Annotated in this window: 39 protein-coding genes and 2 pseudogenes; 17 read left to right on the top strand and 24 right to left on the bottom strand. The window is 41.5% G+C overall.

Annotation, left to right across the window (positions count from 1 at the left end; all coding sequences use genetic code 11):
* Positions 1 to 58: 58 nt before the first annotated feature.
* From VB693_RS06740 to VB693_RS06715, 6 genes and pseudogenes are all read right to left on the bottom strand, one after another.
* Positions 59 to 1,039 carry a phosphotransferase family protein gene (locus VB693_RS06740; RefSeq protein WP_323265577.1) on the bottom strand — a complete coding sequence of 327 codons (981 nt, stop codon included), beginning with the start codon at positions 1,037 to 1,039 and terminating at the stop codon, positions 59 to 61.
* Positions 1,040 to 1,095: 56 nt separating this feature from the next.
* Complete coding sequence (locus VB693_RS06735) at positions 1,096 to 2,898, bottom strand: ABC transporter ATP-binding protein (protein ID WP_323265576.1); 1,803 nt, start codon at positions 2,896 to 2,898, stop codon at positions 1,096 to 1,098.
* Positions 2,899 to 4,065, bottom strand: a complete 1,167-nt coding sequence (locus tag VB693_RS06730; protein WP_323265575.1) for a glycosyltransferase family 4 protein — start codon at positions 4,063 to 4,065, stop codon at positions 2,899 to 2,901.
* The gene (locus VB693_RS06725) at positions 4,062 to 5,315 is read right to left on the bottom strand and encodes a glycosyltransferase (protein WP_416233372.1); all 1,254 of its coding nucleotides are present in this window, start codon (positions 5,313 to 5,315) and stop codon (positions 4,062 to 4,064) included. The genes VB693_RS06730 and VB693_RS06725 overlap by 4 nt, the downstream gene beginning before the upstream one ends.
* Before the next feature lie 61 nt (positions 5,316 to 5,376).
* Positions 5,377 to 6,669 (bottom strand): glycosyltransferase family protein, encoded by a 1,293-nt coding sequence (locus VB693_RS06720; RefSeq protein ID WP_323265573.1) that lies wholly within the window; start codon positions 6,667 to 6,669, stop codon positions 5,377 to 5,379.
* Between the two features lie 840 nt (positions 6,670 to 7,509).
* Positions 7,510 to 7,857 (bottom strand): annotated as a pseudogene (locus tag VB693_RS06715) (hypothetical protein); the annotation flags it as partial.
* Positions 7,858 to 8,082: 225 nt separating this feature from the next.
* On the opposite strand from VB693_RS06715, the gene VB693_RS06710 reads away from it, so the two are divergent.
* From VB693_RS06710 to VB693_RS06680, 7 genes and pseudogenes are all read left to right on the top strand, one after another.
* The gene (locus tag VB693_RS06710; RefSeq protein WP_323265572.1) at positions 8,083 to 8,955 is read left to right on the top strand and encodes a class I SAM-dependent DNA methyltransferase; all 873 of its coding nucleotides are present in this window, start codon (positions 8,083 to 8,085) and stop codon (positions 8,953 to 8,955) included.
* Positions 8,956 to 9,039: 84 nt separating this feature from the next.
* A pseudogene (locus VB693_RS06705) lies at positions 9,040 to 9,189 on the top strand (colanic acid biosynthesis glycosyltransferase WcaL); the annotation flags it as partial.
* Between the two features lie 455 nt (positions 9,190 to 9,644).
* Positions 9,645 to 15,065, top strand: a complete 5,421-nt coding sequence (locus VB693_RS06700) for an AAA family ATPase (protein ID WP_323265571.1) — start codon at positions 9,645 to 9,647, stop codon at positions 15,063 to 15,065.
* Positions 15,066 to 15,231: 166 nt separating this feature from the next.
* A complete protein-coding gene (locus VB693_RS06695) occupies positions 15,232 to 15,813 on the top strand; it encodes a YdeI/OmpD-associated family protein (RefSeq protein WP_323265570.1) in 582 nt (193 codons plus the stop codon).
* A gap of 506 nt (positions 15,814 to 16,319) precedes the next feature.
* The gene (locus VB693_RS06690; protein WP_323265569.1) at positions 16,320 to 18,959 is read left to right on the top strand and encodes an EAL domain-containing protein; all 2,640 of its coding nucleotides are present in this window, start codon (positions 16,320 to 16,322) and stop codon (positions 18,957 to 18,959) included.
* Between the two features lie 386 nt (positions 18,960 to 19,345).
* The gene (locus tag VB693_RS06685) at positions 19,346 to 19,987 is read left to right on the top strand and encodes a hypothetical protein (RefSeq protein ID WP_190696482.1); all 642 of its coding nucleotides are present in this window, start codon (positions 19,346 to 19,348) and stop codon (positions 19,985 to 19,987) included.
* Positions 19,988 to 20,121: 134 nt separating this feature from the next.
* Positions 20,122 to 20,928 carry a pentapeptide repeat-containing protein gene (locus VB693_RS06680; RefSeq protein WP_323265568.1) on the top strand — a complete coding sequence of 269 codons (807 nt, stop codon included), beginning with the start codon at positions 20,122 to 20,124 and terminating at the stop codon, positions 20,926 to 20,928.
* A gap of 10 nt (positions 20,929 to 20,938) precedes the next feature.
* On the opposite strand, the gene VB693_RS06675 is transcribed toward VB693_RS06680, so the two are convergent.
* The 9 genes from VB693_RS06675 to VB693_RS06635 all read right to left on the bottom strand — a co-directional run bounded on the left by VB693_RS06675 (position 20,939) and on the right by VB693_RS06635 (position 29,413).
* Positions 20,939 to 21,562, bottom strand: coding sequence for a precorrin-8X methylmutase (locus tag VB693_RS06675; RefSeq protein ID WP_190696478.1), 624 nt, complete (start codon positions 21,560 to 21,562; stop codon positions 20,939 to 20,941).
* 127 nt (positions 21,563 to 21,689) lie between these two features.
* Entirely contained in the window at positions 21,690 to 22,499 is an 810-nt protein-coding gene (locus VB693_RS06670) for a TPM domain-containing protein (RefSeq protein ID WP_323265567.1), read from the bottom strand.
* Between the two features lie 355 nt (positions 22,500 to 22,854).
* Positions 22,855 to 23,397 (bottom strand): DUF948 domain-containing protein, encoded by a 543-nt coding sequence (locus VB693_RS06665; RefSeq protein ID WP_323265566.1) that lies wholly within the window; start codon positions 23,395 to 23,397, stop codon positions 22,855 to 22,857.
* Positions 23,398 to 23,535: 138 nt separating this feature from the next.
* A complete protein-coding gene (locus VB693_RS06660; protein WP_323265565.1) occupies positions 23,536 to 23,886 on the bottom strand; it encodes a YtxH domain-containing protein in 351 nt (116 codons plus the stop codon).
* A gap of 121 nt (positions 23,887 to 24,007) precedes the next feature.
* Positions 24,008 to 24,328 carry a hypothetical protein gene (locus VB693_RS06655; RefSeq protein WP_190696466.1) on the bottom strand — a complete coding sequence of 107 codons (321 nt, stop codon included), beginning with the start codon at positions 24,326 to 24,328 and terminating at the stop codon, positions 24,008 to 24,010.
* Positions 24,329 to 24,457: 129 nt separating this feature from the next.
* A complete protein-coding gene (locus VB693_RS06650) occupies positions 24,458 to 25,246 on the bottom strand; it encodes an ABC transporter permease (protein ID WP_323265564.1) in 789 nt (262 codons plus the stop codon).
* A 29-nt stretch (positions 25,247 to 25,275) separates the two neighbouring features.
* Positions 25,276 to 26,256: an ATP-binding cassette domain-containing protein gene (locus VB693_RS06645; protein ID WP_323265563.1), complete on the bottom strand. Its 981-nt coding sequence runs from the start codon at positions 26,254 to 26,256 to the stop codon at positions 25,276 to 25,278.
* Positions 26,257 to 26,474: 218 nt separating this feature from the next.
* Positions 26,475 to 28,118 carry an AarF/ABC1/UbiB kinase family protein gene (locus VB693_RS06640; protein WP_323265562.1) on the bottom strand — a complete coding sequence of 548 codons (1,644 nt, stop codon included), beginning with the start codon at positions 28,116 to 28,118 and terminating at the stop codon, positions 26,475 to 26,477.
* Positions 28,119 to 28,348: 230 nt separating this feature from the next.
* Entirely contained in the window at positions 28,349 to 29,413 is a 1,065-nt protein-coding gene (locus VB693_RS06635) for a mannose-1-phosphate guanylyltransferase (protein WP_190696450.1), read from the bottom strand.
* Positions 29,414 to 29,529: 116 nt separating this feature from the next.
* Here VB693_RS06635 and VB693_RS06630 point away from each other — a divergent pair, with 116 nt between their 5' ends.
* Positions 29,530 to 31,038 (top strand): LCP family protein, encoded by a 1,509-nt coding sequence (locus tag VB693_RS06630; protein ID WP_323265561.1) that lies wholly within the window; start codon positions 29,530 to 29,532, stop codon positions 31,036 to 31,038.
* Positions 31,039 to 31,213: 175 nt separating this feature from the next.
* Positions 31,214 to 31,720, top strand: coding sequence for a pentapeptide repeat-containing protein (locus VB693_RS06625; RefSeq protein ID WP_323265560.1), 507 nt, complete (start codon positions 31,214 to 31,216; stop codon positions 31,718 to 31,720).
* A gap of 84 nt (positions 31,721 to 31,804) precedes the next feature.
* Here VB693_RS06625 and VB693_RS06620 read toward each other — a convergent pair whose 3' ends face one another.
* Positions 31,805 to 35,338, bottom strand: coding sequence for a GAF domain-containing protein (locus VB693_RS06620; protein ID WP_323265559.1), 3,534 nt, complete (start codon positions 35,336 to 35,338; stop codon positions 31,805 to 31,807).
* 293 nt (positions 35,339 to 35,631) lie between these two features.
* On the opposite strand from VB693_RS06620, the gene murJ reads away from it, so the two are divergent.
* The 5 genes from murJ to VB693_RS06595 all read left to right on the top strand — a co-directional run bounded on the left by murJ (position 35,632) and on the right by VB693_RS06595 (position 43,953).
* Positions 35,632 to 37,236, top strand: a complete 1,605-nt coding sequence (gene murJ, locus VB693_RS06615; protein ID WP_323265558.1) for a murein biosynthesis integral membrane protein MurJ — start codon at positions 35,632 to 35,634, stop codon at positions 37,234 to 37,236.
* Between the two features lie 90 nt (positions 37,237 to 37,326).
* Positions 37,327 to 39,084, top strand: coding sequence for a serine/threonine protein kinase (locus tag VB693_RS06610; RefSeq protein ID WP_323265557.1), 1,758 nt, complete (start codon positions 37,327 to 37,329; stop codon positions 39,082 to 39,084).
* 1,323 nt (positions 39,085 to 40,407) lie between these two features.
* Complete coding sequence (locus VB693_RS06605; RefSeq protein ID WP_323265556.1) at positions 40,408 to 41,832, top strand: HlyD family efflux transporter periplasmic adaptor subunit; 1,425 nt, start codon at positions 40,408 to 40,410, stop codon at positions 41,830 to 41,832.
* Between the two features lie 83 nt (positions 41,833 to 41,915).
* Entirely contained in the window at positions 41,916 to 43,094 is a 1,179-nt protein-coding gene (gene devC, locus VB693_RS06600; RefSeq protein WP_323265555.1) for an ABC transporter permease DevC, read from the top strand.
* 124 nt (positions 43,095 to 43,218) lie between these two features.
* Positions 43,219 to 43,953 carry a DevA family ABC transporter ATP-binding protein gene (locus tag VB693_RS06595; protein WP_190696423.1) on the top strand — a complete coding sequence of 245 codons (735 nt, stop codon included), beginning with the start codon at positions 43,219 to 43,221 and terminating at the stop codon, positions 43,951 to 43,953.
* A 47-nt stretch (positions 43,954 to 44,000) separates the two neighbouring features.
* On the opposite strand, the gene VB693_RS06590 is transcribed toward VB693_RS06595, so the two are convergent.
* Positions 44,001 to 44,813, bottom strand: coding sequence for a hypothetical protein (locus tag VB693_RS06590; RefSeq protein WP_323265554.1), 813 nt, complete (start codon positions 44,811 to 44,813; stop codon positions 44,001 to 44,003).
* A 105-nt stretch (positions 44,814 to 44,918) separates the two neighbouring features.
* Here VB693_RS06590 and VB693_RS06585 point away from each other — a divergent pair, with 105 nt between their 5' ends.
* Positions 44,919 to 45,731 carry an HAD family hydrolase gene (locus VB693_RS06585; protein ID WP_323265553.1) on the top strand — a complete coding sequence of 271 codons (813 nt, stop codon included), beginning with the start codon at positions 44,919 to 44,921 and terminating at the stop codon, positions 45,729 to 45,731.
* Between the two features lie 40 nt (positions 45,732 to 45,771).
* Here the strand turns inward: VB693_RS06585 and VB693_RS06580 are convergent, their stop codons facing one another.
* The 6 genes from VB693_RS06580 to VB693_RS06555 all read right to left on the bottom strand — a co-directional run bounded on the left by VB693_RS06580 (position 45,772) and on the right by VB693_RS06555 (position 53,862).
* Entirely contained in the window at positions 45,772 to 46,551 is a 780-nt protein-coding gene (locus tag VB693_RS06580) for a hypothetical protein (RefSeq protein ID WP_323265552.1), read from the bottom strand.
* A 22-nt stretch (positions 46,552 to 46,573) separates the two neighbouring features.
* The gene (locus VB693_RS06575) at positions 46,574 to 47,761 is read right to left on the bottom strand and encodes a M20 family metallopeptidase (RefSeq protein WP_323265551.1); all 1,188 of its coding nucleotides are present in this window, start codon (positions 47,759 to 47,761) and stop codon (positions 46,574 to 46,576) included.
* A gap of 84 nt (positions 47,762 to 47,845) precedes the next feature.
* On the bottom strand, positions 47,846 to 49,528 hold the full coding sequence (locus VB693_RS06570) for an ArnT family glycosyltransferase (RefSeq protein ID WP_323265550.1): 1,683 nt from the start codon (positions 49,526 to 49,528) through the stop codon (positions 47,846 to 47,848).
* Positions 49,529 to 49,975: 447 nt separating this feature from the next.
* A complete protein-coding gene (locus tag VB693_RS06565) occupies positions 49,976 to 51,670 on the bottom strand; it encodes a serine/threonine-protein kinase (protein WP_323265549.1) in 1,695 nt (564 codons plus the stop codon).
* A gap of 180 nt (positions 51,671 to 51,850) precedes the next feature.
* Positions 51,851 to 52,687 carry an alpha/beta hydrolase gene (locus tag VB693_RS06560; protein WP_323265548.1) on the bottom strand — a complete coding sequence of 279 codons (837 nt, stop codon included), beginning with the start codon at positions 52,685 to 52,687 and terminating at the stop codon, positions 51,851 to 51,853.
* Between the two features lie 407 nt (positions 52,688 to 53,094).
* On the bottom strand, positions 53,095 to 53,862 hold the full coding sequence (locus VB693_RS06555; protein WP_323265547.1) for a D-Ala-D-Ala carboxypeptidase family metallohydrolase: 768 nt from the start codon (positions 53,860 to 53,862) through the stop codon (positions 53,095 to 53,097).
* 557 nt (positions 53,863 to 54,419) lie between these two features.
* Here VB693_RS06555 and VB693_RS06550 point away from each other — a divergent pair.
* Together VB693_RS06550 and VB693_RS06545 are read left to right on the top strand one after the other, a co-directional pair.
* A complete protein-coding gene (locus tag VB693_RS06550; protein WP_323265546.1) occupies positions 54,420 to 55,772 on the top strand; it encodes a histidine phosphatase family protein in 1,353 nt (450 codons plus the stop codon).
* A gap of 46 nt (positions 55,773 to 55,818) precedes the next feature.
* Positions 55,819 to 57,102, top strand: a complete 1,284-nt coding sequence (locus tag VB693_RS06545; protein ID WP_323265545.1) for a dihydroorotase — start codon at positions 55,819 to 55,821, stop codon at positions 57,100 to 57,102.
* A gap of 16 nt (positions 57,103 to 57,118) precedes the next feature.
* On the opposite strand, the gene VB693_RS06540 is transcribed toward VB693_RS06545, so the two are convergent.
* Entirely contained in the window at positions 57,119 to 57,379 is a 261-nt protein-coding gene (locus VB693_RS06540; protein WP_323265544.1) for a hypothetical protein, read from the bottom strand.
* Positions 57,380 to 57,671 lie beyond the last annotated feature (292 nt).

Genomic DNA, 57,671 nt, shown 5'->3' with positions numbered 1-57,671 from the left:
TACCCTATTTTATTAGTGGTGTACTCAGTACCTCAGCAGGTTAGGAAACGCTATATAATTACAAATTACGAGTTATATTGAGTTGCTGTTCGCAGAGATTTAACAGTGCTTCAGTAAAAGGGCGACGTTCAGGGAATTGGGTGCTGATGTAAATATGTCGGACTAATGTTAGGGTAGTATAGGCTTTAATTGCAGGTAAAAATTCATTGTCTGTAAGCTGAATAAATCTTGTAGTTAGAGCATTTTCATACTCTTGTAATAATTGGGAATCACCAAAATTACGCAGACTGTATTCTTGCAGATGAGCGATGAAATTACCGATATCAACTGCCGGATTACCTGCACAATATAAATCCAGATCAATCAGATACAAACGGGAATTATTAATAATCACTTGATCAGGATAAAAATCACGATGAATACCACAGGGTTTTGGTTCTGGGGTGTTTGCTCCTAAATCATCACTTGCTGTTAATATTCTTTCTAAACGTGCTTGCCATTCTGGATATTCTTCCATAACTAATGGAATCCGTTCATGCAAAATTCTTAATTCATCTGACATCCTATGAGAACGACGAGGAAGAATATTAGCTTGGTGCAATTTATAAGCAGCTTCAGCAATAAGTTTTGCAGGTAAAATACCGTTAGTTTGTGAGAGCATTTGAGTAGCAGTCACCCCCTCAACCTTACGCTGTAACCACATTTGCCATTCAGGAATCACACCCACAGGTTCAGGTACAGAAATTCCATCAGAACTATCATCAGCAAATCCCGATTCCCAGAGAGATTTCTGTAACTCATAACTATAAAAATCAGTACCCTTAGACCTCACCTTCCCAATTAACGTAATGACTTCCCCCGCATCATCAATCAACTCATATTCAATCAAACAACGCCGCCCCAACTTATGACGAATCACCCGGACATTCTGCACACGACAATTCTTAGCTATGTCCAAACACCCCTCAAAACACTCCTCCACCCGCACCCGATCAACCGCATCCGCCAAAAAAGGCATCTTCCCATCACTAAAATCCATACTCAGCGTACCTCCGCGCATACCTCCGCGCCCCTCCGCGTTAAAAAACTATCTCTCTAAACCCTCAAAGAAGCCTGCACCTCATACAAAGCTGCATAACGCCCATGTTTGTGCATCAATTCCAGATGAGAACCTTGTTCCACTATCCGCCCATTTTCCAGATAAACAATCATATCTGCACGAGTAGCAAAATCTAGATCATGAGTAATCAAAAAAGTCGTGCGATGTGCTGACAACCTTTGCAGCGCATCAATCACAGCCTTCTCACTCTCCTTATCTAACCCCGTAGTAGGTTCATCTAAAATCAGGATAGGAGCTTGACGAATAGCAGCACGAGCGATCGCAATCCGTTGTCTTTGTCCCCCCGAAAGAGTTGCGCCTCTTTCCCCCACCAGGGTGTCATATCCTTGCGGTAAAGCTTGGATAAAATCATGAGCATGAGCTAAACGCGCCGCCTCTTCAATTTCCGCATCAGACACCCCAGCAATCCCGTAAGCAATGTTTTCTCTAATACTTGCAGCAAATAACAGACTATCTTGCAAAACTACACTAATTTGGGAACGGAATGATGCCAATGTATATTCTCGAATATCCCGCCCATCAATCATCACCCGCCCAGAGGTGGGATCATAAAGCCGTAATAATAAACTTACTAACGTCGATTTACCACCACCAGAAGTCCCCACGATCGCTATTTGCTGTCCCGATTGAATGTCTAAATTGATGTCTTCTAGTAGAACGCGTCCTGAGTCATAGGCAAAGTGGACGTGATCAAAACGCACCGCACCCCGGAAAATTGTGGCGGGGAAGGCATCCGGTGAATCACTAATATCAGGTTTTTGATTTAACACATCTAAAATACGCTCACCAGAAGCCGCCGCTTTAGCTAGTCGTCCAGTGTACTTAGCGAAGTTCTGCACTGGCTTAAAGGCGTTCTTCAGGTAGGTAAGGAATACCAGCACATCTCCAGGGGTTAGAGCATCTCTTAACGCCAACCAAGAGCCATACCATAAAACGATCGCTGTTCCCATTGCAATCACCGCATCAACGGTACGTTCCAAGTGAGCCGCCAGTCGTTGAGTTTTGACGCTTTCTTTCAAACTACTCTGATTTTGTTGAGCAAATACCCGTGCAAAAGCATCCTGTAGGGAGAGGGCTTTCACTAATTTAATCGCTGCAATAGACTCAGCCGCCGTCGCTGCTACAGCACCCTCTTGTTGACGTTGCTTTAATGAGGAATCTTTGATGCGCTGACTGAGTCGGTTAGAAACTAGCCAAAAGAACGGTAGTGTGATGAGTGATAGCAGGGTGAGGCTGCGATTCATCCAAAACATCACCCCAATCATGCCAAATAGAGAGAGAATGCTGACTACTAGCGGTAATGCTGCCGTAATCATAATCTCTTGGAGACGGCTAGCATCGCTACTGACACGGATAATTAAATCACCGCTACGGGCTTTGGTGTGATAAGCCAAAGATAAATTTTGCAGATGACAATATAAATGATTCCGCACCTTCGCCATGACTCGGCTACCGACTATGGCTAATCCCACGGTACTCCAATAGGCAGCCAGGGCGCGTAAACCTGTGATCAGTAAGACTGCAACGGCTGAGAGTGTCAGTAATGTGATTGGTTCTAGACTAGCAATCAAGGGAATACTATTGAGCCTTTCGCCACGCAGCAGAACGTAATCAAAGACAAACTTGAGCGGCCAAGGTTCTAATACCCGGAGTCCGACATCTGCAATTAAAGCGATCGCCGAAACCAAAAGTAGTCCATACTGGGGACGAATATCAGGCCAGAAATAAGCCAACACTCCCCACAAACCGGGAACAGCTAATTTTTTGGGTTTTGGCATTTATCGTTTCACCTCCACCGATAATGGAGACGCTATATGCAGAATTTGTTGAGCTATCGCATCCCAAGTATGATGAGCTATCACGGTTTCTCGCGCCGCTTCTCCTAAACTGTGACGCAGATTAGGCGATCGCCATAATTGTTCTAATGCGTCTGCTAAGGCGATCGCATCACCAGGAGGGCAAAGCATACCATTCACCCCCGGATCAATCAAGTCTGTCAATTGTCCAATCTGACTAACAACTACAGGTAAACCAGCCGCCATATATTCATACACTTTCAACGGCGAGAAGTAAAAATCAGATTGTGCGGCGTAGGGTGCAACAGCCACATCCATTGCAGCTAATAATTGGGGAATTTCATCAGGATTCACCGCACCTGTAAATTGAGTATGAACATCTAATCCCCGTGCAACTAATTCAACTTCCAGAGTTTCCCGTTCCGGGCCATCACCAACAATCAAGAGTTTGGCGTTGGGAACACGTTGATGCAGTAGACTAAAAGCTTCCGTCAGGATGGGCAATCCATGCCAAGGTTTCAAACTTCCGACAAATCCCACTGTAAAACTATCTGATTGACTTGCAGAACGCAGATTAGAAAAGCGATGAGGATTAACACCATTAGGAATCACATGAACCTTGCTACCATCCACATAATCCAGCAAGTAACTTTTCACCGCATCGGAAACAGCAATCAATGCTGTCGCGGCTGAAAATACCCGACGCGCCACCGCTTCCGCACCATCAAGATCAATCAAACCCCGATGCTGTGCCTGTTCGATAATCAGAGGCGAATTAACCTCCAACAAACCAGGAACACCCATCGCTTGGGCATATTCCATCGCGCCATAACTCCAGAGAGAATAACGCTCATAAATCAAATCAAAAGAGCCAAACTTCTCCAAACTCAACCGTAAATCAGGATTCATCCCCAAAGCAACCTGCTCACGCATCGCCCGTTCTAACTTAGGAACAGGTGGAAGTTGATGCACCACCACATCAGCCAAATCTGCCGGTAACTCTCCCCCAATCCGAGTAGCAAACAATGTAACTTGTCCACCTTGCCCTTTTAAAGCCCGGATCACCTCCTGCACATGAATAGAGCAACCCTTCTGTCCAAAAACAGGAATCCCCGCATCAGCACAAACATAAGCAACTCTCACCTTCATACCTCCTCCGCGCCTCCGCGTCTCTGCGTGAAAAATAACTCCCTCAAAACCGCCGTATTACGACAAATATCAAACTCCGACTCAATCAACTCCCTAGCCTGAGTAGACAACCTCACCCGCAAAGCCGGATCTTTCAGAAGTTGCCCAAGAGCATTGGCTAATTCCTCCGCATCATATTGCCCTACAATCAACCCAGTCTCCCCATCACGCACCACTTCAGGGATACCCGTCACCCCCGTACTAACACAGGGAGTTCCCAGAGCCATCGCTTCTAGTAAAACCGTAGGTAAACCATCACGATTACCATCTTTACCAATCACATAAGGCGCAGCAAACACAGCCGCCTGTTGTACTAATTGAAACACCTCATTTTGGGGACGCGCACCGACAATTTGCACACAAGATTGCAATCCTAAATCCTGAATCTGCTGCCGCAAAGTTGATTCTAAAGCACCAGTACCGACGATTTGACACTGAAACTCATAATTTTTCTGCTTGAGAATCGCGCAAGCATCTATTAAAGTAGATAGCCCTTTCTTCTCGATTAACCGACCAACTGAGATAATTAATGGTGGACGTTCAGCCGGAGAAGAATATTGTAACTGTCGCAAATCTAACCCGTTATAGATGCGTTGAACTTGGTTTGCAGCTAAATTGTATATTTTCTCCAGATATTTGAGATTATAGTCACTGACAGTCACTATACTAGCTGCATCCTTTAGCTTACGTTCCATATCCGCAAATTCCACGCTTTCATGAAAGATATCTTTAGCATGAGCGGTGAAAGTATAGGGAACGCCTGTAAAGTGGGATGCTAGGCGAGCTACGCTAGTGGCTACAGTGCCGAAATGAGCGTGTAAATGCGTGATACCTTTGAGTTTTACTTCTCGTGCTAACCATGCAGCTTGGTAGACAGTGCTAGCTTTCTCACCTTGAGCAAATGCCAATTTTGACCAAAAATCAGGGATAACTTGACTTGCTTCTTGTAGTTCCGCCCAAAAATAGCTAGCGGCTGTAGGTGCGAGACTATTGAGGGAATCGCTCACCCGTCCTTGAAGTGGCTTACGAATGTAAGTGACAGGCGCACGCACCTGGGAAATAATATTTTGAAAGTGCGTGTCTGATGGTGGTCTTAAAGCGAAAATTTTTATATCTATGCCAGCCGCTTCATGAGCCAAAATTTCATTAACAACAAAGGTTTCAGAATAGCGGGGATAACGTTTGAGAACATAAGCGACACGCATGGACATAATTCGTAATTCGTAATTCGTAATTGAGGAGGTGGGATTTTTGCGTTTGACAAATGACTGTTCAAGAAGCTTTTGCTTGTGGGGATGCTTGATGAGTAGACATAAGGATTTCATTGACGAATTGGGGAATGCGGGTTAGTCCTTTGAGATCGAGGAATTTACGGACTGGAGGTGGCTCAATGTCAAGTTTTAACCAGTTGGTTAATGCAGCTGATGTTAATTGATCTGGGTGCAGGAAATCAATTAAGCCTAGTTCTTTTAACCGTTCAGCCCGAATTAATTGTTCTTTTCGGGGTTTGACACGAGGTAAAATGAGCGATCGCTTGCCAAATGACAACAATTCACAAGTGGTATTGTAACCACCCATCGCAATCACGCGCTCGGCTTGGTGTAGTAACATTGTCGGCTCGGCTAAATATTCCAATACGCGCAAGTTGTGGCGTTGTGCTGCGTAGTTTTGAAGTTTTTGCCGTATTTCTCTCGGCATGAAGGGGCCTGTTAAGATAATACCGTTCATGTCTGGTGGTAGTTCAGCATGGGCAAATGTTTCGGCTAACATCGCTCCGTCTTGTCCCCCGCCTACTAAGCATAATACTAAGCGTTCAGATGGTAGATTGAGGGCTTTAAATGATTGAACGGTGTCTAAATTCAGATGTTTGAGGCGGCTACGTTGGTCAAGATAGCCTGTGTAGCGGAATTTAGCAACGGTTTTGGGGTGGAAGCGATATTCTTTGGCTAGGTCATAGATGTTGCGATCGCTATATACCCAAACTTGATCATAATAGGTTTGAATCGCCTCTTCGTTAGCGGCTCGTTTCCAATCTCGACGCACGGAAGCAGGTTCATCTAAGATATCCCGCAAACCTAGAATGCAGTGAGTTTTCCCTTCCCTACGCAAGTAATCTAAGGTGGGGTCTAGCTCTCTGACTGCTCCTCGCGGTACATTATCCACAATGAAAATATCAGGTTTAAAGGTTTTGATAGTGGTAAGGATAACTTGCGATCGCAGTGTAATAATTTCCTGCAATGATAGATTCAATTTTCGTGCCTGATATTGCCCATCAATGTTTTTATGCAAAGCAGGAAGGGTCAAACAATCTACCCCTGGTGGTGTTGGTAGATTGCTGGCATCTTGAATGCCACTAATCATTAAAATATCGGTTTGTAGGGGTGAAAATCCTAAAGTTTGAGCAATCAACAAATTACGGCGTTTGTGTCCTAGCCCCATTGTGTCGTGGGAATATAAAGCAATGCGCCACTTACGAGTATTACTAGATAAACTACTAGCCTCCGAAGACACGATACTAGCCGATGTTCTGGTGATTTCTCCAGAATGGGGTAACAAGTTGTTCATCAGAACATACCATATTTATGGAGTTGAGAAAATTCAAAATTTTGCCAATAAACTAACGACTCTAAGAAAACCCTAATCATACTTTTCGCTGCGTTTATCCTCTTCTATCGGCGGTTAATTTTTTGTTGGTGTACCTCACCTCAGTGGGAATTGCTATCAGCCACTTAGTATAAATACTTAGTTTGTGGATACAAATGTGAAGAGGAGTAGCAATAGTGATTTGATTAATCAACGGCTTAAGTATCAGAAATATGGCAAAAATCGATTAAATTGCGTGTTAAACATAAGATTATTAGGTTACTATCTATTTAACTTCATTTTTACTCTTTTAATCGGCTTATCTCCTGGGTACGAGTGAATTAATACTGAGTCTTATTTAACTTTGAATTAAATCAAGTTTAATCAAATCTTTATGAGAAGGTAATTAAGAAAATATGAGAAATTTCTCATGAAACCAGCACCAGAGGTCTAATCTCGCCTATTCGCTTCATAGACAAATAGTGATTACCCCTGGTTTGAACTGGGAAAATACTGTTAAGTATGCTTAACAGCTTGATGAAAAGTTTCTCATACAAGTTTCATAAAGAACTTATGTAAATCAGTAATTATATGTATCAGCAACAGAACATCAACCGGATGTTTCTGGCAGATGTATTCCAACTTCACTGGTAAAGTACCTGGGCATGGGCATTGAAGAGATAGTGAAATTGCGATCGCAATTAATTCTCTCAGCCGCAATTAACTTTCAACCTGACCTATTTTTAGTAGATAAAAACCATACGGTGTTAAAAACGAGTTAGCTAATACAATTCTTTATTTCCATCACAAACTACCTCAGTCTGTGGTAATGTAGCTCATAGTCCGCTCCTGCTCAAATTGCTTTAACTCTTGCCGAAATTCTGCTTCCAAAGCTTTTGGTAAAATCATAACCAAATCAATAAATCGGTACAGGTTAAGAATATCCCTCTCCTGTAATCCTAATTCATACAATCTGCGAATTAAGCTAAATTTCCAAGTTTTACGTTCTCCTCGCTTTTTACTTGTTTGCTGCGTTTTTAAATGCGCCATGACTACAGTTGCAAATGGGTTGTCATTGGCTTCTAATTCTGTCCAATTATTTTGATAATCTAAAAGCTTGTCGATGCCAAATTCAAAGTTAAGCCTGGTATCGGGGTAAGGCGTTGCATAATAGAGGGATGAATTAGGATCTACTACATTAGATTATTACTTCATTACTTGAAGTATAGAGAAATACCTGTATTTAACTAATTCATCCCGCATTTATGCAACGCCAAATTTAGTATTACGCAGAAATTTCCAGTAATACGTTAGTTAATCAAACGACAAAATTAACAAACTGATATCGCTTGGAATATTAAGCATGAATGTGTAACTGTTTCTACCAATTTATAAATGCAAAAACCAAAACTCATCAATATTCCAAAAGCGACTCGCTACCAAAATGCAGCGATAGATTACTATATGGGGCTTACAGGTTCTTCCTATCTTCATTACGGGTATTGGGAGCCACTACCTAGAAGCGGTGAAGAATTAACTCTGACTCGCCTGCGTGTGGCGCAGTCAGCATATACAGCTAAACTTTTGAGTTTTATCCCAGAGGGTGTAAAAACTGTGCTGGATGTCGGCTGTGGGATTGGTGGTAATGCAGCGTATTTGTGCGATCGCGGTTTCATTGTTGAGGGATTAGCACCTGATGCACTCCAGCAAGAGATTTTTATTCAAAATACCAATGGCCAAGTACCTTTCTACTTAACGAGATTTGAAGATTTTCACACCTCAAACTCCTACGACCTCATTTTGTTTAGCGAAAGCAGTCAATATATTGCTGCTCTCGATTTAGCTCAAGGTGCGGCTCGTTTATTGGATAGTGGTGGCTACCTGCTGCTTGCAGATATGATGCGTTTTGATGCCGAATACCGAGAAGGTATTTTTTCTAATTGTCATGTCACCGGCGAACTCCAAGCGGCGTTAGAACAGGCTGGATTTAAGTTAATCAAGACTGAAGACATTTCAGCCCATATTGCACCAACGATTGACTTGTGTGTTGATAATTTCCGTACTTTTGGGCTGACTACAGTTAAATATATTGCTGATGTTGTGGCGATCGCACTCCCACCATTACACGCACTCGGTCGTTGGGCGTTTAACCGTTGGCTAGAAAAGCCAATTGCTGAGGGATTAGCAGCACGAGCTATTTTTGAAAACCATCTGTGTTATTCCATCCAACTTTGGCAGTTATCTCAGGCAACACCTTTGCCAAAATAAGAACCTACAAAAATTTTGGCAAAAATAGCAAAATGACTCATACATAAGAGTTTAGCTGACGCGGATTGACGCGGAGGTTTTACTATGAAGGTGGTTTTTATTGTTTGGCGGTTTCCTGTTTTATCTGAGGCTTTTATTCTTCATCAAATTACGGGTTTGATTGACCGTGGACATGAGGTTTATATTTATCCTGTGAATGGTTTACCTAAGAATTATACAGGTAAGGTTCATCCGAGTTATCCTATTTAATCCAACGATTATTAAATCTTTAGTTCGTCAACTCAGCTTTGGCAATGAAAATAAGCCATTAAAAAGATTATTAAAAAAGTGGGATAGAAAACTCAATAACTTTCTGAATAACCGCTATGCCCAGATGTTACCACAACACAAACTTGATTTACCATCTATCAAAAAAGCAGATTCACTACTACAAGAATTGACCCAGGTTTCACAGTAAACTCTTCGCTGTGTTCATCCTCTTTCGGCGGATCATTCTTTTATTCTTTGCCTATATCCTGCGGATTCTGCGAAGCAGTATACGTGAGGTAAAAATCGTCCTATTAATTAGGAACACCATTCTTTGCTTCGCCTTGTTTGATGATAGACAACGTTAGACCTAATCAAATTATGGGCATACTAAGCATTAATATATCCTATGCAGTTTAACCTGTAAGATGAGGTCGTTGTCCATGAATACAACCGTAGATACAACCGTTTTGCTGTCTGGATATCAGTTGATTGAGCAGCTTTATCACGGCTCTAAAACGCTTGTCTATCGTGGAATACGACTGGCAGATAATTCAGAGCAACCTGTGGTGATTAAGCTACTCCGGCGGGACTATCCTAGCTTCAGTGAACTATTGCAGTTTCGCAATCAATACACGATCGCTAAAAATCTGTATATTCCCGGTATTGTCCGCCCAAATTCTCTAGAAACCTATGGTAACAGCTACGCCTTGGTGATGGAAGATTTTGGTGGTGTATCACTGCGAGCATATAGTCAAGCCCACCCTTTGTCTTTGGGAGACATATTAGCGATCGCCATCCAACTGACAAATATTCTCCATGATCTCTATCAACACCGCGTCATCCACAAAGACATCAAACCCGCCAACCTGCTCATTCATCCTCATACCAAAGAAATTAAGCTGATTGATTTCAGCATCGCCTCACTGCTACCCAAGGAAACTGAAGCAGTTAAACACCCTAATGTCTTAGAAGGGACACTCGCCTATCTTGCACCCGAACAAACCGGACGGATGAACCGAGGGATAGATTATCGGAGTGATTTTTATGCTTTGGGTGTGACGTTGTTTGAACTGTTAACAGGAAAGTTACCATTTCCATCAGATGATCCCTTGGAACTAGTGCATTGTCACATTGCTAAACCTGCACCCTTGGTGTGTGAATTGCAGCCAGAACTTCCCTTGGTGATGGGACAAATCGTGGCGAAATTAATGGCCAAGAACGCCGAGGATCGTTATCAAAGTGCATTGGGTTTGCAGCATGATTTGGTAACTTGTCTCCATCAACTGCAAAAAACAGGCATAATTGAGAAATTTGAGATTGCAACGCGGGATGTGTGCGATCGCTTCTTGATACCTGAAAAACTCTATGGTCGGGAGGAGGAAGTTACTACACTACTCCAAGCATTTGATCGCGTCAGCAACGGTACATCAGAACTAATGCTAGTTGCTGGTTTCTCTGGGATTGGGAAAACTGCTGTAGTTAATGAAGTTCATAAGCCCATCGTCGAGAAACGGGGCTATTTCGTCAAAGGCAAGTTTGACCAATTTAATCGCAGCACTCCCTTCTCGGCTTTTGTGCAAGCATTCCGCGATTTGATGGGGCAATTGTTGAGTGAAAGTGATGAGCAATTGCAGACTTGGAAAACCCAGCTTTTAGAGGCTGTAGGCGAAAATGGACAAGTCATCATTGACGTGATTCCCGAATTAGAACGGGTGATTGGGCAACAACCCCCCGCACTAGAGTTATCTGGGAATGCGGCACAAAATCGGTTTAAATTGCTATTCCAGAAGTTTATTCACATTTTCACGACACCTGAGCATCCTTTAGTCATATTCTTGGATGATTTACAATGGGCAGACTCCGCCTCCCTTAACTTCATACAAGGATTAATGGCGGAGTCAAAAACAGGCTATTTACTACTGATTGGGGCATATCGTGATCATGAAGTATTTGCTGCACATCCGTTGATGTTGACCCTGGAGGCAATTCAGAAAACAGGCGCAAAGTTGAACACAATCACTCTACAACCATTGAGCCAAACCAGTCTCAATCAACTGATTGCCGATACCCTCAATTGTACAGAAACATTAGCGCAACCTTTGACAAAATTGGTGGAGCAGAAAACCCAGGGTAATCCCTTTTTTGCCACGCAATTTCTTAAGGCATTGCATCAGGATGGACTGATTTATTTTCACTTAGCAGCCGGACATTGGCAGTGTAATATTGTCCAGGTGCAAGAAGCGGCGTTGACAGATGATGTAGTCGAGTTTATGGCATTGCAGTTACAAAAACTGCCGCCAGATACTCAGGATATCTTGAAGTTAGCAGCTTGTATTGGTAATCAATTTGATTTAAATACGTTGGCGATCGTGTCTGAACTATCTCAGGCAGAAACGGCTACAATCTTGTGGAAGGCATTGCAAGAAGAGTTAATTCTGCCCATTGGTGAAACATATAAGTTTTTTCAATCTAGCTCACATCAAATACCAGGCGATAGTCTCCGATCGTCGGTCGGTCATCGCCACGTTACAGTCAGTTATCAGTTTTTACATGATCGTGTCCAACAAGCGGCTTATTCCCTAATTCCCCAAGAGCAAAAAAAAGCAACTCATTTAAGAATTGGTCAGCTACTTTTAAATTCCACTCCGGAAGCAGAATTAGAAAATCGTATTTTTGATATTGTTAATCAGTTAAATGTAGGTATTGATTATTTCACTGAAGCAGAGCAAAAAGAGCAGCTAGTTAAGTTAAATTTAATAGCTGGACGTAAAGCTAAAGTTGCTACTGCTTATGTCGTTGCTGTCGATTATTTAAATACGGCAATAAAGCTCCTAGAATCTGATAGTTGGCAAAATCAATATGAACTCACCCTGAGTTTGTATAATTTGGTAGCAGAATCGGCATATTTAAACACGAATTTTCCTACTTCCGAATTTCTAGTTAAAGAAATACTTGTACACGCTAAACATACCTTAGATAAAATTAAAGCTTACGAAATTCAAATTCAAGCTTATACTGCTCAAAACAAACTCATAGAAGCGATTAATATCGGTAGAGAAGTTTTAGGACTACTAGGTATTGATTTTCCCGAAGATGGAGATATGGAAACCATCATCGCTGAACATGGTCGATTGAAGTCGCTATTTGGGGAACGTTTGATTGAAGACTTAGTGAATTTACCCGAACTGAGTGATTTACAGCAAGGCGCAGCTTTAAGGATTTTATGTGGTTTGTTTGCCCCGATTTATCTTGCCAAACCGATGCTGTTACCTTTAAAGATATTCACGATGGTGAATATCTGTATTCAATATGGTAACTCTCCTCAATCTGCGATCGCCTACAGTCTTTATGGATTATTCTTATGTGCATCGGCAGAAATTACAGATGGCTATCAATTCGGCCAGCTAGCTATGACAATTTTGGATAAATTTAATGCCAAAGAACTGAAAAGCAAAGTTTATTTGACTTTTGGGCTATTTATTAAACATTGGCAAGATGACATTAACTCCACTTTAGACATATTCTTAGAAGGTCTTAAGAGTGGATTAGAAACTGGTGATTTGGAATATGTTGGTTATTGTGCCAATTGTTATGCTCAATTTTTATTTTGGACAGGTGAAAATCTAGAATTTGCTGAATCTGAAGCCAATAAGTATTGCTCTTTGATGCAGGATATCAAACAAGATGTATCTTTAATTTGGGGTAATACATGGCGACAAACTGTCATGAATTTAAGAGCTAAGGCTGATGATCCTCAAATGCTAGTTGGTGAATCTTTTGACGAAACAGTTACTCTCCCTTCTTTAATTAAAAGTCGCAACACCAACGGAATTTGTTATGTTTATCTAGCTAAATCATTTTTAGCTTATTTATTTGGCGCAGATCAACAAGCTATTGAATACGCCAGTCTATTTGAAGAGTATGAACAGGGAGCGGCTGGTTTATTGATTGTGCCATTAAAGAATTTTTATCAATCTCTGAGTATGCTTTCTGTGTATCCAAAACTAGATAGCCATCAACAATCTAATTACTTAGATAAGATTACAAACAATCAACAAAAAATGCAAACATGGGCAGGTCATGCTCCCCTAAATTATCAACATAAATTCTATTTAGTTGCAGCTGAAAAACATCGAGTTTTAGAGGACAAAATAGCTGCAATAGAATTATATGACCAAGCGATCGCCCTTGCCAAAACCAACGGTTACATCCAAGAAGCAGCTCTAGCTAACGAACTTGCAGCTAAATTCTACCTCAACTGGGGCAAAGAAAAAGTTGCCGCAGGCTATATGCAGGAAGCCTATTACTATTACGCTCATTGGGGTAGCCTCGCCAAAACTGATGATTTAGAAACCCGTTATCCTCAACTACTGCGCCCCATACTACAACCAGTTATTCAGCCCTTTAGCATTTTAGATACCTTCACTAGCATTTCTACTTCTGCTTACGATCGCCACTCCACCCGTAACCAGAGTTCCTCTAGCACTAACATCAACCATATGCTCGATTTTACTGCGCTTCTGCAAGTATCTCAGGCACTCTCCAGCACCATTCAATTAGATAAGTTACTGCAAACATTGACTCAGACAATGCTGGAAAATTCTGGGGCTGATTACTGTGGTTTGATACTGTTTCATAAAGGCGAATGGCAAGTACGAGTGATAGCTAACTTCGAGCAAACTACCTTACAATCCACTCCGCTTGAAAACAACCCTACCGTTCCCGTAAAGCTGATTCACTACGTTAAAAATACTTTAGAAACAGTCGTCATCCATGATTTAAAAACTGATCTACCGGGTGTGATCAGCAATTATTTCCATCAGCATCAGCCCAAGAGCGTGCTATGTTTGCCGTTAATTAATCAGGGTAATTTAATCGGCATTTTGTACCTCGAAAATCAAGTTACGAGTAACGTGTTTACGAGCGATCGCCTCCTCGTTCTCAAATTCCTCTCTAGCCAAGCCGTAATTGCCCTCGAAAATGCTCGTCTCTATCAACAGGTGCAACATACCTTAGAGGATCTTCAGCAAGCGCAAGTGCAAATGGTGCAGAACGAAAAAATGTCTGCTTTAGGTAACTTAGTTGCAGGCGTTGCTCACGAAATCAATAATCCCGTTGGCTGCATTGTCGGTAATATTGGTGCAGCCCAAGAATATATTAACGACCTGTTGGGAGTGATTGACCTCTACCTCGATAAATTTCCCCACCCCGGTAGTGAAATTGAAGATGAACTAGAGGCGATTGACTTGGAATATCTGCGGGAAGATTTGCCCAAATTAATCAAGGCGATGAAAGACGGAGGCGATCGCATCAAAGCTATCAGCAAGAGTTTGCGTACTTTCTCCCGCGCCGACAGCGACCAAAAACAGCCCTTTAACCTGCATGACGGTATCGATAGTACCCTACTGATTTTACGTCATCGCCTCAAAGCCAACGAACACCGCCCAGCCATTGAAGTTATCACCGACTACGGCAAGATCCCCCACGTGAAATGTTTTCCCGGTCAATTAAATCAGGTATTTATGAATATTCTGGCCAATGCGATCGATGCGTTGGATGAATCGAATCAGGGATGTAGTGTTGCTGAGATTGAAGCCAACCCCAATCGAATTACAATTCAGACAACGGTTGCAGGTGAACAGGTAAAAATTGCCATCAGTGATAATGGGAACGGAATACCAGAAGAAGTCAAAGCACGAATTTTCGATCACCTGTTTACCACCAAAGGAGTAGGCAAAGGAACAGGTTTAGGATTAGCGATCGCCCAGCAGATTATCGTGGAGAAACATGGAGGAGCGATCGCGGTTAACTCTACACTAGGTATGGGAACTGAGTTTTTATTAACATTGCCAATTGCTTAGGGAATTGCCCTTGGGTAGTCTAGAGGCGATCGCAATGATCTTAATCCAGTTTTGAAGACGCAATTTCCCCACAACTGAACATGGGCGGTTTTTCCGACTTGTTTGTGTAGCGTCTCCGTCAGAAGAGCGAACTGACCTGTGGGGTGCAAAGACTGTGGGAAACTTTATGCCAAACTTCGATAACCAACTAGAAACTTTTCATGCCCCAAATCGCCAAGCATGGCGGGAATGGTTGGAGAATAACCATCAAAATTATATTGGTATGTGGCTAATTTATTACAAAGTAAAAAGTGGTAAACCCAGCATTAAATATAGTGAAGCCGTTAAAGAAGCATTATGTTTTGGTTGGATTGACAGTAAAGTTAAATCCTTAGATGCAGACCGTTATATGCAAATATTTACACCTCGTAAATCGAAAAGTGTCTGGTCAAAATTAAATAAGCAATATATCGCAGAACTCATCGAGCAAAATTTGATGACTGAAGCTGGTTTGGCAAAAATTACAGTAGCCAAACAAGACGGTTCATGGACTAGTTTAGATGCCATAGAAGCGTTAATCATCCCCGATGATTTACAGCAAGCATTAGCCGCAAATGCAGACGCTAACCAATATTTTACAGCCTTCAGCAACTCAACTAAAAAAAATATCCTCTCTTGGATTGCCAATGCTAAACGTCCAGAGACAAGGATGAAGCGAATTGAGCAAACTATAAATTCAGCAACCCAAAATAAAAATCCTAAGTTATAAATGTCTTGGTTAATTATTTTCTCTTAAGCTAGGCAACCCAAATTTATCTATGCCAATTTTTTCTGAAAAAGCTTTGACATTAAACCTAACTAAATTTGTATTTTATATCATCGCAGTGATATTAAAAAAATCTTGCAGCCAGGGGCTACACTTGTATTTGAATCATCACACTCATTCTTAAAAAGTAGTAAATATACTGTGTATAATTTATTTTATTAATAGTATCATGAATGGTTAGGAAAAATTTAAAATTAAGTTTCCCCTTATTGCTGTTGTCAAGGGAAAAAATTAACAAGATTTATCAGGATTTATAATGATTAAGACTAGCTAGCAAATGAGCATCTTAATTTCTATACGGTAGCCTATTGAAAAAAACACTGGTTTCCTCACAGATTGTCGTTGCTTTGAGCAAATAGCTTTTCTAAAATTTGAAAGTTAAAACTTGTTGAAATCGTCATATTTTTTAGGTTTCAAGATTCAAAGACATCAGAGTGTGAGGACTGGCGATGACTAGTAACGAGCGAGAAAAAATACGCCACCTATTGGTTGTCCACGATTTGCAAGGACAACGTACTATCCTACTGCAAGAAGCTACATATTCTGTAGGACGGCATAAGGGCAATGCTATTGTCCTTATTTCTCGCTCAGTATCAAGACAACATGCAATTTTATTGCGGGTAACAGTTCCAGGAACTGAACAATATGGCTTTCGGATTATTGATGGTAACTTCAAGGGACAAGGAAGCACTAATGGTTTGATTGTAAATGGAGAAAGATGTATCTCCCATAATCTCAGACATGGAGATATCATCCATTTCGGCAGTAATCAAGCTCAGGCCAAGTATTACGCTATATCTAACCTTTCCGAACAAGCCTTTTATGAATCAGCCAATGCGGAAAACCTATCTGATTTTCTGACTGACCAATCTCATCCTGTTTCTCCCTTTCAAACCTTAATAGTAGATCCTGATTTTGAAGGAGCGAGTGACACTGCACTAGCTCGCCTAGCCTCTTTTCCAGAACTCATTCCTAATCCCATTATTGAGACAGATTTAGAGGGTAATTTAATTTATCTGAATCCAGCCGCCACTTTAAAATTTCCTCGATTAAGAGAACTAGGAAAGCATCATCCTATTCTGGAAGGCATACTAACGGAGATAAAAAAACAGAAAGTTAACTCTTTTGTGCGGGAAATCAAATTTGGTCAAGAAGTTTTTGAACAATCAGTGCATTTTCTGCCAGAAAGTGATTTAATTAGAACTTATATTACTAGAGATATTACTGAGCAAAAAAAAGCTGAACTGGAACTTTACCAACGCGATCGCTTGCTACAAGCAGTAGCAGAAGCAGCTAATTACTTGCTCGTAGAAATGGATTATGAAACAGGAATTGAAAAAGCTTTGGCTGTGTTAGGTATAGCAGCCGATGCAGATCGCGCTTATTTATTTAAAAACCATTTTCATCCTCTGACAGGGGAAATAGCTGTGAGTCTGCAATGTGAATGGACTCGCTCCCCCCTGGAATCTTCTCGGCATCACTGGCAAAATCAGCCTTATAACTCGCCTGCTCTATCACGTTGGTACACCATCCTGTCTAACGGACAGTCAATTAATGGCATGACTAGAGACTTTTTCCCCAGTGAAAGCGAACTTCTGATGCGAGATGGAATTCAATCCCTGCTATTAGTACCCCTGCGTTTAGAAGAAAAGTTTTGGGGCTATCTCGGCTTGGCAGATTGTACCCAAGAGCGTATTTGGTCTAAGCATGAAGAATCTACACTATTGACAATGGCAGCTAGTATCAGTGGTGCTTGGCATCGTCAGCAGGTAGAAGAACAAATTCGCTACCAAGCCCTCCATGATTTATTAACGGGATTACCCAACCGCTTGCTATTCGATCAACTACTGGCTAAAGCCCTAGCCAACGCCATACGTAATAGCGAAAGTCTAGCAGTGATGTTTTTGGATCTTGACCGCTTTAAAATGATTAATGACACATTAGGTCATACATTAGGCGATCGCCTGCTCCAAAGTGTAGCGCAAAGATTAGAAATATCCCTCAGAAGTGGAGACACCGTTGCCCGTTGGGGAGGAGATGAATTTACCATCCTCCTACCCCGGATTAATTATCTAGAAGAAGTGACTCAGGTAGCTTGGAGAATTTTAAACTCTTTCGAGAGCGTTTTTTATCTGGAAGGACATGAACTTTACGTAAGTGCTAGCTTAGGCATCGCCTTGCTAGATGAGCATAGTCCTGATGCTGAAACTCTGATTCAACACGCAGATGCAGCTTTATATCATGCCAAAGATGAAGGGCGAAACAATTATCAGTATTACACAACATCCTTAAGTTCAAAAACTCCCGATATTTTAAATCTAGAAAAAAACTTACGCTATGCTCTAGAACGGCAAGAATTTACAGTTTACTATCAGCCCCAAGTAAATATTCACACCAACAAAATTACTGGGATGGAAGCACTGTTGCGTTGGGAACATCCAGATATGGGGGTAGTAGCACCGAGTATTTTTATTCCCTTAGCAGAAGAAAGTGGATTAATTATTCCTCTTGGCGAATGGGTATTACGGACAGCGTGCCTTCAAAATCGAGCTTGGCAAAATGCCGGATTACCTCCTTTAACAATAGCAGTGAATTTATCTCCTAAGCAATTTCGCCAGCCTAGATTAGTATCTATTGTTGCCCAAACCTTAGCGGAAACTGGATTAGAACCACAATTTTTAGAGTTAGAAATTACGGAATCAACAGCTATTGAAGATATAGATTTCACTAAAAAGGTTTTGTATGATTTAGAAAAGATGGGTGTTCATCTTTCCATTGATGATTTTGGTACAGGACATTCCTCCCTCTCTCGCCTACAACTCTTACCACTCCACAACCTCAAAATTGACAGTTCCTTCATTCGAGAGTTGACAACCGATACTAGAGTAGCCCACATTGTTAAGGCGATCGTCACTTTAGGTAGAAGTTTGGGGTTAAAGCTCATCGCTGAAGGCGTAGAAAAACAAGAAGAATTGGATTTCTTAAAATCTATCAACTGTGAAGATGTCCAGGGCTTCTTTTTCCACAGACCCCTACCTGCGGAAAAAGTCACAGAACTTCTTCATAGTAAAAACGAAGCAAACGAGTAATTCGTAATTTGGATTGGGCATATAAATTAATTCAAAATTCAAAATCTTGCCCTCGAACGAAGTGAAGGGTCAAAATTCAAAACTGTACTCCTCCGGAGTGAACCCTACGGATACGCTACGCGTTCACACAGTGTTCCGTAAAGCCTGCGGCGCAGCCCCTCTTAGAGAAGGAAGCGCGGTAGTGAGCAAAGCAAGTTACGCGCTAGCGTCACGCAGTGAATAACTTCTCCCCCTGCTTTCCCTTGCTTTCCCTTGCTTTCCCCTGTCACCTGTCACCTGTCACCTGCTATCAATCACGGAAAAACTCAGACAGTATCCAGGCTTGTGGTAATTTAAAGTTACCTATACGAAATATAACTTTACCTTCATGACTGGAGAGCATCACCTTGGGAATAGAACTACGCAGTTTCGTATTTCTCGACAGCCTGCAACCACAACACGCAGCATATATAGGAACAGTAGCCCCAGGTTTCTTACCACTACCAGGTGATACGTCTCTATGGATTGAAATCTCTCCTGGCATCGAAATTAATCGGATTACAGATGTAGCTCTCAAAGCTGCCTCCGTTCGTCCTGGAGTGCAGGTAGTGGAAAGATTATATGGTCTATTAGAAATACATTCCGGTTCTCAAGGAGAAACACGAGCCGCCGGTCAAGCTATTTTGGCGATGTTGGGAGTAAAAAAAGAGGAATGTCTCAAACCTCGTGTTGTTTCTAGCCAGATTATCCGCAATATAGATGCTTACCAAGCACAACTCATCAATCGGACGCGCCGAGGACAGCTACTATTAGCTGGACAAACATTGTATGTCTTAGAAGTTGAACCTGCTGCTTATGCTGCCCTAGCTGCCAATGAAGCAGAAAAAGCAGCAATGATTAATATCTTGGAAGTGCAAGCTGTGGGGAGCTTTGGCCGGCTCTACTTGGGTGGATACGAACGCGATATCCTTGCAGGTGCAGCTGGTGCTAAAGCAGCAATTGAAAGTGTAGCTGGGCGGAATAGTTCCCAGATTGGTCGCCAGGAATAAGGGACTTCCCAAAAAAATAACCAATCGCTGAGTGAGTAGGGGGAGTAGGGGGAGTAGAAGGAGAAGAATCGGATAGTCGTCTTAGATGCAGGATAGTTGTAGTTAAATTTTTGAAGTTTCTGAAAGGAGAGCAAATGGCAAATATAGAGCATCTAGCTTTGTTGCAAGCTGGTGCAGTCCAATGGATTGAGTGGAGAACAACAAATCCCCAAATTGAACCAGACCTCAGTACCTCCAACCTGCAAAAACATAACCTCCGAGGGGCAAACCTCCAAGGAGTAAACTTTAGCAGAGTTGATTTAAGTCATGCTTTACTCGTGCGTGCCAACCTCAGCTATGCTAATCTCAGTAGTGCTAATCTTTATCAAGCCAAACTTAGCGAAGCTAATCTAAGTGCGGCTCATTTGAGTGTGGCGAACTTGAGCCAGGCTATACTTACCCAAGCCAATCTGAGCCATACTACCCTCATTGGCTCTAACTTGAGTGAAGCGGATCTGAGGGGGGCTACTATTGTTAATGCTAACCTGATTGGAACTGACTTCACCGGTGCTAACTTAAGAGATGCTGATTTAGATGCAGCACAGCTAAACCGCGCTCATCTTTGTTTTGCTAATCTGATTGAAGCTAACTTAATAGAGACTAATCTAAGTGAAGCCAACTTGTATGCAGCAGACTTAGTAGGAGCTTATCTCTACAAAGCTAACCTAGAAAAAGCCCGTCTCCACAAAGCTCATTTGAGTAGTTCATACTTATTTAGAGCTAACTTAGCTGAAGCTGACTTAACTGGTGCTGATTTGGGATGGGCAAATCTAAAAAAGGCTAACTTGGCGGGTGCGAATCTGAGAGACGCTAACCTCAGAGGTGCAAATTTGACTGGTGCAAACCTAATTGGCGTGAATTTTCAAAATGCAATTATGCCCGATGGGAGAAAACACGATTAATCATTAGTCATTAGTCAATTCTATTCTGCCCATAGGCTTGCCATGCTAAGTCTATCAGCCCATCAGCGATCGCAGCTGCAACAACTGCATTACCTTTACAGCTATCAATAGTGATATTGGGGACAAGGGAATCTTGCAAGCGTCTTTTAGCATCATCTACATCTACAAATCCCACCGGAGTAGCAATCAGCAAAGCCGGGTTAATTTCTTCGGCTTCAATTAAATCTACCAGTGTTGTTAATGCTGTTTGGGCTTGACCAACAATAAATATGCCTTCTGGATAACGTTTGGCTAGAGTTTCAACACCCCAAGCGGCACTAGTTTTTTCTGTTTGGGGACGGGTTGAAGTATCCGTACTAGAATACACCGGGTTAGCAAAGGTATTTTGAATTTCGTAGGCAATACCTGTTTGCACCATTGGCACATCAACCACAATAGCAGTACGTGCCGCTAATGCAGCAGCCCCAGCTTGCAAAGCCCGCTCAGAAAATCGAATTAAAGATTTGTACTCAAAGTCAGCAGTAGCATAAATTACTCGCCGGACAATTTCATATTCTGCCGGAGAGAAAACATGATCACCAATTTCACCATCAATGATTGCTAGACTTTGAGCATCGGTTACGTGCCATTCCATTGCTATTCAATTCTGAGAAACTAGCCTTCAGCTTATCAGCTAGTGCGATCGCTAGGTAAGAGGTGACTAATCAATTCAAAATTCAAAATTAAAGAATTACTCACTCAGCACTCATTACTCAGCACTCTCAAGACTCAGCACTAGAAGATGGACGACTGAAAACAGGTGACAAGTAAGCAACCAACACACCAATAAGAAAACCGGAGATATTCCGAACTAAAGGTAACCAATCACTAGTGCGTGTTACCACTGGGCCAATACCAAAAGCAAGGAACAAAATACCCCACAATGGCGAGAAAATTAACGCCCATTGCCAAGCAAAAACTTGTCCTTTGGTGCGGGGTTGACCTGCAAATCCACAAATAATCCCACCAATAACCGAAGTAATTAAAGTTAAAATCCACTGTTCCCTAGGTAGACCAGGAACAACGGTGCAGCCCCCCTTGAGTAAACAGCCTTTTACGGAATTTAAAGCTTGTAAAATGGCTTGGTCTTCCCCTTCATCCCGCACAAAATACAAATTACCAAAGCGGGTTTGTAGTTCTATCCAGAAAGTGCGGGGGAGAAGTTCATAAACTGCATCACCAACACTAAAGCTGAGGATGTTCCCACCACGGGAGTCTGCAACCAAAAGAATACTTTTATCATCCAAACCCCAATAATTGATGACTGCTCTACCAGGAGTGCGGTCATATTGAGTTAATACCCGCAGTTTCCAACCAGTATCATTCTCAAATTGCGAAATTTCCTCGACTAGCTTTTCCTCTTGGGGGTCAGGAAGAGTTTTAGCTAAGTCTACAACTGGAGTGAAATAATTAGGTAACAATTCGGGATTGTCGTAAGCCAAAGCTGGGGAAGAGTGCATAACCCACAGTGACCCAGCCAAGAAAAATACTGTAATAGATACTAAGATTCGTCGCCAAAAACAGGACTGCATGGACGTTTTTATACAAATATCAACAGTAGAAGTGAACAAGTTGCTTTAAAAGAGTATTAGAAAAGTGATACTTTGTTACACTTGTTTACTTTACTCTAATCTTAGGCAATAAAGCAAAGCTTCTTTGTGAGTGCTGAGTAATGAGTGCTGTTAGCGGTAGCGCGGCGTTTAGCCGGTTGTGAGTGATGAGTTGTGAGTGGGCATTATTGGGCATTGTATTTTTCTCCCCCTGCTTCCCCTGCTTCCCCTGCTTCCCCTGCTTCCCCTGCTTCCCCTGCTTTCTTTTCACCTGTCACCTGTCACCTGTCACCTGTCACCTGTCACCTGTCACCTGTCACATGTCATCTCTAGCCCCTTAGTATTCTTCATCATCAAGACTGTTCTGCCTAGTAGAAGAACCGTTGTAGCCGTCATGAACGCGGTAGGCTTCTGCTTTAGAGCGGCGAGTTTCTGACTTGAGTGTTTCTCTTTCTCTGATTGTGAGGGAAGATTGTTCAGTTATTGATAACCGTTCCACTGTGCGCTTTGTGATTTTTTGACGAGTGAAGGTTTTCCAGGCAGTTTTTACGCCCACCACAATACTACGCGTACTTAATTGCAGGTTTTGAGCTTGTTTTTTCGCGCCCTCTAGGCTTTGGTCAACTTGTTTCACGACTTGACCGGCACTTTTAACACCTTGACTAACATCGTCAGTCAAATCTGTAATTTCTATCCCTGTAGTGCGGATAGCTTCTAAGGTAGGGGGCAATTCCCTCGATAGCATATCAAATAACTTTTCGGCACTGCGAGCTGCCCTTGCTAATTCCTGCAAAGCTGGTATTGCCGCCACTAAAACAGCCGTCAGACTGACAGCGACTAGAAGAATAGAAAGTCCCAACCAAAACAGGGGGTCAACCACAATAATAAAAAATACAAAATTTAAAATTCAAAATGGGCATTGGGCATTGGGATAAAAACCGCTACCTTGTCTACTCTACTCTTGTGCTTAATGAAAACGACACCTGCTGTATATGCTATATCAATATCAACATCATCATTATGAGCGTTCCAAGTCTTGGGCGAAAGAGTCTGAGTCTGGGGTAGCCTGTTGACGTTTTAAGATTTGACTTTCACGCTCACTAGCATCTACACCAGCAGCTATGGCTTCTCTCAGTCTATCTAAAGTTTCATCCCAATTTCGCAAGGCACTGGCAGAAAGACGGTCAGCCTGAATTTGTACACTTGTTGATAAATCTTCTGCCAATTCAGGAATCGCATCGGCAGATTTTTTCAAAATTTTACGAGTTTCGCGTCCTGTGCGTGGAGCTGCAAGTAATCCTGCTAAAGCACCGATAGTAGCTCCTAACATCAATCCACCAATAAATACTCCAGAACGGTTATTAGACATTTTTACTCTTTTTCTCCTTACACCCATTTTAGGTGGGTTTGCTTTCCTTGCAAAACCTCAATGGTTTTATCTAATTTATCTATTGTGGCAATACCTTAACAATCACTGTTGCTTTCATCTCTTATTTTCTAGAGATGAAATCCATTTTACGAAAATAACGCCGCCAAGTTTGCCGTCCAAGCAAAAGTATGCTGATAATTTGCCTTATTTGTTGGATTTGCAACTGTAAAACTTGGTTACTCTGGCGTAATTGCTGAATGCTATTTTGTCCTAGGTAGATATTTTCCGGTGCTTTATATAGTAAGTCATGGGTGCAGCGTTCGTATTCCGTGAGGCGATCGCCTATAAATGCTATCTTTTGTTTTAGTTGCCACACTCGCCAAGCTACGTAGAGCAGCATTAATGAAATAAGCGTATTCATTACAACAACCACTGTCACCATTGTTGACCTTCACCAATGTCAGCGAATAATTAAGATGTGTGCTTGACTTGGCTCTACTCTGATAATAACTGTTTGAAAACAGCGATAACCCTTACAAGCCTCGTCAGCCTTGTCGCTGGGGCAGTTGACTCATGCGCCCATTCCAGAATATCTTTTCAATCCCGCACGCCATAACCAGCGATTTGCACCTAAAAATATAAATATCCAGCCTAGTAGTGACCAAAATCCTCGTGCTAAATCTACAGGTAGCCCGACCAAAATACTTGCAGGAAAATCAATTAAGTAGGGAAAAGGTGTAAATAAAACTATTTCTCTCACAGGTTGAGGAAATACTTCTAAAGGTGCAATTAAACCAGATAAAAATAAATAAAATAAAAACCAGAAAGTTTCAATAGCATTAGCCCTTTCTGTCCAAAATGCGAACATAGCAAAGGTGTATTGAATAACAAACCTTAAAATGAAAGCCAAGCTAACAGCCAAGGTAAATAAAATTAACTGGACTAAATTCGGCAACCAAAATGCCTGCGGATACAGGAAAAAAAACAGGGATATTAATATTAATGCAAAGGGTATGCGAGCCACCCTTTCAGAAAGATGGGAAGCGACATGATGCCATACAGGATCTAAAGGTTGTAATAATTTAGGTGACAATTTACCTTCTACAACTTCCTTTTCAAATTCAAAAATTACCCAGACAACAGATATTTGTCTAACCACAAAAACTGTGAGGAAGTAGCGGGCAAAGTCAATAGAGGATAAACCAAACTGCCCACCTTGCGAAGCTTTTATCCAAACTCCCATGAGAATAATTGGTAAAGAACCAGATAGAACCCATAAAATTAGTTCTGCCCGATACTCCACCATATAGGCGTAGTAAACTGTAAGTAAAGTTAGAGCTTTTCTAATAACTTTTTTCATTTAAATTTTAATGTTTAAATGTTAATTTTTTACACGATTCCCGCCTGAAAAACGCGTCCAATAACTTCTTCAACTGGCGGTTCAGTGACTTTTAAATCTATGACTTCCAATTCTGTTAAAATCTGAGACACCGTGCGGGTAAGTGCCTCTTGTTGCACCATGAAACACACAGCACGCCCTTCTAAATGTTGCACATCACCATAGACTGTGAGTTTTTCTAGGGATAGAGGTTGGGCTAACTCTACGTAAACTTCTCGGTAGGGAGCAAAACGTTCTAGCAGTCTATCTAAGCTACCGTCATACATGAGTTTACCTTGGTGAATCAGCAACACTCGTTCACATAAAGCGGTGATATCTGCCATGTAATGGCTAGTTAACAGCACAGTTGCTTGATAACGCTGATTGTACTCACGCAAAAAATCCCGTACTGCTACCTGAGCATTGACATCTAAACCTAGCGTGGGTTCATCTAAAAACAATACATGGGGACGGTGTAGAAGTGCTGCTAGTAATTCTGCCTTCATGCGTTCGCCCAAAGAGAGTTTTCGCACGGGTTGGTTAAGTTTCCCTTCTAAAGCCAGCATTTCTGTTAATTCCCCTACCCGGCGATGAAATTCTTTATCAGGAATATCGTAGACAGCCGCGTTAATTTTTAAAGAATCTAGTGCGGGTAAGTCCCAGAGTAGTTGTTGTTTTTGCCCCATTACCAAGGTAATTTTTTGCAAAAATGCTGCTTGGCGCAAAAAGGGTACATAGCCAGCTACCCTCACTGTACCGCTAGAAGGGTGAATAAGTCCGGTGAGCATTTTAAGTGTGGTGGTTTTACCAGCACCATTTGGCCCTAAGAAACCTACTACTTCACCTGGGGTAATTTCAAAGGAAACATCCTGAACTGCGTTGATAGAACGGTAGGTGCGGCGGAAAAAGTGGTTGATTGTGCCTTTAATTCCTGGTTCTTTTACCGCCACTGGATACGATTTACTGAGGTTTTCGGCAATGATGATTGACATATCTAAATGTTAAAACCACTTGTCACGGTGTGGTAAAGAGTAATCTTATTTGATTTTTCAGCAGCTAGTGGTGTGTCCAACCTATTTTGACGGTTGGAGAGACGCGATAAATCGCCGTCTCTACAAAATATCTATTCGTTAATTATTTCTTGACAAACTACTAGGTAAAACTTCAAGAAGTTTTTTTCTGTTCTCTGTCACCTGTCACCTGTCACCTGTCACTTCAAACGACCCGATCGCAAAATACTAATAATCAGCCATAATCCCAATAAGCTGGCAGCTGCAAACAAAACGCTGCTGACAAAAGATAGCTGTGTTGTCTGGGCTTTGCTGGAAATAATTGCTGCACCCATAATCAGTGAACCTACTAGAATACTAAAAGAAAGGCGGTTAGCAGCATCGTCCATTGTCCGCCGCACGCCGTCTAAACCGTGTAGTGAGAAATTCCAGCGTAGGGTTTCCGATGTTACCCGGTCTAATAACAGTTCGATTTGCCGGGGAGATTGTAAAGAGAGACTTTTAATATCTAAGGCTGTTCTCAGGAGCGATCGCACTGGATTATCGCCCAGTAATTGCCGTCGAAATAAGTCTGTAATTAAAGGCTGTATTTCTTCAAATAAATTTACCTCTGGATTAAAAGTCCGCGCTACCCCTTCTAAATTCGCCAAGGTTTTGGCGTACAAGCCCATGTTACCGGGTAAGCGAATTTTATTATTGCGGGCAACTTGCAAAATTTCATAAAAGATTTGACTAAAATTCATCTCCGTCAAACTGACGTTATGGTATTTACGCAGCATCCGGTCATAATCACTTTCTAACCGCGCCACAATCACCGGTTGTGCAGAATCTGACAATTGCAGAGTCAGTTGAGCGCACCTCCCCGCATCTAAATCCACAATTGCCAACAGCATTTCTGTCAATATCTGCTGCGTCCGGGGATCAAGTCTGCCTACCATCCCACAATCTAACAAGGCAACACGGCCATCGCTCAGATAAAAGATATTACCAGGATGGGGATCAGCATGAAAAAAACCATCAACATATAACTGTTGAAAGAAAGCGCGAAATAGTAGTGTAGTGACGGCTTTGCGTTCGGCGATCGGGTCTTTACCACTGTTGTTGGTTAAATTAGCTGACAGTATTGGCACTCCGTCTAGCCACTCCATCACCATTAATTTTTCTGTAGTTAATTGCCAATAAATTTCCGCAACGACAATTTGTTGGGGATCAAACCAACGACTGTGCGATAAATTACGTCGCAGTTGGTCTGTAAAACCAGCTTCCCGTGTAAAATCTAATTCAGCCTCTAAAGCTTTGGTAAATTCTTCAGCGATAGATTTGATTTCGTAGTTTTGTCCAAAATCAGTCCGCGCCACCAAATCAGCAATCCCTTGAATTAAAGCGATATCTTGCACAACTGTGACATCAATCCCCGGACGTTGCACCTTCAAAGCCACTTCTCGACCATCCATTAATGTAGCGCGATGGGTCTGAGCAATTGATCCCGCCGCTACTGCGACGTTATTAATGTGCTTGAAAGTTTCTTCCAGGGGTTGTTTTAGTTGTTTGCGGATAACTATTTCAATCTCTGCCCAAGGTACAGGCGGCACTTCATCTTGGAGAGTGGAGAGTTCTTCAATATAAGCTGCACTCAGTAAATCCGGTCGGGTAGAAAGTAGCTGACCGAGTTTGACATAGACAGGCCCCAAATCCACCAAAATATTTTTCAATACAGCCGGGGTGGGTAGCTGGGGTTCATCAGCTTTGCCGCCTGTCAACAGCCGCCGCATATAATCCCAGCCATTGCGGAGAACAACTTCGATAATTTCTCTTTGGCGCGGAACAGTATAGGTGAGGAACATTTTGGGATGGGGGATAAATTAATTCAAAATTCAAAATTCAAAATTCAAAATTAAATAATTTTTAGAGACGGGGATTGGAGACAAGGGATTAAGAAAAAATTTTCTCTTGTCTCCCTTGTATTCTTTGTCCCTCCAACCCCCTGCCCTTTTGACAGCACAGACAGTCAAGTTATAATACGGGCAATAGTTTTACGCATCTGCCAGGGGTTTTAAGTTTTATACAATAAGAGTTATAGCAAGTCGGTAAATCGGGGATCGCTTTGTAGGGTTTTGAGGATTTGCTTAATTTCCTGGGTGCGTTCTTTATTAACTATGAGGGTGACATTGCGATCGCGCACAATTACCACGTCCTCTAAACCAATAGTAACAACTACATCCTCAGGGTTAGTAGCATAAACAATCGCCCCCTTTGTATCTAAACCCACATGGGTAGCAAGTTCCACGTTGGGATTTTCGGGTTTTTTCATGAGGCGTTCGATCGCATTCCAGTCGCCTAAGTCGTCCCATCCAAATTCTGCTGGTAAAACATATGCTAGATTGGTTTTTTCCATGAGTGCATAGTCTATACTTTTTTTAGGCAATTGGGGATAGACATCAACGCCTTTTTGTGCTATTTGTTCAATAATTTCTGGTGCATGGGTATACAGTTCCTTGAGAACAACACCAGCCCGAAACACGAACATACCGCTATTCCAGCTAAATCTTCCCGTAGACAGAAATGTTTCTGCTGTTTCACGGTTGGGCTTTTCAGTAAAGCGGTTGACGTGATAGGCTGGCAACTCATTAAAGCTACCAATGTGTTCGCCTTGTTCAATGTAGCCGTAACCAGTTGATGGGAAGGTAGGCTTAATACCCAACGTGACAATCGCTGGTGTGCTTGCCGCTAATTGGATAGCCGCATCTAATGTGCGTTTAAACGCCTGTGGGTCAGCTATCCAGTGGTCAGAGGGAAAAAAGCCGATAATTGCGTCGTCTCCGTAACGTTTTTGAATTTCCAAACTTGTCCAAGCAACAGCAGCAGCAGTATCTCTACCTTGCGGTTCAGCCAGCAAATTTAGAGATGACAATTCTGGTAATTGTTGCCGCACTCCTGTAGCTAGCTGACTAGAAGTAATTACCCACAAGTCATTCCAACTACCTGCAAAAGAAAGCAGTCGATCGGCAGTTGCTTGTAAGAGACTTCTAGAGCTACCATCAAGACTTAAAAATTGCTTGGGTCGGTCTTGGCGACTAAGAGGCCAAAAACGCTCACCTTTACCACCTGCCAGGATTACTGGGAACAAAGAACTACTCATGTTGTCATACAGACCTACGCTAGAACATTTCAAGTGTACAGTGCGGTCTGACACTGGCAAGTTTGGTGGCTTGCATTAACATAACTTTTAGGGAGTGGATGAGTGGGGAGATAATTGTGATTAAACAGGTTCAATGGTCAGAAAATCAAGTCACGCCTCAACAAATACCGAATTTAGAATTAGAGGTCAGACCTTCACAACTACAACGTATAGATAATCAAGTCATACCGCCATCAGCAGCCGACGATCTGGAAGTCATCCCTCAAGAAGAAGCCGCTAACAGTTCTCGCAATGTCGCCCTGTCTGTAGGGGCAATTCCCAATGAGCTGTATGATCGGTTGGGCTTGACAATGCCTCGCTGGTTATTGTGGATTTTGACATCTGTGCTAGGCATCATTATGTCTGGTCTATTAGTATCCACTTTGGCACTTTGGACTCCTTTATGGAGTAACCTAGACCGCACAGACGAAGAATTGGGATTTGCTGGTCAAGATGAGCAAAAAACGCCGCTACCTGGGGAACTGTGGAGCAAAATTTCCCAATATCAGATATCTAAACCAATGAATATTCTGATTATGGGGATTGAGCCAGTTAAAGGTGCAGTCGATGGCTCACCGGAAAGCTTTTCTGGCAATAGCGATACCATGCTCCTAACCAGAATCAACCCCAGCAGTAAAACCATGCGGGTACTGTCAATTCCTAGCGATACCATGATTGCTATCCCAGAACAGGGATTAAATAGGGTGTCTGAAGCTAATACTAAAGGAGGGCCAGTTTTAGCAGCACGGACAGTCAGTCGGACTCTTAATAATGCCCGGATTGACCGCTATATCCGTATTTCTACTAGTGGTTTAAGGCAATTAGTTGATCAGTTGGGTGGGGTAGAAGTTTTTGTCCCCACAGCCATGTCATATCAAGACCCCAGCAGTGGCTCAACGATAAGTTTAATTAGTGGCTGGCAAACTCTCAACGGCGAACAAGCAGAAGTGTTTGCTCGTTACCGAGAAGAAGGTTTAGGGGATTTACCTAGGGTACAACGACAACAAGCACTAGTGACCGCATTGCTGCGAAGGCTTACTAGTCCTACAGTCTTACCCCGATTGCCCCAATTAACCCGGCTGATGCGGAAATATTTTGATACAAATTTGAAGATAGAAGAAATGATGGCTTTGGTGAATTTTTCCGTGAACTTAGAACGGGATAATTTCCAAATGGCCATGTTACCTGGTACATTCAGCAAATTTAGTAAAGATCCTAATAGCTATTGGCTGAATCTGAACGGACAACAAAATCTATTGAATAATTATGTAGGCGTAGATATACCTGGTCTGAAGCCAGATACACGACCAGTTTCTAAGCTCAAAATTGCTATTCAAAATGCTTCTAATCAACCTCAGCTAACTGAAAAAGTTATTGCTTACTTGAAACAGAAAGGCTTTACAAATATTTACACCGTCCCAACTTGGCCTGATACCCAACGCCAAACCCAAATTATTGTGCAAAGAGGCGATCGCTCGGCAGCAATTAACCTCCAAAAAATCTTAGGATTGGGTTTAGTTGAGGTTAAATCCACAGGGGACTTAGAATCAGACATTACAATCCGCATTGGGAAGGATTGGAAGTAGTGAGTAGTGCTGAGTGCTGAGTAGTGCTGAGTGCTGAGTAGTGAGTAGTGCTGAGTGTTGAGTGTTGAGTAAGAAGGAATTCTCTATAATTCACTTATCACTCTTAATTTTTAACTCGGAACTCAAGACCGGCTAAACGCCGCGCTACCGCTAACGCAACTCAGGACTGGGATTGATGAAGAAGATTTGGCTGAGATTATTTAGTTTGATTGTAATTTTGCTGCTGGCTTGGTTTTGGATCATCATCAATCCCAAGCCAGCTTTTGCTCAAGTTAATACAATTAATTACAGCAATACCAATCTGGAAAATCGTGATTTTACTAACACTGATTTAAAAGGTGTAATTTTTGTGGCGGCGGAAATGCGGGGTACGAATTTCCAAGGTGCAAATTTAACTAACGCTGTTCTGACTAAGGGTGTGTTATTAAAAGCTAATTTAGAAGGCGCGAATTTAACAGGTGCTTTGGTAGATCGGGTGACTTTAGATGGTGCAAATTTAAAAAATGCCATTTTCACGGAAGCTACTTTAATTCGCAGCCGTTTTTATGATGCTGATATTACTGGGGCTGATTTTACAGACGCTATCATAGACCGCTATCAAGTATCTTTGATGTGCAAAAAAGCCGATGGGGTAAATTCTTTGACTGGTATTTCTACACGCGAGAGTTTAGGTTGTCGCTGAGTAAAAATAACTTGCTCTAAAAATATTCACTTAAGTAGGAAGGTTTGCTCTATGCTAACCCATCCTACATCTAATTCGACCTACCTACTTACTCAGAGGACAGGGAAGTTCAATTAAGAATTCTGTTCCTTCTCCTGGGGTGGACAAACACTTGATTTGACCGTGGTGTTTTTCTACAACTATTTGATGGCTGATAGACAAACCTAACCCTGTACCTTTACCTGGTTCTTTGGTGGTAAAGAAGGGGTCAAAAATATTTGCAGTTAATTCTTTTGGTATTCCAAAACCATTGTCAGCTATTTTAATAGTAACTTGGTTATCCACAGTTTTCGTGCTGATCCAAATAGTTAAAGGTACTTTGGGGCAGCTTTTTGATGAGTCTAAATACTTGTGCCATATAGTTTTAAATTTTTCCTCCAATGCGTCAATGCTATTACATATAAGATTCATAAATACTTGATTAAGTTGTGCAGGGTAGCATTCCATTAAAGGTAAGTTGCCGTATTCTTTTACAAGTTCGATAGGTGGGCGTTGATTATTATTTTTGAGGCGATGTCCTAAAATTAGCAAGGTACTATCTAATCCTTCATGAATATCTACTGATTTCAATTCGGCTTCATCAGTACGAGAGAAAGTTCTTAAGGACAGTACAATCTGATTAATCCTTTCCGCACCTATTTTCATCGAGTCTAGCGTTTTGGGTAAGTCTTCGATGATAAATTCTAAATCTATTTTTTTGGCTTTTGCTTGGATATCTGGAAATCTGGACTCATGTTGACGGTAGAGCTGCAATACATTTAAAAGTTCTTGCGTATATTCATTTAAATGGATCAGATTACCAAAAATAAAACTGACAGGATTGTTAATTTCGTGGGCGACACCAGCAAGTAATTGTCCTAAACCTGCCATTTTCTCTCCCTGAATTAATCGAGATTGGGTCTGTTTTAATTCATACAAAGCTTGAGTAAGTTCTAGAGTTTGACGTTTGGTTTGTTCAAGTAATTCTCCTTGCTGAATAGCAATTCCTAACTGCACACCTACTTGAGCTAATAAGTTTGTTTCTTCATCTTTCCAATAGCGGGGTTGCGAGTTTTGATAAGCCACCAATAATCCCCATAATTGTTCTCCTTGGCGAATGGGAACAAAAGTTTCATTGCGGGGTAACTTATCATCTTCGTGTGTGTCTTCAAAGGTTTCTAAAACTATTGGTTGAATTTGTGTAATGGGTTTCCAGCCATCTTTGAAGGAATCAGCCACAAATTTACCACTCCAATCAGAGTTAAAGCGATATATAGCGACTCGTTCTACTTCTAACAACTCACGGACAGCTTGGGTAGTCGTTCTAAAAATAGTTTTGATATCAAGAGACTGACGAATTTTATCAATGGTTGCAGCCAGTAATTCTTGCCTCTCCATTGCTTTTTCTCTCTCGTTAGCTTCTGCTAACTGGACGGCTTGGGTTTGAACTTGCTTTAAATAAGAATCCTGTTTTAAAGCGACTCCCAGTTGTTCGGCTATTTGGCTGACAAATTCAATTTCTGAGGATTGCCAGTGGCGCGTGGCTTTACATTGGTGAATGCAGAGTAAGCCCCAAAGTTCACCTTCTTTTAAAAGCGGTGCAACTAGATTGGCACGCACTTGAAATCGTTCTAGAATGTGGATGTAGCAGGCTGGAAAACTTCCTTGATAAATGTCAGCGATCGCATTCACTCGACCTTGAGTATAAAGTGAGGCAAAGCTTTGACCAAAGCAGTAGTCATAAACTTTTTCAGCTATTGCCGAATTCCAGCCATCAGCTACATCTTCATAGACAAATTCTCCTTCCCAATTGGTTTGCTTGTCAAAACGGAAGACTCCCACACGATCAGCTTGTAGTAGTTGTCGTACCTCGCTGACAGAAGTTTGAAAAATTGTCTCTAAATCTAGAGATTCACGAATCCGGGTAATGACGCTAGTTAATGTCTTTTGTTGCTCTGCTTGGTATTGGGCTGCTAATAACAGCTTGTTATGTTGTAGGGCTACTCCCAGGTTTTCGGCAATTTGGCTGACAAATTCAATTTCTGAAGGCTGCCAAATTCTGGGCTGGTTGCATTGGTGAACGCACAATAAACCCCATAAATTACCTTGTTTCACCAGTGGTACTACCAAATTAGCTCTGACTTGAAATTTGCCCAGAATCTCAGTATGACAGTCACTCAATTGTGCGTCGTAGATATCCGCCACAGCCTGCACCCGACCTTGTTGATAATTGGCTGCAAATTGTTCCCCAAAACAGTGGTCATAGACTTTGGCAGCTAGGATTGAGTTCCAACCAGTCGCTACATCTTCCGAAATAAATTCTCCTGCCCAGTCTTGTTGAGGGTCAAATTGGAAAATTGCTACTCTGTCTGCTTGTAGCATTTGCCTGACTTCGGTGACACTAGTCTGAAAGATAGTCTCTAAATCTAGGGATTTGCGAATCCGAGTAATTACACCAGTTAAGGTCTTTTGTTGTTCGGCTTGGTAATGAGCTTGTGCTAGTAACTCGTGGTGGCGCAACGCTACACCAATTTGTGTACCGATTTTACTTAAAGATTCAATTTCATAAGCTTGCCACTGTCTAGAAGCAGAATTTTGGTAAGCAGCGATAACTCCCCAGAGTTGATCACCTTGAAGAATCGGCGCAGTAGCAAAGGCTTTTGCCTGAAATTGTTCCAACAAGACAACATGACATTCACTTAATCCAGCTTGATAAATGTCATTTGCAGTAAATGTCTCATTGTGAGCGTAACGTCCCCCTTGGTTGTGTTGTAAATACGTATCATTAATTACAGGTAACACACTTACCAAAGGTGTCCACCCATCAGCGAAAGATTCTGCGACAAAGTTACCACTCCAATCAGGATTAAAGCGAAATATGGCCACTCGGTCAGCTTGGAGTAACTGCCGAATTTCTTGCGTTGTGCTGTGAAAGATGGTTTCAATATCTAGGGATGGGCGAATTTGATCAACAATTTGAAAAATTACTTGATCTCGCTGGGCTGCTTGCGCTAATTTTACAGCTTGTAATTGGACTTCTTGGAGATGCTTGGCTTGTTGAATAGCAATAGTTAAATGGTCAGCAATTTGGCGAATAAATTCAATTTCTGATTCTTGCCATTGGCGAGTTTCCCTACACTGATGAATACAAATTAATCCCCATAAATCCCGATCTCTTAACAAAGGAACAATCAGGTTAGCACGTACTTGAAATTTACTGAGAATTTCTATATGACAATCACTTAGTCCGGCAGCGTAAATATCTGCAACTGCTTGCACTCTTCCCTGTTGATAATGAGCCGCAAATTGTTCGCCAAAGCAGTGGTCATAGACTTTGGCTGACATGGCTGATACCCAATCTGGTGCAACATCTTCAGCAATAAATTCTCCTGCCCAGTCTTGTTGAGGGTCAAATTGAAAAACGGCAACACGGTCAGTATTTAACAACTGGCGTACTTCTTGGACAGTAATTTTGAGAATTGTTTCTAAGTCTAGAGATTCCCGAATTCTCCCAATTACCCTGGCTAGGGTTTTTTGTTGCTCTAATTGTTCTTGTAGTTGAGTGCTGGATAATAAAAGATGATTTGTAGGGGATTCCATAGGAGCAAAATTTGTATATTTTATGATGAGTATTTTTATACTCTATGTTTCTATTCAAGAACACTGGTAAAAAACTGAGTAGATAATTGGTGTTTGAAGACGCGATTTATCGCGTCTATACAAGACGGTTTTTGGGGTATAACCAATTTCAAATATGGACATCTTTATATTTCCCATTTTTGGCTAGTGATACACACGGAAGAAAATTCACGTAAAATTAGCCTGACAGACTGGAAAATTTCCGGTTTAATTTAGTCAGGTATGCAGTCTGCAAGAGTTGTCGGGTATTATTTGTGAGCAATCAAGACCAAAAACCCTCTCGTTCTTTCGCTGGGATTGCTGGCATTGTTGCCGCAGCCACGTTAATTAGTAAAATATTCGGTTTAATCAGACAGCAAGCAGTAGCTGCTGCTTTTGGTGTCGGTGCGGCTGCTACTGCTTATAGTTACGCCTATGTCATCCCTGGATTTTTATTGGTATTACTAGGGGGTGTGAACGGGCCGTTACATAGTGCGATTATCAGTGTTTTAGCCAAGCGTAAAAAAGAGGAAGCCGCCCCACTGGTGGAAACGGTGACTACTTTGGTGGGGGGTGTGCTGTTGTTGGTGACGGTGGCGCAGATTTTCTTGGCAGATAATATTGTTGATATTGTCGGTTATGGTTTGGATGCCAAAACTAGAGCGATCGCTATTGAACAACTGCAAATTATGGCCCCAATGGCTTTATTTGCCGGATTAATTGGCATTGGTTTTGGTACTCTCAACGCCGCTAATCAATATTGGTTACTTTCTATTAGTCCCCTGTTATCTAGTGTGACGGTGGTGATTGGTATTGGTGTGTTGGCTTTGCAATATGGCAAAGACATCATTAAGCCAGAATACGCTCTCATCGGTGGGATGGTATTGGCTTGGGGAACTTTAGCTGGGGCTATTCTTCAATGGGTGGTGCAGTTAATTGTACAGTGGCGGTTAGGACTCGGTACATTAAAGCTCAGGTTTGATTTTAAATCCCCTGGAGTTCAGGAAGTCATTAGAATCATGACTCCAGCAACGGTTTCTTCCGGGATGATGCCGATTAATGTGGCGACTGACTTGTATTTTGCTAGTCCCATTCAGGGGGCGGCGGCTGGTTTTAACTATGCCAATTTATTAGTACAGACTCCCTTGGGGATTATTTCTAATATAATTTTATTGCCCCTATTACCCATTTTCGCCAAACTTGCCGAACCAGAAAACTGGCCAGACTTAAAGTTACGCATTCGTCAGGGTTTATTACTAACTGCTGTGACAATGTTACCTTTGGGGGCGTTAATGGTGGCGTTATCTGTGCCGATTGTGCAGGTGGTGTATGAACGTGGTGCTTTTAAACAGGAGGCTACGCAGTTAGTTTCATCACTGCTTATCTCCTACGGGATTGGGATGTTTGCGTATTTGGGGCGTGATGTTTTGGTACGGGTATTTTATGCTTTGGGTGATGGACAGACACCTTTCCGTATTAGTACCTTTAATATCATATTGAATGCTTCCCTAGACTGGATTTTGGTAAAGCCTTTTGGTGCGCCTGGTTTGGTGTTAGCTACAGTCGGTGTAAATTGTAGTTCAATGTTGATGCTGTTATGGCTGCTTGACCGCCGCCTCAATGGTTTACCGTTACGTGAGTGGAGTGTACCAATTTTAGGGTTGACGGCTGGTAGTGTGGTGGCGGGAGTGGCTAGCTTTGCTACCTTGGTGGGGACTCAGAAGTTATTGGGTACGCAGGGTTTAATCATTCAACTGTTGCAGTTGTGCGTATCTGGTTTAGTGGGGATTTTGGTATTTGCGGCGATCGTTTCAGTTCTGAAAATACCGGAGGTGAATAGTTTCGCCGTGCGGATGCGTCAGCGATTTTTGAAGCGATAAATATAAATTGTTCACGTTCGCATCTTGCAAGAGAGGATGAGGTCTTCCGCGTTACGTTAAACTGAAGTCAGCCTTTGTCATGTAGCGGTTGTGTCCCACATCAGTAAGAGTGCGGTTCACGCAGTTCACTGCATAAATCCCGACTGTCAACGTCCCTATCCCCAACCTTGGGGAAACAAGTTTTGTAACAGCTGTGGCGCAGTGCTACAGATGTTAGATCGTTATGTGCCGATACAACCCTTGGGTGCGGGGGGATTCGCCCAAATTTACACAGTCTGGGATGAAGTCACACAAAGCGAAAAAGTGCTGAAAGTTTTGGTGGAAGAGTCACCGAAGGCACTGGAATTATTTACGCAAGAGGCGGCGGTTTTGGTGAGTTTGCGGCATCCGGGAGTGCCGAAGGTGGAAGCTGATGGACATTTTCAGGTTAATTTGACTAATCCCAAGCCGCGCCAGTTAGCTTGTCTGGTGATGGAAAAAATCAACGGGCCTACTCTGGGGGAGATTTTAGAAAATTATCCCCAAGGTTGTCCAGAGGACGTTGTTGTTAACTGGTTGATTCAAGCACTAAAAATTTTACAGGAATTGCATAAGCGTCAAATTATTCATCGCGATATCAAACCTTCAAATTTGATGTTGCGGACTCCTGTGTCGACAGCACTACCAAATCAAGGGGGGACTGGCTGGGAACAATTGGTGCTAATTGATTTTGGCGGAGCAAAACACGTTAAAGCGGCAAGGCTGCGTCACGAATCTAGTTCTACAAGGTTATTTTCTTCTGGTTACAGTCCGCCAGAACAGGTGACGGGGGGAAACGTCGGGCCAGAAGCTGATTTTTATGCCCTTGGTCGAACTATGATTGAATTGCTGACAGGGAAGTATCCCGCAGATTTGGAAGATCAGCAAACAGGGGTTTTGCAGTGGCGGAATCGGGTAAATGTAAATCCCCAGTTAGCAGATTTATTAGATGAGATGGTAAATGAGGATGTGCGATCGCGCCCAACCAATGCTGCTATCATCCAAAAACGGCTAGCCAAAATGACTCAACCATCTTCATCGTCACTAGAAACCAGTGTCCAGCGAGTTTTAACCCAAGTTGCTCACCAATCTCAACTTTTAGTGCAAGCGACGGAACAAGCGTTAGGCGACTTTGGTAAAACTGCTCGCAAAATATGTTTGTGGACAGTTAAGACAATATTCCAAATTTTCACAGCTTGTATATCTACGATTTGGGCAATGCTACTGACAGGGTTGGGTGCTGGTGCTGGCACAATTTTTGGCTTTATTTTGGCATATCACACCAGCTTAGGCGATCGCTTCGTTGAATTGATCTCTACTCAGCTACCCGAATTAGCTACTAAATCTCAACCTGCTGTGGGTGCAGAAATCTTAGTATTTGCCGCCGCAGGCTTAGGGACAGCCTGGGGACTCACGATTTCGGGGTGTTTTGGTCAACGACGACGGTTTTTAACAGCCTCATTGATGGGTACAACCAGCTACGTCTTCGGCTGGTTATTGTGGCAAGTTATCACATCAACTAGCGATCGCGGTGAAGGTTTAGTAGCAGCAACTGCGATCGCTGTTTTTCTGTTAGCACTGAGTACACGTTTTCGTAGTCATCACATAGTTTATGCCATACTCGGAGGCTTTGGTGCAGCAATGGGTTTTGCCGCATTGCTAATTTTAGGATTTCCCACCACTGTCTTACAATTTTCTAGTCGTCCCCTGTGGTCAGAATTATCCTTACCCATAGCCTTTTTCAGTTCCGTCGGTATCTTTACTAGCTTTTGGTTAGCAGTAAGTTATTACCTAGTTGTCCCCAGCTTAAAGTTTTTAGGCTGGCGATAGAGTGAGGGACTGGGGACTGGGGACTGGGGATTGGGGATTGGGGATTGGGGATTTGGAGCAGGGAGCAGAGGGGGGTATGAAATATTTCACCCCAATTCCTCATGCCCAAATTAATACCCCCTGATGGTATTTCTTTGGCCATCAGGGGGTTTATATAGGTGATAGACTATAATTTGTTCGGTATAGTTGATTACGATTCGATTCTAAAACTTAAATTCGGATTTGACCACTATAATAAGCAGAATTAATATGATTTTTATAAGTTCTTTATAACCGCTTCATTCACGTTATTTACTGAGAAAACTCGATACAGCCGCCTGGCTACGGCACAAATTATATTTGTCATCCCCAATAATACTTAAAAAATATAAAATTTAAATTATTTTTTGCTGTATCTTTTTTAACTTTTCATTACTCACAGGGTATCTGACTTTTCACTTCATGAGGAAAAGTCCACGGAAAATCTAACTTCCCAACCAGGATTTCAAAGTCTTTCTCCTTGCAGGAGAGAGATTTAGAGAGAGGTTTTCCAGATACCGTGAAAAGTTAGATAGGGTATGAGTCATAATACTTATTTTGTTCCTTACCAATTTCCACGAATTATTTAATTTTGAGTTTTGATTTAATTTATCCCCAGTTAGAAATACATCATTTAAAATACGTTTATTCGCCATTGCTAAACTTAAAAAAGACTTGCTACAGTATCAAAAATATGTTTCAAAAACCATATTTTGACTGCTGCAATCAACCATAAATCATGTTCATCAAGTGGTAGAGATAGTTTTTGTAAAATGTTATCTTGTGGTACAAAATTTATCTGCATAAATGGTATTTTGATGATAATTGTGGTAAAAACTCCCCAAAAAAGCCCAATAAAGTCATATAGATTGCAGAAAATTTTGGCAGAGTTTGACAAACTGAAATCTATCTGCAAAATCAGATTGCCTAACTCATAACCTACGCACAAAAAGATATAGCTAACCTAAATCATTTGTGAGAGCAGAAAACCCCGGTTTCTTTGAAAAACCAGGACTCTGAAGTCTGGATGGCTATAGATAGTTAACATCATAAATTTGCATCTCACCCTCATAGCTTGTTATTGGCAATGGCGTACCCACCCACCGTAGGTGATGGGCTGCGCCCCATCGTAGGCGATGGCTTCCAGCCGACCGAAGGTCATCGCCATTTAAAAAAGCTGTGAATTGAAATATTTATCAGGCATAACATCAAATACTAGATAAAGTCGGAAATTCTTAATTACGAATTTGTAACCTCGCTTTTTGACTTTCATCAACACAATTTCAGATAAACGGGTAAAAAACCATGTCAAGGGTGACTGAGCAGCCAAGCTCAAGAGAGCAGCCACTTGAGCTAGAACAACCTAAGATTTGGTGGGGTCTTGCTGTAGCCCTACCAGTAGCAGTTGCTGCTGGCTTACTAGCTACAGCAAAATTTGAGCAAATCAGCAAGTTCAACCCATCTGTACCCATCAAACCAGTTGCTAGTAGTATTAGTGCTTTGGGACGCTTAGAACCGCAAGGAGAAGTGATTAGACTTTCCGCACCAGCAGGAGGATTGCAATCATCTTCACGAGTTAAGCAGCTCTTCGTCAAAGAGGGAGAACGAGTGAGAAAGGGACAAGTGATTGCCATTTTAGACAATCATGATACTCAACTAGCGGCTATGGACGAAGCAAAAGCAAAACTCCAAGAAGCCCGTGCTAGTTTGGCACAAGTTAGAGTAGGGTCGCCGAGAGATATTCAAGCTCAATCAGCAGTCATTGCACGCTTGCAAGCTCAGTTACGGGGAGAAAGCGAAGCCCAGCAAGCCATGATTACTCGCATAGCCGCCCAATTAAGTGCCGAAAAAATTGCTCAACAAGCTACAGTCAATCGTTTAGAAGCGGAACTCAGAGGCCAACAAGATAGTTTAAGAGCTACACTCAATCGCATCCAAGCCGAGCAACGTAATGCTCAAGTGGATGCGGGACGCTACGATTTTCTCTACCGAGAAGGCGCAATTTCTCAGCAAGAACGAGATAGAAGGCGATTGAGTGCGATTACTGCTAATCAACAGGTAATTGAAACCCAAGCCGCCCTCCGTCAAGCAGTAGGGACTATACGACAGCAAGTAGCTGAGGCTAGAGCAAATCAAGTTAAAACTTTATCAACTTTGCAACAGCAGCTAATAGAAGCTAGAGTTACGCGAGAGAAAACTATCAACACTTTGCAAAGACAAATTGACGAAGAAAAAGCCAGACTCAAAAGACTGGTGGAAGTTAGTCCTACTGATGTGCAGATGGCGCAAGCCCAAGTTAGTAATGCGATCGCTAACGTCAGAAAAGCCGAAGCAGAACTAAAATTAAGCTACGTGCAAGCACCATCGGCTGGGGAAGTTTTAAAAATTCACACCAAATCAGGCGAATCCATTAGCTCAGAAGGTATTGCTGAGATGGGTGAAACTGAACAAATGACGGTGATTGCAGAAGTACCTGAAGACGGTATTGGTAGAGTGCGTGTTGGTCAAAATGTCACTGTCTCTAGCAACAATGGTGCTTTTAGCGGCGAATTAAAAGGAACTGTCACCGAAATTGGTAGAAGAATCGGTAAAAAGGATGTACTAAATACAGATCCCGCAGCTGATGTTGATGCCAGAGTTGTAGAAGTAAAAATTACTTTGTCACCAGAAGATAGTGAAAAAGTTTCTGGTTTAACCTACGCCAAGGTAATGGTTGAAATTAATAACTAATTAGGTGACAGCGGACAGGGGACAGGGTACTGTCTTTAATTTTGAATGCAAGAATTTTGAATTGGAGCGAAGCGACTTGACTAATGACTAATTTTTTCACAGCAATTAATCGTAAGAAAATACCTCTGGCATGGCTACAACTAACACGAGAAAAAACTCGTCTAGCTGTAGCTTTAGCAGGAATCGGCTTTGCGGACATTTTGATGTTTATGCAGCTGGGTTTCCGGGATGCTCTGTACTACAGTAACGTCCGGTTACATGGTAGCTTGCAAGGTGAAATTGTCTTGCTGAATCGTCAATCTAATGCTGTACTGGCGATGAAAAGCTTTTCACAACGACGATTGTATAAAGCTTTAGAATTACCGTCAGTACAATCTGTACATCCTATATATTTGGATTATTCGATTTGGAAAAATCCTGATACTGGTAAAACTCGAAGCATTCTTGTTTTTGGAATTAATCCAGAGACTAATATCTTTAACTTAGAAGGAGTACAAGAAAATTTAGATAAACTCAAACTGCCTGATACTGTTTTATTTGACCGTTCTTCTCGACAAGAATATGGCCCCATTGCCAAATATTTTGATGAAGGCAAAAATATCACCGCAGAAGTTCGCAGACGACGCGTTCAAGTTGGTGGACTATTTACTTTAGGTGCTTCATTTGGTGCTGATGGTAATTTAATCACCAGTGATGTTAATTTTTTGCGTTTATTTCTTAATCGTCAACAAGGATTGATTGATATTGGTTTAATTAAATTAAAACCAGGAGCTAATACTGAAGCTGTTGTCCAAGAATTGCGTAATTACTTACCTGAAGATATCAATGTTTTAAGCAAGCAGGAATTTATTGATTTTGAGCGTCATTATTGGGCGAGTAGCACAGCTATTGGGTTTATTTTCAGTTTAGGGACAATCATGGGGTTTATTGTGGGAACTGTGATTGTTTATCAGATTTTGTATACAGAAGTAGCAGACCATTTATCTGAATATGCTACGTTGAAAGCCATAGGCTACACCCACAAATATCTACTAGGTGTCATTCTACAAGAAGCGATAATCTTGGCTCTTATAGGTTATATGCCCGGCTGGGCTTTTACAATGTTCATGTATAAAACTGCCAGGGACGCTACGTTACTACCAGTTTTCATGAGCTTAGAACGTGCTATTACAGTATTAATTTTGACGTTTATTATGTGCGTTGTTTCTGGGACAATTGCGGTTAGAAAATTGAAGTCTGCCGATCCAGCAGATATTTTTTAATATGCTGTTATCAAAGTGTATGAATTAAAGATTAACCATAAATAATCTTTATTTAGTCCACATTGTAATAAGTAAAATATATTTTTTAATTACGAATTACCAACTTCTCATTCCCCAAATAATCATGAAAAATGAACCTGTAATCGCCATTAGCAATCTCAATCACTACTATGGTAAAGGCGCACTCAAAAAGCAGATTTTATTTGATATTAACCTGGAAATTTATCCCGGAGAAATTGTGATTATGACCGGGCCATCAGGTTCAGGTAAAACTACACTACTGAGTTTGATTGGTGGTTTGCGTTCTGTACAAGAGGGTAGTTTAAAATTTTTAGGTGTAGAGTTATCTGGTGCGAATCAGAGTAAGTTGGTACAAATTCGGCGCAGCATTGGCTATATTTTTCAAGCCCATAATTTGCTAGGATTTTTAACTGCTAAACAAAATGTACAGATGGCGGTGGAGTTAAACGAGCATATTTCTCAAGCGGAAGCGATCGCACAATCACAAGCCATGCTCACAGCAGTAGGATTAGAAAATCGTGTTGAATACTACCCAGATAATATGTCTGGTGGACAAAAACAAAGAATTGCGATCGCCCGCGCCCTGGTAAATAATCCCCCACTAGTGTTAGCCGACGAACCAACCGCCGCTTTAGATAAACAATCAGGACGTGATGTTGTAGAAATTATGCAACGTCTCGCCAAAGATCAAGGAACATCGATTTTGTTAGTCACCCACGATAACCGCATTTTAGACATCGCCGATCGCATCGTCGAAATGGAAGACGGAATTTTAGCCCGCGACTCCCAAACTGCAATCATTAGTTACGAAGCTGGAGCGTGGAGCGAAAAACCGTAATATTGAGGAATGAGCAAGGGAGAGTCATTTATCCCCATGACTATTGACTATCGTTTAGCAGAACCTGATGGCTTCTGTGGTGTGGAAGCATTGGGTTGGCGATTCGTGCGGAAAGTCACGTTTACGCCTTCATTAGATTGTTCCAACACTAATAATGGTGTAGGTTTAGCTTTTTGATCCCAGTGCATGGTGGCAATCCTTCCTTGAAGTGTGGGTTGCCAGTTATCTTCTTCATCTATTGGGCTAAGATAGGTTTCAATACAGTCAATAATTTGGCTAATGGTGGCAGAAGTTGCTTGTGTTGGTAACTTCATCAATCGAATTTGAATCCGAAATAACACGCGTCTAGCGATATTAGGCGGAGTACCCGATTCATATTCAACATCAAAAATTTCATCTATTTGCCGTGCAGCATTGTTAGCAATCCCCACTGTTCCTTGCTGTGGTTGACTGGGGCGTAGAGCTTGGGTAATTTTATCTTTAACCCTGATTTTAATTTGATTAAGAATCGCGAAATGAAATACTTCCTCAGACATCCGCATCCGCAGATAGTCTAGGTTAAAGTCCCGCGAGTTAACTAAATCGGGATTAGTTTCCATTTTGCGAATTGTTTCCAGAGCTAGTTTAAATTTTTTCTCTAATTCTCTGGCACGGAATTGTTCAAATTTGACTTTTTTCTCAAATTTAGTGATTTGGAGTTTCCCAAAAATCATCAACGCAATCAACGCTACAAATAATCCTCCAGAGGACATCATGAAAACCGATGGTATCTGAGAATCTTGTGCCGATGCTTGCTGTGTTGGTGTCAGCTTTTTTTGTTTTGGCGACTGTGTTTGAGCAAGGTATGTAGGAGTTAGCATAGGTCATAAACAGAAACACTGGACTTATTATTTTTAGGATGCCCATATTTTGCCTATGAACTTGCTGTATTATTGGTATTTTTTACAGCTTGTCTCCCACTGCATATGTACAGAAACCCAAGTGTGCCAACGGGGCAGTTTCCAAATCTCAAGCCCTTGTCATCAGATACATCGGCTGATTGGAGCAAGATTCGCCTCATCGCTACTGATATGGATGGCACACTGACGAATCAGGGAAAATTTTCTACTGCTTTACTGCAAACTTTGGAAGATTTACAAGCGGTTGGAATTAAAGTCATCATCGTCACAGGACGTTCTGCTGGCTGGGTAAACGGATTAAATAGCCTCATGCCAATTGCTGGTGCGATCGCAGAAAATGGCGGCTTATTTTATCGATCTGGAAGTGAGGAAACAGTGCCTTTAACGCCCATTCCTGAATTAACAGCCCATCGCCAACACCTAAACTCAACCTTTACCGAATTAAAAACCAAATTTCCCCAAATTCAAGAATCAGCCGACAATCGCTTTCGCATTACTGACTGGACATTTAATGTAGCGGAGTTGAGTTTAGATGAACTGCAAACTATTAGTCATCTCTGTCAACAAATGGGTTGGGGATTTACTTACAGTAACGTTCAGTGTCACATCAAACCCCCAGGACAAGAGAAAGCTATAGGTTTATTACAAGTATTGCGAGAATACTTTCCTGATTATTCTCCAGAACAAATTGTGACAGTTGGTGATAGTCCCAATGATGAAACTTTATTTAATCAGAGTTATTTCCCAATATCTGTAGGCGTGGCGAATGTGCAGAAATACGCCAATCAAATGCAATATCAGCCAGTTTACATTACCACGGCGGCTGAGGGAGAGGGCTTTTGTGAGTTGTCGAGTTATATCTTGGAAAGCAAGAGATAGAGGCTAGGGAAAACTCTTCGATTTCCCCAGTCCCCAATCCCTACACCAAATAACTAGTATTCGGCACAATAGGAAAGAAAGCATACTCATACCAAGCAGTCCAGATAAAACTACGAATCCAGCGATCGCGTTTTTCTGGACTCAACTCATACTCAAATACGCCACGAGATAAATCAATCGCCGAGAGATGCGAGTTACAACCGCAACCATGCTGATAAGTAAAACCATATTTAGAAGCAATACTTTGCACCTTCATTTGCATGGCAAATACTTTACAGGCATGAAGCATGGCATCCCAAGAACGCTTGTGTGTGATATCCCGCTTGTCAAATCTCAAGGCGCGTTCTTCAAACACATGATCTCGATAAATTGGGGCTAAATGCACATGATAAAAACTGGCTGGGAGTTCGTAACCAAACTCATCGAAGAGTTCTAAGCCAATCCGCGCTACTTTGACTTCATCAGCGTAATCAGACCCCTTTAACTCTAAATTCCGCAAGATTTCCCCAAAATTGGGATAGTTATGAGTCAGGAAATCATGACCGTAGAACTCTAGAGTTTCTCGTGCTAATTGCCCAAATAACTGACAAAATGACTGCTTGAGGTGTGCAAGTTCCGGACGTTCGTTAAACAAGTCAACATCACCCTGTTCTAACTTGTATAAGAACAACTGCGCCATCTCAACATAAACCTTTGGATTGCAGAGTCCGGTATTGACTGCACCTTTAGCAATATCTTGCCATATAGAAGGAAGTTGAGTCACTGCAACAGCATTTTCGCCTGCTATGACTGCGACACTGGGAAATTCAAGAAGCTGCATTAACAATCTCCGTAAGTAAGCTTTAGATTGATGTTTGCTGAAAATACTTACACGCAGCGTAAGCCATTGTTACAACTCCTGTCACAATAGCAGATTCATCCACTTCAAATTCAGGGTGATGTAAGGGATGATTGATAATTCGCTCAGGGTAGCCTACACCCAAGCGAAACATTGAACCAGGGACGTGTTCTAAATATACAGAAAAATCTTCCGCACCTAGAGATGGTTCTGGTAAAACTTGGACGCGATCGCTACCCCAAGCTGCTTCACCGGCGGACTGGAATAGTTGAGTCAGCGCATAATCATTATTGACACCAGGTACACCTTGGTGATATTTAACTTTATACCGCGCACCAAAGGAATGGCAGACATTAGCCACAATTTTCTCAATCCAGTTAGGTAGTTGAGTGCGGGTTTCTGGATGGAGCGATCGCACTGTTCCCAATAACTGTACCTGATCAGCAATAATATTAGCCGCTCTCCCGCCGCTAATCTTCCCAATACTCAACACCACCGGACGCAAGGGGTTCTGAGTCCGGCTAATGGCTTGTTGCAAAGCTGTAATCACCTGCGCAGCAATCCAAATCGCGTCAATCGCCTCATGGGGACGCGCCCCATGACCCGATTCCCCCATAATGATAATCTCTAAATCATCAGCCGCCGCCGTCAAAGCCCCATAACGCACACCAATCGAACCAGCCGGGATAGAAGGGAAAACATGAACTCCTAACACCGCCGCAACGTTTTTCATCACCCCATCTTCGATCATCCAGCTTGCGCCTTGGGCGATTTCCTCCGCAGGCTGAAACAAGAACCGCACATTTCCGCCTAATTCCTCCGCCATTTGGGAAAGTATCATAGCCGTTCCCAAACCTACCGTAGTATGGATATCATGACCGCAAGCGTGCATGACACCTTTTGTTTTAGACGCATACTCTAACCCAGTAGATTCTTGAATTGGCAAAGCATCCATATCAGTGCGAATTGCCAAGAAAGGCTCATCCTCAGCAGCAGTTTTGATTTCTCCCACTACCCCGGTTTTGCCAATTCCTTCTTGTACACGCAGACCACTAGAAGATAAGACACCGGCCACAAACGCAGCAGTTTGATATTCCTGACCGCTAAGTTCTGGATGAGAGTGAATGTGACGACGAATCTCAATGAGGCGGGGTGCTAGTTTTGTGGCTAAGTCTTGAATATGGGTCAGCATTGCTTGATATTAATTTACAGGCTTTGTTCCATCATAAAGAGGGATTGGGGATCGGGGATTGGGGACTGGGAATATGATACAAAATTAAGCATCTTTGCCTGTAAGAATTATTGTCCTGTTATGCAGAAAATCAATATTCTGAGGATAAGCCCAGACTGGGGGAATTTTGGACTCTTGATCAAATATTTTTTTATAAGAATATTCTTCACTAATTAAGCTCTTAAAGAATTGATTAATTTCAGGATATAACTCCTTCAAGTTGGCATTTTTAAAAAATCTTTCATAGTAAAGTGAATTAATAGCAATGTATTTAGGTCGGCGTTTAGCTAAATCTTCTTGCGAGTAAAAATTTAAATTTTGATCTGATTTCTGAGACTCTCTCCACCTTTTAATAATCCAAGAATCTTCTTTAAATTTACTTGTTAAAATCTGCTGAAATAACTTTCCTCGCCCTGAAATAAAAGGCATATTTCTGGATTTTAGCTTAACTCCTGGTAAGCGATTCCATGTAGGAATATATGCAGTATTTTCTATTGAACTCAACTCAGGTATATTGCGCTTTACCCACTCCTGCGCTACCATCCGTGGATCGTCTGAAAATCTTTTACCTACATATAAACTGCAAACAGTATTGTAACTGATAATAATTACTAAAATAACTGATATAGCCGCTTTATTAGACTTAATTTGATTCCAAAACGGGCCTGACAGCATGAGCCAGAAAGGTACTATAGGCAGTATAAAGCGAGTTTCCAATCTAGGGAAATTAGCAAATTTATAGTAGTAAATAATAAAAACAGTTAGAACTAATAAAACACCTTTGATACTCTTCTTCTCTTTACTGCTAAAAGTAATGTATAGAGAATACAATATCGCTAAACTAAGAATTATCAAAGAGGGAAGTCCAACAATCTCACGAATATATATGGAAAAGAAAGTGAAGTAGTTAGTACCCGTTATTTCACCATTATATATAGGGGTCGTAATATAGTTATATAAAAAATCGGAAACAAACTGACGATAATTTATTAATGCAAATGGATTACCAATTAAAAAGCCCATCACAACTGTTAACAAACTTAAAATTAGCTTTTTACTGAAAAGGATTTTTTTCCAAGCTAGTTCGTTATAGGATAAAAGATGAGCCAAAACAATTCCAATACCAACGGATAGTCCATTATATTTTGTTGCTGTCGCAATTCCTGTGAAAAGTCCAGCTAAAAAGTAGTCCGATACTTTACCTTGTAAATATATACTTTGAATAAAGTAAAAAGATAAGAGCATCCAAAAAATTAAAGGAATGTCTGCTGTCAAAAAATGACTATAAACTATAAAGCCGCTACTAGTAGCAAAAATTAGTGTGATAATGCGAGCAGCAAACAATCCAAAAAATCTTTTATTTATGTGAAAATTTAAAAAAATCGATCCCAAAAATAAAGATGCAGTAATAATTTTAGACCAGAGAAGAATCACTGAACCAGAAGTCAGAGAATTTTGGGATAGACGAAAAATTTTCTCAATAAATTTGAGTGGAATGTAGGATAATATAAAGTTGAAGTATGTATGAAAAGGGGGCTTAAGAAATTCACTAGGGCTGGAGAAAATTTCACCTAGAGAAAGGTTGCCTTTGAATACCATTTGATCTGGATTCCACTCTTCTACTCTTCCCCAATTGATGCCATAGATGCAAAAAATAAAGCCGGATATCAGAGCTATGAGCAAATAGCTATCTAGTTTTATTATTCTTAACCTATTGAAAATACCCATCTTAAATTCAAGTTGTTATAAATTCAGCTAATTTGGGTAATCTTAATGTGTATTTATCTAATTAGCAAGTATAAATTTATATTTACTTTAAATTTATATTTACTTTAAATTTATCAATTTTTTATGTTGATTAAGTTAGTAGGTATTGCAACAGTGTTATGATGTCAAACATAGGTTGTATTTGGCTTTTGATTTGTCGTTGTAACAAATAACAACTCTACTACATCATCTCTCCCTCTTCATACTATTTTTTGGCTAATGTCAGAAGTGTTGAATGTTAAGATTTTGAGGATATTGCTCAAGTCGTGCATTGGTATTGGTGATACCAAATTCGAGTAGTTAATGACTTTATTGTCAATAGACAAGCAAATTTTTCTAGGCAGAACACAAAGATTGTAAAGTTGTGTTGCGAGATTCAACACTTCTGGGCTAATGTATTCCTATAAGTTATAAATTATTAGAAATAGTTTTAAATTTTTCTGATGAACTTAAAGAATAATCTTCTAATTTAAAATCAGCAAAAGGCTGTTTTTCTAACCTATCGCGTAGGGCTTCATCTATAGTTACACCTTTTGATTTATTTTTAACTCCTATAATAATAACGCTGCGTTGGTATCTAGTTATATCTTGGTTTGGCTTACAGTCTCTGCGCTGGAATTGACCTAAGTTTAATAAGCGATATCCTTTAACACTGGGTGTATTTTTAAATAATTTTTGTACTAAGAGTTGTATTTGTTGGGAACGTTCAAATGCTCTAATTTGTGCAGTTGCTAATTTTATATCACAAGAAGCTATACCTACAGAAATAATTTCATTAGGATTATCCATTATTTTCTGGATATTTTCTTGTTCTAAAAGTAATTTTAAAACATCAAGACTAATAGTTTGAGAGTTATTTGTAACTTGAAAATTACTGTCTGTAAGCCATTTATACTCTACTGATAAAATGGCAATGTTAAATTCAGCCCCTCTACCTTGACTATCTCTTCCTTCTTCATAAGCAAAATAATCAATCTTCCCTTTTCTTTCTGGAGATTGAGTTGCTATTGGTAATAATGTTGCGAATTGTGGATAACCTATCATTAAGGCAACTATACTAAGTAACCCTAATGAAAATAGAAGTGCTAAGAATATAGATATTAAAGGTATTTTTTTTTGTTGTTTGGCTGATAGAGAGGGAGGTGTATCAAGTTTTAGCTGAGTTAATTCTAAAGCTTGGGACTTTTTTGGAAGATGAATATTTTCACTTTCAATTATAGTTTTAGGCTGTTCAACTTCTTTAATGCGCTGTAAAATTTCTTTAGTATTGGCAGGACGGCTAGTTAAGTCTGGTGTCATCAGCCAATCAATTAAATTCAATAATAGTGGAGAAACTTGATTGGCATAACTGCGCCAATGCACTAAATTATCGGGGGCATCATACATATCTAGAGGATGTTTTCCCGTCAACAAAAAAACGAAGGTGCGCCCCAATGCAAAAAAATCTGATTGTAATGTCACTTTTCCTTGCATTTGTTCTGGTGCGCTATAACCAGATGAGATGGTGGGGTTATTGCTATGATTTTGGTAATTCTTGGTTAGTTCTCTAGCTGTACCAAAGTCAATCAAAACTAATTGTCCATCTGGTCGGATGATGATGTTCGATGGCTTAATATTTAAGTGCAGATACCTTTGGCTATGTACTAAATCTAAAACCTCTACTATCTGTTTTAACCAAATGATGGCTTGTGCTTGAGAAGTGGGTTGAGGTTGTTTTTCTAACCACTGTTCTAAGTTAATTCCGTAAATTTTTTCTAAGACAAGGCAGTATAAACTTAAGTTATTTCTAGTGTGATGCTGAAAATACGCATCTACTCTAGGAATACCTGGATGATTCAGTTTTCCCAAGACAACGGCTTCTTGATGAAACAGTTCTATGGCTTTAACATCCGAGAGATTTGCTTGTAGGACTTTGAGAATTTTAGCTGTGTCTTGTTCATAAGCTTCATAGACTTTCCCAAATCCAGTTGTATCACTCAATAAGTGCATCACCCTATAGCGTCCCACTAGTTCCAACTGAGAACCACAACTTTGACAAAAGCGGTTTTTTTCATTTTTGAGATGGTTAGGTTTAGGGCAAACTGGATTAATGCAAAGGCTCATGATGGGAAGTCAAAAGTCAACAAATTTTGGATTTTGGATTTTGGATTGACCCCGACCACCAGGGTATAGGGCTGGGAGATTTTGGATTTTCTTCAATCTAAAATGGGCATCGGTCAAAAGTCGAAAGAATAAAACTGAGTTTTACTCTTTTGTTGGTGTCTATTAATAATCAGATTTGTTTTATTTAGATTCTGCTAAAAATGCTGCAACTGTCTGGTTAAATACTTCCGGTGCAGTCAAAAATGGCCAATGATTACCGGGAACTTGACACAGGCGGAGGTTTTTCAGATAGGTTTTATAGGGCTTGATTTGCCAGTCTAAACGGTTCAGTCCTTCTTTTGGCTGGATAAATAGGGCGGAAGTTTCTAAGGGGGTAGTAAAGCCAGGTACTCGCATCACGTCCTCAAAAATGCGATCGCGGGCGTTAATTGTGAATTTACTACCCCAGCTACCATCCGGTTTTTGTTCTAGACCGGCTTGAAAAACCTGCTGTTGTAATGTATTCCAACCCTGATATTGATTTAATTGCTTGGCCTGTGCTTCGGCTACGTCATAACTGGTAAATGGCCCCATACCTTTGAGAAAGGAGAGGTATCGGTACAACAGGGGGAAAGTTAGCCGCAAGATGCTGGGCATTTTCCAAATAAAAATGGGATCGACTAGCACCATACTCCGCAAGCGTTGGGGGTTGACTCTCGCCCAGATAGCCGCTAGTTTACCAGTCCACGAATGACTGACAAGATGAGCAGATGACCACCCCAAATGATCCATGAGTGCTTCTAGGTCTGCGATCGCACTTTCAAAAGTATAGTCTGTTTCTGGCTTACTGCTTTCGCCATGACCGCGCATATCTGGCGCAACTATATGATAATTCGCCGCTAAATCATCTCCTAAACTCGACCACACCAAAGCATGGTCAGCTAAACCATGCAACAACAGTAATGGTTCTTTCCCTTGATTCCATTCCAAGTAAGATAGTTGAATATCAGGTGTTGATAGAGTTTTACGTACAGGCATCGTCTTTAGTAATTCAAAATTCAAAATACTCTACGAGTAGCAAGCTACAAAATTTCAAACGAAGGGGACAGTTCCTGATAGACACTCTTGCTTCTGGAATGATGCACACATCATACTATCCTCCTCAATTGAGGGGAGGGAGTTGGGGGTGTGGTTCTTGTACTTCACTCAACTGAAAAACTTTATAGTTTCGTGCTTATTATGGTACTGCGAAAGTCTTGACCTACCAAGGGTGGACAAGATGTTCCATTTGACTAAGTGGAATGTGATTAAATGACACATCCATCACGGGAAAACTTCCCAACCAGAGAGATGTGTCACTATTCTCTTGCTAAACCAATAAAAAACTGAAGTTAGGAAAATTAGCTAATTCTCCTAACTTCAGCGATCGCAATATGGAATGCTAATTAAGGATAGTCAAAAACTACACGACTACCTGGCCGCCAATCACAATGGATAAAACCTCTGTGCATTCCTCTACCGAGTCCTGTGCAATCAGAAGCGCGACAAATTTCTAAAAGTTTGGTAAAGTTGCCGTCGGAAGGGGCAATATCAAGGGCTAGACCGTTAATGTGCTGAGAATAACGTGCGCCTCCTATCCGCCGATTCACACTAGGAGGACGATAGGCAGAATTGATAGAAATTGGAATACCGTATTTATCACGAATTTTGCCAAAGCCTTTAGTTGCTTTGATTATGTTATTAAGCACTGCTTTTGACTCTGGGTTTCTTTGGGGATCACATCCTTTAGTGATTTCACCCCAAGTCAGAGGAACTCCCGCCACTATCAGTTCATTTTCGTAAACTGTCTCTCCAGTTACTAACCTTAAAGTACGTCCTGTCTTCGTGGCTATAATGGATACAGGTAGTGGTTTTAATAGCTGAGTTTGTTCTTCATTAGTTTGATGGTTTTCTGCTATCTCTAATAAATTAGATGCAGTAGTCGGTCCCAATAATTCAGGAGAATCTAGCCAAACACTTTCTTTAAATTCTGCAAATGCTTTTTGGCTTAATTCACCTACAATGCCATCAACTTTACCTTTATACAAATTTTTTCTAGTAAGTAAAGTTTGAATTTCTTTGATAATTTCAGGATCAGCTTCAGTGAGTTTGACCGTGCTATTGGTAGATTGAAATTTTTCTAAGTTCGGAAATTCCACAGTAGAATCTGACATAGATGCGTCTCCTTTAGTTATGGATTTCAATTATTTTTTAGTGATTGCCCAGCCTAATGACGAGTAACATTCATAAATAACAGTAATTCCTCCTGCTATTTCGCAATTAAACTAAATTTTTAGTAATTTCATTGCTAATATCTTCACTATCGATGTCTCTGAAGCAGAAATATATCTTAGTTATGTATTGTTTATTTGGTCATTCGTATTTTTGACTAGTTATTATTTATGAGTATAACGCTGTAAATTATACACAAAAGATTCCTAAATTAACTGTTACAATTGCTTAAACAAGTATTAAATTTTACGGCTGTATATTGACATCTTCAGCTTTAGTCGTCAGTAAACAGTTGTAAAGGCAATTTGTGATGACCTACAGTCGGTCGTAGACCAACACCTGTAGTAGGCGGAATGCCATCGCACCATTCTTGATGCAGTTGTGCGTAGTCCTGACAACAAACAAATTAAAATATTAAGTTACTAAACCCGAATCTAAGAGATAATGCTGCCTACAGGATGCAGTAAAATTAATCCTTTAGATAGAGGAGGGCAAAAAGATGACCCGTGTCATCATCGTGCGTCACGGTCAAAGCACATATAACACCGAAAGACGCATTCAAGGGCGCACTGACGTATCAAGGTTAACGGAGAAAGGTCGTAGTGATGCAGGTAAAGTAGGCAAAGCCCTCAGTAATATTGCCTTTAATGCAATTTATAGCAGTCCACTCCAGCGAGCTAAACAGACAGCAGATATTATTTATGGTGAGTTAGCATCTAATTCGGGAAAATCGTCTGTTGTCCAAACATCTGACCAATTAATGGAAATTGATCTGCCTCTATGGGCAGAAATGCTGTCTAGCGATGTTCAGCAGAAGTTTCCAGAAGATTACCGCATTTGGCATGAACACCCCGACGAATTTCAGATGTTGGTGAATGATACAGGGGGAACACGCGAACATTTCCCTGTGCTGGCTGTGTATGAACAAGCACGGCAGTTTTGGCAAGAAATCTTACCCCATCATCAAGGTGAAACCATTCTCATCGTCGGGCATAACGGCATCAATCGCGCTCTCATTAGCACCGCCCTGGGTATTCATCCCAATCGCTACCATTCCGTTCAACAATCTAACTGCTGCATCAGCGTCTTAAACTTTTCTGGTGGTTTGGGAGAACCCGTACAACTAGAGTCGATGAACCAGACGCAACACATGGGCGAAATGCTGCCGTCATTGCGACCAGGCCATCAAGGCGTAAGATTGTTGTTGGTACGTCACGGTGAAACTGAGTGGAATCGCCAAACCAGATTTCAAGGGCAAATCGATGTTCCCCTCAACGATAACGGCAGACAGCAAGCACAAAAAGCCGGGGAATTTCTCCAAAATGTTGCCATTGACTTTGCTGTAAGTAGCACTATGGCACGTCCTAAAGAAACTGCCGAAATTATTTTGCAACATCATCCCAGTGTAAATTTAGAGTTGCAAGAGGGCTTAAGAGAAATCAGTCACGGACTTTGGGAAGGAAAATTAGAAGTAGAAATAGACCAAGAATTCCCCGGAGAGTTGCACCGTTGGCGAACAACACCAGGTACAGTGCAAATGCCAGAAGGGGAAAATTTACAACAAGTCTGGGAACGTAGCAGTGCTACATGGCAAGCAATTGTACAAGCCGCCTTAGAAAATCAACGCCAAACCGGATTAATCGTAGCTCACGACGCTACCAACAAAACCTTACTGTGTCATATCCTAGGTTTACCTGCGGATAATTTCTGGAATTTCCGCCAAGGTAACGGTGCTGTCAGCGTCATCGACTATCCTTGTGGACTGAATGGTTTGCCAGTATTACAAGCGATGAACATCACCTCTCATTTAAGTGGCGGTGTACTGGATAAAACAGCAGCTGGGGCATTATAGGGTGTTAACAATGAGAGATAAACAGCTGAAGCACTAAATAGCTCAAATGACAACTGAACTTCTGCAACAAGTAAGGGTGATTGACCCAGTTTCGCAAACTGACCAAGTATCTGATGTGCTAATTGCCAATGGTGAAATCCAAGCATTAGCGGCACAAATTAGCGATATCAGTCCTGATACCCAAATTAGGGATTGTCGGGGACTAGTTTTGGGGACTGGGTTAGTGGACTTGTATAGTCACTCCGGCGAACCAGGGTTTGAAGAACGGGAAACGCTGTTGTCGTTTTTACAGGCTGCTGCTGCTGGTGGCTTTACCAGAGTCAACATTCTACCCGATACATCGCCAGTTATTGATAATCCCGCGCTGGTGGCGCAGTTGCAGAAGGGGATGAGGGGACAAGGGGGAAATGTTGCTTTGTCTTTCCCCTCTCTTCCCTGTGTCCAAGTCTGGGGCGCAATTACCCTGGATGTAGCTGGGAAGCAGATGACGGAATTAGCAGATTTAGCGGCTGCGGGAGTTGTGGGGTTTACTGATGGTTTGCCTTTAGATAATTTAGGATTAGTGCGGCGGCTATTGGAATATGTGCAGCCTTTAGGAAAACCTGTAGCATTTTGGCCTTGCGATCGCCAACTCGCATCTAATGGTGTAATGAGGGAAGGTGCAGATGCCTTGCGGTTTGGTTTACCTCCTGTCCCCGTGAGTGCGGAAACAACTGCGATCGCTGCTTTAATAGAATTGGTAGCTACCATCGGCACACCCATACATATTATGCGCGTCTCCACAGCCCGCAGTGTAGAATTAATCGCCGCCGCCAAGTCTCAAGGTTTACCCATCACTGTCAGCACCACATGGATGCACCTATTGTTAGATACCAAGGCTGTTAAAAGTTATCACACCAGTCTGCATTTAGACCCACCTTTAGGCAATACCACTGATATGCAGGCTTTGCGATCAGCAGTGCGTACAGGAATTGTAGATGCGATCGCTATTGATCATACACCTTACAGCTACGAAGAGAAAGTCCAAGCCTTTGCTGAAGCACCATCAGGGGCAATTGGGTTAGAATTAGCGTTACCTCTGTTGTGGCAGTATCTTGTAGAAACTGGGGAATTTACAGCATTAGAATTGTGGCAAGCTTTGAGTAACCGTCCAGCCGAATGTTTACAAGCAAAAGTCAGTAAAATTGCGCCCCATCACCAAGCTGAACTAACCTTATTTAACCCGCAAACAACCTGGAAAGTAGAAAGGAAAAATCTGCACACCCTTTCGAGTAATACCCCGTGGCTAGGACAAGAACTAAGAGGTCGAGTTGTGCAAACTTGGTGTTAATTCTAACATCTCTATATTATGAGTTAGCGATCGGGCTAATACACTTATTTTTCTGAATCTTGGTTTCTACTTGAGACACTTCAGAAATTTTATTAAATAACCTACCCCCTATTTCTTTTACAGATTGCTCCTCAAAATTCATTTCCTCAGCAATCACACGATAAAACTTATCTTCCCAGATTCCTAAAAACACATTCTTTTCTGCATCACTAAAACCAGCCCCATTTTTGGAAGCAACCAGGCTATCAATAAAAGTAAATGCGTCTTCTCCGTTCATTAGTTGCTATAAATGACTGGTAGTTATTCATACTAACCCAAAATCGAGAATATTTTTGCATAAATGCAGTTTTACTGCGTTGTCGTTAGCCTTAAATCCACGTGAGTTCGATGACTTCTCCCCAACCCCTCTCCGACGCGGAGAGGGGCTTAAATATCTGGAAATCTCAACGAAAAATAAAGGTTTTAAAGCCTCTCTCCTTGCAGGGGCTACGGTGTACACACATCTCTATGCTGAGTGCAAAATGTGGCTTGATCCCCCTAAATCCCCCTTAAAAAGGGGGACTTTGATT

Origin of the sequence: Anabaena sp. UHCC 0399 (assembly GCF_034931465.1) — a bacterium.
Taxonomy (GTDB): Bacteria; Cyanobacteriota; Cyanobacteriia; order Cyanobacteriales; family Nostocaceae; genus Trichormus; species Trichormus minutissimus.
The sequence above is the reverse complement of the archived record's forward strand: the minus strand, read 5'-3'. Positions and strand labels throughout refer to the sequence as shown.

Coding starts and splice junctions, on each gene's coding strand:
- VB693_RS06650 (WP_323265564.1), bottom strand. CDS start 25,246: ATGAAAAAAGTTATTAGAAAAGCTCTAACTTTACTTACAGTTTACTAC.
- VB693_RS06655 (WP_190696466.1), bottom strand. CDS start 24,328: ATGGTGACAGTGGTTGTTGTAATGAATACGCTTATTTCATTAATGCTG.
- VB693_RS06740 (WP_323265577.1), bottom strand. CDS start 1,039: ATGGATTTTAGTGATGGGAAGATGCCTTTTTTGGCGGATGCGGTTGAT.
- VB693_RS06710 (WP_323265572.1), top strand. CDS start 8,083: ATGCAAAAACCAAAACTCATCAATATTCCAAAAGCGACTCGCTACCAA.
- VB693_RS06560 (WP_323265548.1), bottom strand. CDS start 52,687: ATGCCTGTACGTAAAACTCTATCAACACCTGATATTCAACTATCTTAC.
- VB693_RS06635 (WP_190696450.1), bottom strand. CDS start 29,413: ATGAGTAGTTCTTTGTTCCCAGTAATCCTGGCAGGTGGTAAAGGTGAG.
- VB693_RS06565 (WP_323265549.1), bottom strand. CDS start 51,670: ATGAGCCTTTGCATTAATCCAGTTTGCCCTAAACCTAACCATCTCAAA.
- VB693_RS06580 (WP_323265552.1), bottom strand. CDS start 46,551: ATGCAGCTTCTTGAATTTCCCAGTGTCGCAGTCATAGCAGGCGAAAAT.
- VB693_RS06735 (WP_323265576.1), bottom strand. CDS start 2,898: ATGCCAAAACCCAAAAAATTAGCTGTTCCCGGTTTGTGGGGAGTGTTG.
- VB693_RS06570 (WP_323265550.1), bottom strand. CDS start 49,528: ATGGGTATTTTCAATAGGTTAAGAATAATAAAACTAGATAGCTATTTG.
- VB693_RS06585 (WP_323265553.1), top strand. CDS start 44,919: ATGTACAGAAACCCAAGTGTGCCAACGGGGCAGTTTCCAAATCTCAAG.
- VB693_RS06680 (WP_323265568.1), top strand. CDS start 20,122: ATGGCAAATATAGAGCATCTAGCTTTGTTGCAAGCTGGTGCAGTCCAA.
- VB693_RS06540 (WP_323265544.1), bottom strand. CDS start 57,379: ATGAACGGAGAAGACGCATTTACTTTTATTGATAGCCTGGTTGCTTCC.
- VB693_RS06595 (WP_190696423.1), top strand. CDS start 43,219: ATGAAAAATGAACCTGTAATCGCCATTAGCAATCTCAATCACTACTAT.
- VB693_RS06550 (WP_323265546.1), top strand. CDS start 54,420: ATGACCCGTGTCATCATCGTGCGTCACGGTCAAAGCACATATAACACC.
- VB693_RS06720 (WP_323265573.1), bottom strand. CDS start 6,669: ATGAACAACTTGTTACCCCATTCTGGAGAAATCACCAGAACATCGGCT.
- VB693_RS06670 (WP_323265567.1), bottom strand. CDS start 22,499: ATGCAGTCCTGTTTTTGGCGACGAATCTTAGTATCTATTACAGTATTT.
- VB693_RS06695 (WP_323265570.1), top strand. CDS start 15,232: ATGCCAAACTTCGATAACCAACTAGAAACTTTTCATGCCCCAAATCGC.
- VB693_RS06675 (WP_190696478.1), bottom strand. CDS start 21,562: ATGGAATGGCACGTAACCGATGCTCAAAGTCTAGCAATCATTGATGGT.
- VB693_RS06660 (WP_323265565.1), bottom strand. CDS start 23,886: ATGTCTAATAACCGTTCTGGAGTATTTATTGGTGGATTGATGTTAGGA.
- VB693_RS06690 (WP_323265569.1), top strand. CDS start 16,320: ATGACTAGTAACGAGCGAGAAAAAATACGCCACCTATTGGTTGTCCAC.
- VB693_RS06545 (WP_323265545.1), top strand. CDS start 55,819: ATGACAACTGAACTTCTGCAACAAGTAAGGGTGATTGACCCAGTTTCG.
- VB693_RS06590 (WP_323265554.1), bottom strand. CDS start 44,813: ATGCTAACTCCTACATACCTTGCTCAAACACAGTCGCCAAAACAAAAA.
- VB693_RS06625 (WP_323265560.1), top strand. CDS start 31,214: ATGAAGAAGATTTGGCTGAGATTATTTAGTTTGATTGTAATTTTGCTG.
- VB693_RS06575 (WP_323265551.1), bottom strand. CDS start 47,761: ATGCTGACCCATATTCAAGACTTAGCCACAAAACTAGCACCCCGCCTC.
- devC (WP_323265555.1), top strand. CDS start 41,916: ATGACTAATTTTTTCACAGCAATTAATCGTAAGAAAATACCTCTGGCA.
- VB693_RS06640 (WP_323265562.1), bottom strand. CDS start 28,118: ATGTTCCTCACCTATACTGTTCCGCGCCAAAGAGAAATTATCGAAGTT.
- VB693_RS06700 (WP_323265571.1), top strand. CDS start 9,645: ATGAATACAACCGTAGATACAACCGTTTTGCTGTCTGGATATCAGTTG.
- VB693_RS06605 (WP_323265556.1), top strand. CDS start 40,408: ATGTCAAGGGTGACTGAGCAGCCAAGCTCAAGAGAGCAGCCACTTGAG.
- VB693_RS06645 (WP_323265563.1), bottom strand. CDS start 26,256: ATGTCAATCATCATTGCCGAAAACCTCAGTAAATCGTATCCAGTGGCG.
- VB693_RS06725 (WP_416233372.1), bottom strand. CDS start 5,315: ATGTCCATGCGTGTCGCTTATGTTCTCAAACGTTATCCCCGCTATTCT.
- VB693_RS06620 (WP_323265559.1), bottom strand. CDS start 35,338: ATGGAATCCCCTACAAATCATCTTTTATTATCCAGCACTCAACTACAA.
- VB693_RS06730 (WP_323265575.1), bottom strand. CDS start 4,065: ATGAAGGTGAGAGTTGCTTATGTTTGTGCTGATGCGGGGATTCCTGTT.
- VB693_RS06555 (WP_323265547.1), bottom strand. CDS start 53,862: ATGTCAGATTCTACTGTGGAATTTCCGAACTTAGAAAAATTTCAATCT.